Origin of the sequence: Acinetobacter sp. AM, assembly GCF_003105055.1 — a bacterium.
GTDB classification, from domain to species: domain Bacteria; phylum Pseudomonadota; class Gammaproteobacteria; order Pseudomonadales; family Moraxellaceae; genus Acinetobacter; species Acinetobacter tibetensis.
On the sequence record NZ_QETG01000022.1, the window covers coordinates 1 to 57,671 of the forward strand.

The following is a 57,671-nucleotide window of genomic DNA, read 5'->3' on the forward strand; positions in this document are numbered from 1 at the left end:
TATCATCTGTTAAAAGGGTACGTGCCATTGAAATATATAGAAATATAAGGAATTTGAAAGATTATATTAAGTCTTTAAAATCTATTTTTCAAATGAGGACACGCCCTAGAATCTTGATGAGAGTCAACAAAAATGCAATCTATTTTTAGACAAAATAATATAGAACAATTTTTACCAGTATTTCGTTATATATTAGGTGTTTGTTCAATTTTTCTAAGCATAATTGGAATTGGGTTTATTGTTTTTATACTTCCACTATTGTTTGTTTTTCCATTATTTTTATACCTTATTTTTCTCAATTTTAATAAACCTAAACGAGTATTAGATCAATTTGATCTAATACAAATTTGTATCTGGCTTATTGTGCTTCTACCTTATGAATATTTTTTTATTACTATTGTAGTATTAGGTATTTTTATACTACATAAAGTGATTAAAAAACAGTTAATTAGATGTAATATTATGCTGGGATTTTGCATTGTATTTTTTATTACTAAGGATTTTTTTTCAATAACTCTACTAATAATACTGTGTCTTTTTTCTACATTTTATGATTTTAGAATCAATCAAAAAAAATCCGCGCAATCGCCATTTTATTAAATGATGATGTGCCCAGAATTCTTAAATCAAATTTTTCCAAATTAATGTATTCATATGCGGAGTTTTCAAGAAAGGCTATCTTGACGAAATAGGCTTAATCAGAAGAGTATAGAATAATGAAAGCCAATCTTATGATTGGCTTTTTTTATTTTTGGGATTGTTTTTCTTCGAGATATATTCTATCGAAGAAACTATTATTTAAGCGATTTCTGTCTGCCCAACTTGATGATAAGCTCGATTAAAATAAACTAAACTTTGCTCATGTTGACTTTGTTGAATCGCAACAATACGGCAGATAAAAATGGTATGTGTACCCACTTCCTGAATTTGATCAATTTCACAATCAAAATTGACCAAAGCATCTTCTAATACTGGTGCGCCTGTTTCCAACTCTTTCCAAATCCCGTGCTTAAAACGTTCTTCTGAACTCAGTTTAGAGGAGAATACGTTAGAAATATGCTCATGCTGTGCACCTAAAACATTTACCGTTAAAATCTTATTTTCGATAAAATGCTCATGTGATCGAGAAGCTTTATTCATACAGACCAATAAAGTTGGGGGAGTATCGGTAACGCTACATACGGCAGATGCAGTGAAACCATGACGATCAGACATACCTGCCGTGGTCACAACACTTACTGCGCTGGTTAACGAAGACATAGCATTTCTAAAGTCTGTTGCTTCAATCATCACTTTATTCCTAAATTGAACCGTACATTTTGTTTAAATTGGGCTATATCACGCAATTCGGTTATATAACCACTGGATTAGAAGGTATTCTGGGGGAGCGCTGACGCATACTTTTTACTGAGATAAGAGCTACCCATTTTATCTAATGCGTAGCTCTTTCACATCATGCGATAGATGCGTATGAAGTCGAAAGTTCTTTACGAATGATTTCAGCACCTGCACTTAAAGCATTCAGTTTACCGCGTGCCACTTCACGTGCCAAAGGCGCCATACCACAGTTGGTTGAAGGATAAAGTTTATCTGCATCAACAAACTGAAGCGCTTTACGCAATGTATTGGCAACTTCTTCTGGTGTTTCAATGGTGTTGGTTGCAACATCAATCGCACCCACCATGACTTTTTTACCACGAATCAGTTCAATAAGATCCATTGGCACATGTGAGTTTTGACATTCAAGTGAAACAATATCAATCTTCGATTTTTGTAGTTTAGGGAACGCTTCTTCGTACTGACGCCATTCTGAACCTAACGTTTTTTTCCAGTCGGTATTGGCTTTAATGCCGTAACCATAGCAAATATGCACCGCAGTTTCACACTTTAAACCTTCAAGAGCACGCTCTAAAGTTGCCACACCCCAATCATTCACTTCATCAAAGAACACATTAAATGCAGGCTCATCAAACTGAATGATATCAACACCAGCAGCTTCAAGTTCTAAGGCTTCTTGGTTTAAGATTTTGGCAAATTCCCAAGCCAGTTTTTCACGGCTTTTGTAGTGACCATCATACAGCGTATCAATCATAGTCATTGGGCCAGGAAGTGCCCATTTAATTGGTTGGGTGGTTTGGCTGCGTAAGAATTTAGCATCTTCAACAAACACTGGCTTTTGACGAGAAACTGCACCCACTACAGATGGCACACTGGCATCATAGCGATTACGGATGCGAACTGTTTCGCGCTTCTCAAAATCTACGCCATCTAGATGTTCAATAAAGGTGGTGACAAAATGTTGGCGAGTCTGTTCACCATCGCTGACAATATCAATGCCTGCATGGAGTTGTTCTTGCAATGACAGACGTAAAGCATCTTGTTTGGCTTCGATTAGTTGCTCACCTTCAAGTTTCCAAGGTGACCAAAGTTTTTCTGGTTCTGCAAGCCAAGAAGGTTTTGGTAAGCTGCCAGCAGTTGATGTGGGTAATAAAATTGCCATTTTAAATCTCTATTTCAATATTCTATTTCAGTTAAATTAAGCAGCGTTACGCTCTACGTTGTAATTGGCAGCCCATTGCTCAAGGATGTTTTGATAAGGCTTGATAAAGTTTTCTTCAGTCCATTTACCTTGTTTGACTGCGAGCTGACCACGTTCAACTCGGTCATAGACAATTCGCGTCAATGAATAATCTGGGTACTCTAAACTTGCTTTATAAACTTGTGCCGCTGATGAATTTGCATTGTAAATTTCAGGGCGATAAATTTTTTGGAATGTTTCCATGGTGCTAATCGCACTGATCAGTTCAAAATCAGTGTAATCACGCAGTAAATCACCTGCAAAATAGAATGCTAAAGGTGCAACGCTACCTTTCGGCATAAAGAAGCGAACCTGTAAGCCCATCTTATGGAAATATTCATCGGTACGTGAGTATTGATCTTGCTTGTATTCAACACCCAAAATTGGATGCTCATTGGTCGTACGGTGATAAGTACGTGCTGTTGAAACACTTAAGCAAATGACAGGCTGTTGATTAAACTCAGCCTTAAAAGTATCTGAATTTACTAAATATTGATAAAGCTTGCCGTGTAAATCACCGAAACCTTCTGGTGCATACGAAGTTGAGTTCTCTTGATTATGTTCTTTCAGTACCACACTAAAATCGTAGTCACGTACATAAGATGAGAAGCTATTGCCAATCATGCCTTCAATACGCTGATTGGTATGATGATCGGTAATGGTGCTTTTCAGCATTTCAATAATTGGGAAGGTTTGACCATTGCCTTCAATATCTAAATCCGCAGAAATAATATCAATTTCAAGCGAATAACGATCACCATTCGGGTTATCTGTTTGTGCTAAGGCATTGAAACGATTATTAATCATTCGAAGCGTATTACGTAGATTCTGCTCACGGCTTTCACCACGTGCTAGGTTAGCAAAGTTAGTCGTTAGGCGTGTGCTATCTGCTGGTTGATAGTTTTCATCAAAACGAATGCGTTTGATTGAACATGCAAACTCTTTACTCATGGTGATGGTCATCCTAATTTTTGAGATTAAATCTAAATTGCTTGAATGGTGTAATTTATACCGCAATCACAACATGAATAAAAATGATTTAGTCTCAACCTAAAGTGAGTAAAATTCATGTTTGAGGTTTAAGCCACATTAAAATAGGCGTGTTTTCGCATTAGTTTTGCGCGAGAATATAAAAACTAGGAGTAAACTATCGAGTTGTTTCAACGTTAGTATTTTGTGAGTTTTTAGTGGTGTTTAAATTTTTAAGTAATTGATATTTAATTGAATATATGGGTTTATTTCGTGTGGCGACCATTATATTAAATAGATGTTGAAATGTCATAAATACAGAAATTTTTCATACCAATTTGTTTTTGTATTAGATCCTTCAAATATATTTAATTTTACTCTACTAAATCATTTTTCCTGATAGCAGAACGACATGCAAAAGGCGTTATTTGAAATCTTTTTTTAAAAGCCTTACGAAAATAATTTAAATTTTCAAAACCAACAAGTTCTGCGATAGATGAAATACTTTGGGATGTATTTATCAGTAACCACTTAGCTTGTTCGATTCGTCTATTAGTCTGATAAGTAGAAGCTGATACGTTAAACTGAGAAATCATCTTTCTATCTAGCTGCCTTCTACTTATCCCTACTTGTTTGGAAATCGCTTCTATAGTTTGTTTACAAGAAATCGATTCATTAATTAGTAGTAGTGCACGATGTAAAATTGGATCATTTACAATAGGGACATCAGAAATATCAGCTAGATCCTGATTACTTCGATGTTTTTCAATTAACATGTCTGCCAATCCTTTTACTGCTCGAGCTTTTCCAACATAAGGACTTAATAAGCTAACAGCCATATCGATAGCAGCGGTTCCCCCTACACAGCTTGATAGTTTATTTTTACTATAAAATAATAAATCTGATGCAAGCGATAATTTAGGAAACATATCGCAGAACTGGTCATGGTGTCTCCAATGAACAGCAACTTTCTCATTATTGAAAATTCCTAAAAGTGCAAGAGGAAAGATTGAGTTATCAATGCCCACTATGTGAACTTGATTATAAAGACAGGCTCTTATGAACGGTTTAAGAGCTCCTGAAATTTCAAGCATTGCATCAATATTTCTTCCTCCAAAAATGACTAAAAAATCCGTATTTTTTATAGTTTCTAAGGTCAAAATTTTTGTTTTATGTATAGTCCCACTGCTTGATTGAATATATTCGTCATCAATTGAAAAACTATCCCATTCAATTAATTTTTGTTGGCTGTAGTCTTCTTCATCTGCTGAAAATCTAAGTTTATCAACAAATCCTGCATACGGAAGAAGCGTGAACTCATGGAGAAGTAGAAGAGTCATGCGCAACTTAATGTTAGTCATAATGTCTAGATGAATACCATTTATGTCTAAATATGTTAGCAAATAATAAAAATATCACACGTAAAATTTATTTTATTTATTGAGAAGAAAAATTAATGAACATACAAACATGGTTTCTACTATTTATTGCTTGCTGTGCTATGTCATTTTGTCCCGGACCAAATGCAGTTTTGGCACTCACTACGTCTGTTCGAAATGGTACTAAGTCAGGGATAGCTGTAGTAATTGGTAGTTTACTGGGATTTTCATTGCTCATTACTATAGCGGTATTAGGAGTAGCTAATTTTATTTTTGATTTTCCAATAGGCATTTTCATTTTATCGTTGCTAGGAGCAATTTATTTATTCAAGACTTCATTGGATCTTTTCCGGAACAGTACTCACTTTATTGAGCAGCCAGGTAATACAACGGATCTATGTTTTAATACTCACATGCGTAAAGGTTTCAGTCTTGCTATATCGAATCCCAAGATCATTTTATTCTGGATTGCATTCGTGCCAGCTGTATTTCCTGTAAATACACTGTATTTATCAACTATATTATTGATAGTCATTACTTTTATTGTTATTGAGGGATGTGCCGAATGTACTTTTATCTTAATTGGGAAGTGTGCCAGAAATTTTTTATCTAACCACATTAAAGTTGTTGAGAAAATAAGTGCCGTAATACTGACTATGTTTGCGATACTAATTTTAAATAATGCATTCAAATTACCTTCTATTACTATGATTTAATAAGATTATTTTTAGTTATTGGCGAACTCTTAATTATTAAGTTTATCTAAAATTAACATAGTACACGTCATACGAAATTTTTATAATTAGCTTTTATAATTCAAACTCTTATGTCTTAGTGTGTAAACCCAATCCTCACCGATTGGTCTTTTTCATGATTATTCACGTTTCACGATTACAATTCAGTCAAAGTTCCATAAGTTTGATAAGCTACCTTAAATAGTGCTTTAAATAAATTTTTACTGAATAGACACAACGTTCATTCTCAAAATCATGGTAGGACCCTTTACCTTGATAGTACGTAAAAGCATCCATTTCATTATAAAAATAAAACGCTTTGATGTAATATAAAATCCATTAAAACTTATAGGTATTTTGAGGTTTCTTCCTTCGAATACGCCATAAAAAGGATACAAGCATGCAGCAAGAAGTCGTCATTGTCGGTGGTGGAATGGTTGGGCTGAGTCTGGCACTCATGTTGGCGAAAGCAAATATTGCAGTGAAACTGCTCGAAGCCATCAAATACCCAAATTATGATGACATCAATCTTGCACCTTACCATTACAGTTTCGATGCACGAAACAGCGCTTTATCGCGCCGTAGCGTGCAAATTTATCAAGAACTGGGTTTATGGGATGCCTTGCAACAACATGCAACACCAATTTTACAAGTGCATATTACCGAAGAAGGCAGCTTTGGTAAGGCGCGTTTATTGGCAGAGCAAGAAAAAGTCGAAAGCTTTGGGCAAGTCATTGAAAATGCGTGGTTAGGACGTGTGTTACTGACTCAAGTTCGCCAACAGCCATTGATTGAATTGATTGATGGTGTGCAGGTCACCTCACTTACCCAAGATGCAGAACATGCTTATATTGAAGCACTCCGTGGTGAAGAACAGTTGCAACTACAAGCCAAGTTGGTGATTGCGGCCGATGGTCGAGATTCGTTCTGTCGTCAAGCTTTGGGTATTGGTGTATCTGAGCATGATTATGACCAAGTTGCGATTGTCACCACCGTACAAACTTCGAAACCGCATCAACATATTGGCTTTGAGCGTTTTAGTCCTCTTGGGCCATTGGCATTGTTGCCTTTACCGGGTGAATACCGTCGTTCAGTAGTTTGGCCAGTGAAAAAGGGCACAGAGCAAGAGTGGTTGGGGGAAGAAAATGATCAACATTTCTTGGATGCTTTGCAGCAAACCTATGGTGACCGTGCAGGTAAATTCCAGAAAACAGGTAAGCGTTTTAGTTATCCATTGTCACAAGTTTTAGCAGAAAAGCAGGCAGTAGGGCGTGTCGTGCTGATGGGTAATGCGGCACATACCATTCATCCTGTTGCAGGACAAGGATTTAACCTGTGTATGCGTGATGCTTATGTATTGCTGCGCTATTTAGAAGCGCAACAGAGTGCAGGTGCTGACCTCGGTGAGCCAAGCATGTTACTTGAATATGAACAAGCCCGTTTAAAAGATCAGCAACGTGTAATTAAGTTCTGTGACAGTGTGGTACGAGGTTTTAGCAATCAAAATCCGATGCTGAAATTATTACGTAATACAGGACTCATCGCCTTTGATTTAATTCCAGGTATTAAACCATTGGTGGCCACTTACGCAATGGGACTAAAAGCATGAGCCAAGTTTTAGATGTCGTGATTGTTGGTGGTGGTTTAGTTGGCGGATTGACCGCCTTGTTGCTGGCTCAAGGTGGTGTACAAGCCACGGTTTTAGATGCGGCACCAATTTTGGATGAGGGCAAGGTTTTAGCAGTTGCCAATCCACGTGTCTTGGCGCTGAGCCAAGCGACCATTCATTTGCTCAAGACGGTAAATGTTTGGGAGTTATTGGCACGCCAGATGCCCTATAGTGGTATGCAGGTCTGGAATAAAAATGGCTATGGTGAAATTAATTTTGGACATGCTAGCGAAAAAGCTCCATCAGCCGAGCAAGCCTTAGGTTCAATGGTCGAGCCAAGTATTTTGAATTTAGCCATTCAAAAACGTATGTTGAGTGAAGTCAAAGACTATCGAACGCAAGTCAAAGTCACGCGTGTAGAACGTGGTGTTGGTGTTTGGCATATTCATCTAGCGGATGGCACACAATTAACCACTAAATTGGTGATCGGTGCCGATGGTGCCAACTCTTTTGTGCGCGAACAGGCATTTATTGATCTGGATGTATTGGATTATCGTCAGGCAGGCGTGACTTGTGCCATCCGTACCGCACAGCCGCATCAACATGTCGCCCGTCAAATTTTCTTAGAAACGGGTCCTTTGGCATTTTTACCGATGGCAAGCTTAAAACCAGAGCAAGATGGTCATTGGCAGTCCATAGTCTGGACTTTGCCCGATGACTATGCCGAGGAATATACTGCACTGGATGACTCTGCCTTTTTACTACTGCTGACACGTGAAAGTCAGCATATGTTGGGTGAGGTGTTAGAAGCGACACCGCGGGCGATGTTTCCGTTGAAAGCACGAGCTGCACAGCAGTATGTGACTTCAGGGCTGGCTTTGATTGGAGATGCGGCACATGTGATTCATCCTTTGGCAGGGCAAGGGGTGAATATTGGTTGTTTAGATGCTGCGGTACTGTGTGATGCCCTATTGCATGATTTCTCGCGTGGGGTGTGGGCACATGAGCAAACGTTGCAGCGTTATGAACATTGTCGTAAAGGTCAAAATGACGCCATGATGCATAGCATGTCGGCAATTGGCTGGTTAGAAACTACAGACTTTTCCCCCATTATTTGGGCGCGTAATTTTGGCTTAAAACAAGTTGAACAACAGCCCGTATTAAAAGATGCTTTTATGATGCAGGCCAACGGTTTGCAGGCATTAAAAAATACCCGTTATGCAAATTAGGTTTAAACAGATAATTTTTAGGCATTTAGTTAAATCTGATTACGAATTTGATTAAAAAAGATACGATTTTTTTGCATTAAGTACTATGCGAAAGTGATTTAGATTGATAAATTTCATCGTAATTCGAAATCGATTCGAAACGAAGTATTTGGAAGTCATTGCGGGGAGATTAAGATGACGGATATGAATGATTATGATGATGCGGAAGACTCAGTTGTAGATGAGGATGAAGCAAAGGCTGCCGAAAAAGGTGCATCAGATGACGTAGAAGGTGCTTCTGATGGTGATCTTGCTGAGGCAGAAACATTAACCGTGACTGCAAAGAAAAAGCAACGTGAAGCTTTAGAGGATGAAGTGGCTGCATTCTTGGCGCGTGGTGGACGTATTACTGAAGTTCCACCAGATGAGTCTGCACACGACTAACCTAGCAGTATAAAAAACCACTCATGAGAGTGGTTTTTTTATTTGTTCAGCACTCAAGCTTCAGTTTTACTGTGCAGTCAACTCTAAGGCACGTTGATAAGCCACTTTTTTCTTAATGCCAGTTAAGTCCGCAGCCAGTTGTGATGCCGCTTTGACTGATAAATCCTGTAAAAGACGTGTGAGAAGTTGGTCTAATTTCTCTTGTTCCATGTCTTTTTCCTGGGTTGCACCACCCACCACCAACACGATTTCACCTTTTTGTTGGTTATGGTCAGACTCAATAAATTGAACCAATTCACCCAAAGTCATTTTGCGAATGGTTTCAAAGGTTTTGGTAATTTCTCGAGCAAAACCTACTGGGCGGTCTGCACCAAATACTTCAGCCATGTTTTTTACAGATTCTAAAATTCGATGAGGTGCTTCGTAAAAAATTAGAGTTTGAGTTTCGTCTTTCAACTTTTCAAGTTGCAATAAACGTTGTGAAGCTTTAGAGGATAAAAAACCTTCGAAACTAAAACGGTCACTTGGCAAACCCACGCTACTTAAGGCAGCAATTGCGGCACATGCACCCGGAACTGGAATCACACGAATGCCATGTTCTTGGGCTGCACGGACCAGTTTGAACCCAGGATCACTAATTAAAGGGGTGCCTGCATCACTAATCAATGCCATATTTTCGCCTTTTAACAGACGTTGCACTAACATATCAATTTTGTTGCTTTCATTGTGGTCGTGGCAGGCAGTTAGCGGTGTTGAAATATTAAAATGCTTGAGTAATTGTGCCGATGTACGTGTATCTTCGGCTGCAATAATGCTCACTGATTTTAGGGTTTCAATGGCGCGAAAAGTCATATCATCTAAGTGCCCGATAGGGGTTGCTACAACAAATAACTGAGCACTCATGTGAAGTCTCCATGCCAAAAATAGAATTAAGAAAAGAATGACGCGATGTAAGTGATATGGGAGTTAGGGTCCCAAAACGCGTGAGAATACTTGCATTCTACCTGAATCCACTGCTCAGACGCGAATTAGATTCTATAGGGCTACTAGATAAAATATGCGCTTAAGGTGTGATATAACGTTGCCGATGAGTGTATTTAAAAAAATGATTAAAATTTAAAAGTTTGCATTTACTAAATTTACGAAGTGTATTTGAGATTAGATCTATGCTTGCACTAGAATAAACATATATAAAAAATCTTGGTATTCATTGCATTACAACAAGAAATGAGTGGGTTTTACTGAATGGAAGAAAAATTGAAGCTTAAAACAACATCACAAGCTTTGGGGGATTGGGCAGAACAACAAGCTTTAATCCTTTTGCAACAGCAGGGCTTTCAGCTTGTGCAAAGAAATTATCATAGCCGATATGGTGAGCTAGATTTGGTGGTGCAACACGGCGAAGAATTACTTTTGGTTGAAGTGAAGGCACGTGCTTTGACCCGTTATGCACATGCCAATGAAGTGGTGTCACTTTCAAAACAGCGCAAACTCATCAAAACAGCGTTGTATTTTCTAAATGAATATCCTGAATTTCAGCAGTTCTATTGTCGATTTGATGTAATTTGTTTTGATTTCTATCAACAATTTGCAAAAACAGTACAGTATGACTTTTCAAGTTTCACTTATGATCTGCAATGGATAGAAAATGCTTTTACTTTTGATTCAGAGTTCATTAATCTTTGAAGGAACAGAAAGCATTAATGTTATAAAAAAATGAATGAAATAAGTGAGGAGTCTTGCTGAGTGTTGAATCGTATTGCAATGACAGTGCTTTGTGTCGCAGGTCTAAGTTTATCGGGCTGTGCGAGTTTTATTTCAGGTGGTACAGGGACTGCACCCGTTGGAACTGAAAGTGGGGTACGCTCACTTGGTCAGGTATTTATTGATTCCTCAATTGAACGTACAGCGAACATTAATTTATATAAATTAGATTCTCGTTTTAAACAGTCGCGCATCAATATTGAAAGTTTTTATGGTAATGTTTTATTGACAGGGCAAGTCCCAGATCAGCATTTAAAACAACTGGCTGAAGACAATGTCCGTGCGATGAGTGACGTAAAAAATGTGCATAATTTTATTACCGTGGGTGATAAAATTGGATATAACACCATCATGCAGGATGCTTCTGCAACAGCAAATACTCGTGGCTTGATTATGAAAGCACCAGTGGTGGCTGATAGTAAAGTCCGTGTACATACAGAGGATGGTGTGTTGTACGTGATGGGGCGTTTGAATAATGCTGAAATCAATGATTTAAACAACGTGTTACAGCAAGTGGGTAATGTAACTAAAATCGTGACATTGGTTGATAATGTCGATCAAGGACAGAAGTCGATAAATTCTAGTTTTGTAAGCCCAGTCGCAAGCAATGCGCAGCCTGAAGTTCAAACGCCTGTAGCTATTGACCCAGATCAGGTAGAACCGACGAATGTTCAATAAATCCGAATATTGGATTAAACAGTTAAATGACACCGTGGGTAATGCGAAAGATTTTATTCGAGACTTTCGCATCTACGATGTTGGTAGTTATGCATTAAATCAACTCACACCGCGTGAGGGATATACACTGCATGAAAATATTGCGTATGGTTTAAAGGCACGTCATCGTCTCGATTTATTCAAAACGCATAAACCACAGTTGAATCAACCTTTAATTATCTTTGTGCATGGCGGTGCTTGGACGCATGGCGATAAAAGTTCATACCGCTTTGTGGGTGAAGCTTTTGCCCGTGAAGGTTATGACGTGGCAGTAATCAACTATCATCTTGCGCCACAGTACATTTTCCCGAGCTATGTAGACGATTTAACCCTTGCAATCAACTTTTTGAGTCTGCATCAGCAAAAGCTGGCTATTCGCACCGACAATGTTGTACTTATGGGGCATTCTGCGGGTGCATTTAATGTCATGTCGGCGGTGTATCATCCGCAGCAGTATGAATTGCAATGTCGTGTGCAAATCCGTGCCATTATTGGGGTAGCAGGTCCATATCATTTTGATTATAAAGGGGATCCGCTGTGTGCCGAGGCATTTGATCAAAGTGTTCCTTTTCAGCAGGTCATGCCATATTATTTTGTGGCATCGAATAGCATTAAGCATTATTTGCTGATGGCAGAAAATGACCAGATTGTGGGACATAATAATACTGAAGATTTTGACCGAGTACTGAAAGAAAAAGGCAATCACAGCAAAATGATTGTGATCCCACGTACAGGTCACATTACTGTGATGGGATCGGTATCCAGTTTATTTAACCGTTATTTTGAAACTAAAGAACAGATTTTGATTTCGCTTGAGGAAGCCTTAAAGCCATAGATGCGTGTCATCGGCAACTGGGTGTCCTTGCGTCACATGCATAATCATGGCATGTGCAATACTTCCTTTGAAGGGAATCTGAGGGAGTTGGTTAAATTTGAAAAATTGCGCATCACTGATTTCTTCTTCTTGTAATTGAATATCGCCTGCTGAATATTCAGCACGGAAGGCAATCATTAAATTACTTGGGAAGGGCCAAGGTTGGCTCGCTAAATATTGAATATTTTTGAGTTTTAAACCGACTTCTTCTTCAGTTTCACGACGTACTGCATCTTCTAGAGTTTCACCAACTTCAACAAACCCTGCAATCAAACCATACATATTGTTGGTATTTTTGGCATTTTTCGCTAAAAGAATTTCATCTTCCCCGCGTGTAATTACCGTAATAACACAAGGTTGCACCCGTGGATATTGATGATAATGGCAAGCAGGGCAGATCATGGCATATTCAGTTGCATGAACCTGTGTTTCATGTCCGCAATGACTACAGAACTTATGGTTGCGACGCCATTCTAATAGCTGCATGGCACGACTGGCTTGTTCAAACTGTTTGGTGGTCCATTGAGTCAAAAGTTGTCGAATGGGCACCAATTGTAGTCCACTCGGAATATTTTCATGGGCTTGTAGATCACGGGCAATTACAGTATTGCCCGTATGTAAGTGTAGATCACTTGCCAAGCTCTCAACTTTAGGCAGTTGTAGATGTTCATCAACCAGTAGTTGTTGTTGATGAAAAATATAGGCAAGTGATAATTCTGACATTAGGCGACTACTTCGGCATTAAGTTTTTGACTGCTGCTCAATGCTACATCAAACATCGAATGCAATACAGGCTGTTTATTCTTCAAATTATCAATCATCATTTCGGCACTCGCTAGAGTATCTAAAATGTAGTTGATTTCTTGTTCAGAAATACTGCTTGAAGCTTCAATTTTTTGTTGCACAAATTGCGCAGCATTTTTTAATGCTTGCTGACCTTCACTGGCATTCAGGAAGAGTAAAGCACCGCTGATTTCACTCAGTTGTGTAGACAGATTGCCTAATGCACCCAAGAATTGATCTTGAAGATACTGAACTAACGCAGTAGCAGCGTGATCAACCAATATTTTGGTTTCATTCAGTAAAGCATCATGGGCTTCATCTAGACGATCTAGAGAAACATTTAAGTTATTCACACGATGTTGTAAGCGATTTGAAGTATGGTGACGTTCTAATACCCCAATCGAATTCATGGCAGATAAAATGCTTTTCATTAATTGTTGAGCAAAGTTTTCGTCTTTTAACACATCACTTTGATTCAGTACTTCAACCTGACGTGATAAGTCTTGATATGCTTCATTCAAATTCAAGACTTTGAATATATTGGCCAATTCCTTAATTTTCGCCTGTAATTCTTGCGTTTTTTCAGGCGACATGGTTTGGTAGTTATATTCAATTTCATTGCGGATTTGTGCCATTTCACTGGTCACAAGTTCGCTAATCGTGTGCATGGTATTGAAATCTGGACCATAAAGATGACGACTAAACACTTGGAGTTGAGTGTCTGTTAAGGCATCTTCCCCAATATTTAACTGGTCACGGATGCTTTGAGCTGTCTCATCTTCTTGGCTAATACATAAACTGAGAATATTGGATAAATCGTTCAGGCTCGCATTGAAGTTTTCTGGTGCTTGGAAAAAAGCAGCCATATTACGTTCTATATCAATCAGGCTACGTAAACGCGCATCTGTGAACAGCAGATTATCAATTTGATTAAATGCCACATGAACCAGTCCCCAGTATTGTTGACTTGGTAATTGGTTAGCTAAACCTGCTAAATAAGTGCCCACAATGCGAATTGCTTGCAAATCGAGTTCTGTTTCTTGCTGCTGGAGCAATTTGTTCAAGGCAAGTTTATATAAGCGGTGCACATACTCGGACTTTTCTAGGGTCGGAATATGAGGTAACTGGAAGTTTGGTTCTATACAGTTCAGCAGTGGTTCAAGATGCTGACCTTCATGCGTCAGTGGTTTACCCAGAGCCAGTTCTAAGCGATTTAAAGTATCGAGTAGAAATTGAGGAATTTTGACTTCACGCAGGCAGATAAACTCAATATAGCGTTTTAGCATGGTCGTGCCTTCACTGAGCGCGATTACATCCTGTGTGTTGATATTTTCAGGATTCGCCATAATCTTGCGCATGAGTTCAGCAGCGTATTGAGCAATTTGTCCTAAGTTTGGCATATCAATTAAGACTAAAACTTGAGCACATTGTTCAAATTGATTCAGCGCATCATCAATACCAAACGGTAGAGTATGATCCTCTGCTAAGGTACTGACGGCAGACTCAACTAACTTGATCGAGTTATCAACCTCATTTTTTATTATCAGTAAGGCCGTAGGATCAAAATGAATAGAGGTTTGGTAAGACATTTATCTGCACCTTTCCTAGTGTATTATCTGTTTATGTTTGGCTGAGTTAGAGCGTTATTTCTTGTATTTAACTATAACTGATGTCCCCAAAGTTTAAATACAAAAAATAACAGAATCTGTAGAAATTATTTTGAAAAAAAGCAAGATTTGCCCTGTTTTTCCTCAATTTGTTTGACCCAAGTCTCATGTGCGGCCAATTCTTCTTCGGAAGGTAAGATGACGGCTAAGCCCGTTTCATCAACTTGGCGTCGTCCACTTGTGCCTTGTTGTTGTTCACTTTGCGATAGCGCATCGATATCAAATGACACTTGTCCGCCCGTCATTGCCAAATAGACGTCGGCTAAAATTTCAGCATCGAGCAATGCACCATGGAAAGTACGGTCACGTTGTGCGATTTCGTAGCGTCGTACCAAGGCATCCAAGGAGTTCTTTTGTCCAGGATGTTTGCTTTTTGCCATCGCTAAAGTATCAGTGACTTCGCAGACTTCAGAGAGTGCACCATGACCTGTACGCTTAAACTCCATATTTAAGAAGTTCATATCGAAGGTCGCGTTATGCGCAATAATCTCTGCGCCTTTTAAGTAGTCAAACAAGACGTCTGCAATTTCTGCATATTTGGGTTTGTCTGTTAAAAACTCATCGGTAATGCCGTGGACATTGACCGAGTCACCGACTTCCTTTTCAGGATTGATATAAATATGGATGGAGCTGCCTGTGAGTTTGCGATTGATCATTTCAATCGCACCGACTTCAATAATGCGATCGCTGTCCTGAAAATAGAAACCTGTGGTTTCGGTATCCAGAATTAACTGACGAGGACCAATGGCTTCAACGGTTGCAGGCGTAATCACAATATGCGGATGCATCGTAGTCGTTTGTTTTTGTGAATCTTGAAGCGTTTCTACAGGAAAGCTAGATTCAGAGACTTCATCTTCAATATATTCAGGTTCCACAGGCTCAGCTTCTTCTCCGGCAAAATCTAGTCCGAAAGGGTCGTCAAAAAGCCAGTCAGATTCGGCTTTTTTTTTATCATCCGTGTTGTTTTCTAGTACTGCTGTTAAATTTTTTGCGGTTTGGTCAGCGCCTAAATTCGCTAATTGGTCTGCCATTTCATTGCCCGGGTGACCTGAATGACCTTTGATCCAGTTCCATTCAATTTCTCGACCTTGGCAGACGCTATCCAACTTTTGCCATAAATCGGGATTCTTAACATCTTTCCAATTTTTCTTTTTCCAACCATGAATCCATTCGGTAATGCCTTGTTTGACATAGTTGGAGTCTGTCCAGATAATTAACTTGGCAGATTTAGGACAAGCGAGTACGCCTTCAATTGCTGCGGTTAACTCCATGCGGTTATTGGTGGTTTGAGTTTCGCCGCCAAAGATTTTACGTTCTTCGGTCGCTGTAACAATATAAGCTCCCCAACCTCCGAGTGCACTATCTTTACCATTTCCGCGACAAGCGCCATCGACATAGAGCGTAATTGTTTCAGACATAAAGGGTCATCCAGCCAGCAAAGAAAGTTAACAGAAGCGAATCTAATTTCGTATTGTATAACGCATTTGTGCTTTGGAAGTGGATTACATGGTTAAATTTTAATTTCTTGTAACATTTATCATGGAATCGCGCTAAATTATTGCCTTGAGTCTCTGCCGTGCTTCACTACAATGGCAGTGCTAAAAATAAATTTTATACGAGTTGTTTGGATTTTTTTATGTATAAACCAACCACGTTCTTGTGGCAGCCCTCGGTTCCGACATTATTTAAGATTACTGTATTGGGTTCAGCACTTGCTGCATTAGGATTAACCACAGGTTGTGCATCGAGCCAGAGTGCAACTAAGGCTGCTGCATCAAAACAGGTTGGCTCGAATTATTTAGATGCAAATAGTTTAGATTCTTTGGAAGATCTTTTATCTGCCACCGATATGCGTGCCGTAGAAGGGGATCGTCTGCTTATTTTAAAACATGGTGATGTGTGGAAGCGCATGACGGTCGGTTTTAAAATGGATCTCAATCACTGGGATTCGCGTATTGAAGCACAGCGCAGTTGGTTTGTCTCTCGACAACCCTATATTGAGCGTTTAAGTGCGCGTGCATCACGTTATCTTTATCACACAGTAAAAGAAGCCGAGCGTCGTGGTTTGCCGACTGAACTCGCACTATTGCCGATTATTGAAAGTTCTTATGACCCTGCTGCAACCAGTAGTGCGGCGGCGGCGGGACTTTGGCAGTTTATTCCAAGTACTGGTCGTATTTATGGGTTAAAACAGTCTGGCATGTATGATGGCCGTCGTGATGTGGTCGAATCTACCCGTGCAGCTTATGAATTCTTAGGTAGTCTGTATAACCAGTTTGGTTCTTGGGAGTTGGCTTTGGCAGCGTATAACGCAGGTCCAGGTCGAATTCAACAGGCGATTAACCGTAACCGTGAGGCTGGATTGCCAACCGATTATTGGTCCTTACGTTTACCACAAGAAACCATGAACTATGTGCCACGTTTCTTGGCAGTGGCGCAGATTATTAAGAATCCGAATGCTTATGGTGTGACATTACCTCCGATTGCCAACCGACCGCACTTTAGAGAAATTAGTGTAGGGCCGGCAAACTTAAATGATGTTGCTGCGATTACAGGTTTAAGCCGCGCAGAATTGTATGCGCTCAATCCAGGTCATCGTGGTGATCAGATTGATAGTAGCAGCCCAATGCGTATTTTGATTCCTGCGGATATTAGTCCATCGATTGATGCAAAATTATCTAAATTACAATCGAACTCAGGCGGTTTATGGGCAAGTGCTACACCTATTACGAATAATAGTTCGACTGCGACAGTCATTACGCCAAGTAAAGCCACACCGCCGACTTTGGTTGCCAGCAACACCACGAAAACAACAGGTTCGAAAACGACCACTACAGTGACGACGAATACGGGCCGTCCTTTATCCACTACACCACGCGGTGCGGATGCTTTAGCGGCTTTTGCTTCGAATACAGTTGTTCCGAGCGCGCCACGTATTCCTGTTGCAGTCACACCTGCCAAAGATGTGAAGCCAGTGAGTGTAGAACCACCAATTTCTGCGGTGGAACGTGAGCAGATTATGGCAGCGGTTCAAGCGGAAGATGCAACCAAAACAGTGGATCAGGTTTTACAACCTGTGGCAACTAAGGCTGAACAAGAACAAGTGGTTGCAGAGATCAAACAGATTGCACCGCAGGGCACAGAAATTGTTGATCCTTATGATGGCAAGATTAAACTGACCGCAATTCAGACCAGCCAATCTGTAGCAGAGCAACAGGGTAAAGAGTTAACCAAAGGTTTTTCTTATCCAAAATCGGTAACAGACAATACCAAGCTAGACTCAGAAGAAGCCCAACTGAATAAAGACAAGAACTATGTGAAAACGGCATCTGAAGTGGTTGTGGTACCGCCTAAAGGGAAGCGGACCACTTATACAGTTCTGCCTGGTGATACCTTAGCAACGATCGCATTGAAAAACGGTGTGAACTGGCGTGACGTTGCCAAATGGAATCAGATTGATCCGAATGCAATGTTATTTGTGGGCACCAGTATTTATTTATACGATGCTAAACCTGTTGCGCAAGATCGTTCTTCCAATAATACCAATAGCAAACCAGACAGTTATGTGGTGCAAGCCAATGACAATTTGACCAGTGTTGCAAGCCAGTTTGGTTTATCGGTGAAACAGTTGGCGGACTATAATGATTTGACCGTGACCAGCGGTTTATTTGTGGGTCAGAAATTGTCTTTAAAAGACAGTGGTTTAACCACAGCGAAGAAGTCGACTGAAAAAGCCGCGGCAAAGAGCAGCAATATTAAAACCAAATCATATGTGGTGAAACGGGGTGAGTATTTAAAACTGATTGCTGACCGTTATGCTTTATCTAACCAAGAGTTGGCGGAATTAACATCTGGCTTACATGCGGGTAGTGATTTAATGGTTGGACAAAAAATTAATGTTCCAGTCAATACCGTAAATCAGGATGCATCGACGTCGGAAAAAAATATCACGGTAAAAGTAGACAGTCCAAAAGTTGAGACCAACATTAAGACTGAAACTTATAAAGTTCAGCGTGGCGATACCCTATATAGTATTGCGTCACAGTCGAAAATCTCGCTCAGTGATTTGGCTGAACTGAATAAGATTTCAACCAACAGTGGTGTTTACGTTGGACAAACCATTAAAGTACCAGCAGGTTCTACTGTGCCAGAAAGTTATGTGGTGCAATCTGGCGATAGTTTGTCCGCTATTGCCAGTAAATACAATTTAAACCAAGCCAATTTAGCGACCTTAAATGGCATGAGTCGTAATGCCAATGTTCGTGTTGGGCAGCGATTAAAACTCACAGGTGAACTTCCTGAGATTGAACAGCCAACGGAGAGTGCGGTCACTACAAAAGACCTGCATGTGGTGAAATCGGGTGAGACCTTAAGCAGTATTGCCAAGAAATATCACTTGCAGTTAAGTTATTTGGCAGCGCTAAATGACTTGTCAACCAATGCTTCGGTTCGTATTGGGCAGCGTTTAAAAGTTGAAGGTGATTTACCAAGCAAGACGACAGCTAAAGTTGATACAGCCGTGAAAAAAAGCAGTATGAGTAATAAAGATACTGAGAAATATACGGTAAGATCGGGCGAGTCATTGAATGCAATTGCGAATCGTACGGGTATTTCAGTTTCCGAATTGGCAAGTTTAAATGACATGAGTTCGCGTACTGGCTTACAGGTTGGTCAAACCATTCTGATTCCGAAAACGGTGAAAGAATATAAGGTGAAATCAGGTGATAATCTGATTCGCTTGGCTACACGTTATGGCGTTGAGGCGAGTGCTTTGGCTGAAATGAATGATTTGAAACCATCTGCACAGTTAAAAATTGGTGATGTGATTAAAGTTCCGAATCTTTAATTCGTCAATCTAAGATGTTGATAGTTCGTTTAACGAGCCAAAAAGTTGCCATGCTATTGCTATGTTTAAGCAGTGGTATGGTGACGCAGCAGGTGTGGTCGGCTTTGCAGACTACGCCGTATATTGCTGTACATGGTCAGCCCCAATATACCAAGCTCAAGGCAATGCCTTATGCTAACCCTCAGGCCCCAAAAGGCGGATATATCAGCACTGCAGCAACGGGTACTTTTGATAATCTCAACAGTATGAATGGCAAAGGTAGTGCAACAGAAGGTGTCAATTATTTATTCGATACGTTGATGGATAATTCCTTAGATGAATCTGGGGTGATGTATCCGTTATTGGCAGATCAAGTCACGTTTGACCCCGTAAATCCGCAATTTATGATTTTTCATTTGAATCCTCGGGCGCGTTTTAGCAATGGAACGCCTGTGACGGCAGAAGATGTTAAATTCAGTTTTGATGCGTATCAAACCAAAGCCAATTTAGGCTTGCAAATGTATTTGTCGAATTTGGCGAAAACAGAAGTCCTGTCCAAATCACAAGTTAAATTTATTTTTAAGTCGAGTAAAAACAAGGAAATGCCACTGATTGTGGCGAGTTTACCCATTTATTCTAAATTAGATTGGAAAAATAAGGATTTTACTCGAATTACCTTGCAACCCATTTTAGGCTCGGGTCCTTATTTAATTGAGCGTATAGATGCAGGGCGCAGTATTACCTATAAGCGCAATCCGAATTATTGGGCAAAAGATTTAATGGTCAATCGGGGGCGTTATAATTTTGATCGGTTGAAATATGTCTATTACCGTAATAATGATATTGCCTTTGAAGGTTTTAAGTCGGGGCAGTACACCTTACACGAAGAAAAGAAGACCAAGACATGGGTCACGGGCTATCAATTTCCTGCTGTAAAAGCAGGATGGGTCAAGCGATATAGTCATCGTTTAGCGCGACCTGTGGTCAATCAGAGTCTGGTCTTGAATACGCGGAAAGATCTTTTTAATGATATTTATTTTCGTCAGGCGCTGAGTTATGCCTACGATTTTGAATGGCTGAATAAAGCGTTGTTCTATGGACAGTATCAGCGTTTGCAAAGTCATTTTCAGAACAGCGAGTTGGCAGCAACGGGACAACCGAGTGCTGCTGAATTAAAATTATTACAACCTTATTTACCCAAGTTACATCCTGTGCAACAACAAGGTGTACTGTCCAATTGGCAGTATCCTAAATCGGATGCGGGTGGATTCAATCGCCCGAATTTACTCCAAGCACGTACTATTTTGCTGAAGGCGGGTTATCAATATCGACAAGGGCAGTTGTATGGTAAAAATGGACGGGCGATCCAGTTTGAAGTTTTACTCTATCAAGAAGGCGCACAGCGTACGATTATGCCGTGGATTCGAAACCTAAAAAAATTAGGTATCAATGTGAAGCTGCGTCAGGTTGATGTATCGCAATATATGGAACGGATGCGTCGTTACGAATTTGATGTAACCACTTTGGAAATGCCACAATCGCTTTCACCTGGTAGTGAGCAAGCACAAATGTGGAGTAGCAGTGCAGCGCGCGAGTTTGGCAACTATAATTATGCAGGCATTCAAAATGCTGCCATCGATGCTGCGGTGCAACAGGTCATTCAAGCACCGAATCGGCAACAATTAATTCTGCGCACTCGAGTGTTGGATCGCTTGTTGCGGGCAGGTTATTATCAAATCTTGACCTATGGTAAAAATGACAATTGGTATGCGTATTGGAATATGTATCAACAACCTAAAGTCAAACCAAAACTATCTTTGGGTTTAGATTATTGGTGGAGTGACCCCACTCAAGCCCAAAAAGTCAGTCAATTTCTCGGTAAGTAAGACGAGAAATATGCCCGTTTTGACAGAGATAACCAGATCGGGAAGGCAAATTATACAGAAGATAAGGATAAGCAATTGGGTACGTATATTCTAAAAAGGTTATTCCTGATTATTCCGACCTTATTTTTTATTCTGTGCATTAATTTTGCCGTGATTCAGATTGCCCCAGGTGGACCTGTAGAGCGTGCCATTGAACAAGCAGAGTCTTTTCAGCGCTTACAAGCGGCGAAAGTGGGTGTCTCTGCTGAAAACAGTAATTATCAAGGAGCGAAGGGACTCAGTGAAGAGATGATTCATCAGATTGAAGCCCAGTATGGTTTTGATCAGCCTGCGTATATACGTTTTGGCGTGATGCTTAAAAACTACTTGAGCTTTGATTTTGGTGTCAGTTTTTTTAAAGATAAACCAGTGACGCAATTAATTTGGGAAAAAATGCCGGTCTCTGTTTCACTCGGGCTGTGGAGCAGTTTGCTGATTTATTTAATTGCGATTCCCTTGGGGATTAAAAAAGCCAAACAGCATGGTTTATGGTTTGATAAAACCACCTCGCTTATTTTAGCCATTGGCTATGCAGTTCCAGCTTTTGTTTTTGCTATTTTGTTAATTGTTTTTTTTGCAGGTGGCAGCTATTTTCAATGGTTCCCGTTGCAAGGCTTGGTCTCGGATAATTTTCAACAATTGAGTTTGCTGGGCAAAATTCAAGACTATTTCTGGCACTTAAGCTTGCCATTATTGGCGATGGTTTTGGGCGGTTTTGCCAGTTTAAGCTATTTGACCAAATATTCTTTTTTGGAAGAATTGAATAAACCTTATGTTTGGGCAGCTCGTGCCAAAGGACTGAGTGAATCTCGTGTTCAGTATGGGCATATATTTCGAAATGCTGTATTGGTGATTATGGCGGGTTTGCCCGAAGCATTGGTCAGTATTTTCTTTGTTGGCAATTTATTTATCGAGATTGTATTTAACCTTGACGGCTTGGGTTTGTTGGGATTCGAGGCCATTATTCAGCGCGATTATCCTGTCATCTTCGGGACGTTATTTATTTTTACCTTATTGGGCTTAATTCTGCGTTTAATTTGCGATGTGCTCTATCAATGGATTGACCCACGAATTGATTTTGAATTACGAGGGAAATACTAATGTCTCCCATGATTCAAACACGTCTTCAGCGTTTTCGACAAAACCGTTTGGGGTTTCTTTGCTTTATTTTATTTAGTCTAATTTTTGCGGTGTCCTTAGCTGCAAATTTAATTGCCAATGAAAAACCCTTATTGGTCAAATATCAGCAGTCTTTTTATTTTCCTGTATTTAAGAGCTATCCCGAAACCACTTTTGGCGGGGTATTTGAAACAGAAGCCGATTATAAAGATCCTGTGGTACAACAATTGATTGCTGATCAGGGCTGGGTCGTGTGGCCCGTGATTCGGTACGCGGCACAAACGCCAAATTTAGATTTGGCGGTACCTGTTCCGTCTGAACCAACAGCGCAAAATTGGTTAGGGACGGATGATCAAGGCCGAGATGTGCTCGCCAGAATTTTATATGCCTTACGCGTTTCACTATTGTTTGGTTTTGCTGTAACCCTATTTTCAGCAGTAATAGGTATCTTTATTGGAGCAGTACAAGGCTATTATGGCGGTTGGGTCGATTTAATTGGTCAAAGGATATTAGAAGTCTGGGGCGGTTTGCCCATGCTGTTTATGGTGATGATTTTAGTCAGTATCTTCACTCCGAGTGTGTATTGGTTATTTTTGATCATGTTGTTCTTTGGTTGGACCACGTTGGTGAATTTAGTTCGGACGGAGTTTTTACGTGCACGAAATTTCGATTATGTTCGAGCTGCCCGTGCGCTAGGGGTTGCTGATACACGTATTATAGTTCGGCATATTTTACCGAATGTCATCAGTTCCAGTTTGTCACAGCTCCCTTTTATGTTAACTGCCAATATTACTGCTTTAGCTGCTTTGGACTTTTTGGGGCTTGGATTACCTGCTGATACGGCTTCCTTGGGGGAACTCTTGTTGCAAGGTAAAAATAATTTAAATGCGCCGTGGTTGGCTTTATCTGGTTTCTTCACGCTGGCAATTGTCTTGTCACTTTTGATTTATATTGGGGAGGCTGCACGAGATGCATTCGATCCACGACAATAACCATGCAGCAGGCGTGATTTTAGATGTCCAGAAATTGCATATTCAACATGAACAAACGACATTACTGGACAATTTATCCTTTCAACTGCATCGGGGTAAAACATTGGCTCTGGTGGGTGAGAGTGGTTCAGGTAAAACGATCAGTTGTTTAGCACTGTTAGGTTTATTGCCCCCAAGTTTGCTCAGATCCGGCAGGGTAAATTATGCTGATATTGATTTACTCAAACTTTCTACCCAGCAGTTACAATCTATTCGTGGTCATAAAATTGCTTTGATTTTCCAAGACCCAATGGCAGCATTGAATCCATTACATCAGGTTGAAAAAATTGTTGGGGAGGTCTTAATTTTACAAGGCTTGTCTAAGCAATTTGTCCGTCAGCAGGTGATACAGTTATTAAATGATGTTGGATTAACTCAAACAGAAGCCCTTCTAAAGCGTTATCCGCATCAGCTTTCGGGCGGTCAGCGACAGCGTGTGATGATTGCTGCTGCTTTAGCGTTAGACCCTGAAATTTTAATTGCGGATGAACCTACAACTGCTTTGGATGTGACCCTGCAAGTACAGATTCTAGATTTGATCAAGACGCTGCAACAACAGCGCCAGATGTCCCTGATTTTGATTAGCCATGATTTGAATTTGGTCCGTCAATATGCAGATGATGTGATTGTGATGAATCAAGGGTGTGTTGAGCAACAGGGGGCTACCGAGCAGGTATTTCAACATCCTACAACGGACTATACCCATGAATTGATGAACCATGATTTTGGGGAAGCACTTGTACCCTCTGTGACTCCAACAGTCCTGCAACTAGAACAGTTATTGGTGCAGTATCCAATTAAACAAGGTTGGCTGAATCGTGTGACGGGTCAGCAGATTGCAGTTGAGATTCCTCATCTAACGTTAATGCAGGGTGAATGTTTAGGGATTGTGGGAGAAAGTGGATCGGGTAAAAGTTCTCTGGCCTTAGCTATTGTGCGTTTGGTTCAGAGTCAAGGACAGATCCTGTTTCAGCAGCAGAATTTAAATACTTTGAATCAGAAACAATTACGTCCGCTACGCGCCAATTTTCAGATTGTTTTTCAAGATCCTTTTAGCAGCCTCAACCCACGTTTAACCGTACAACAGATTATTGCTGAAGGATTGACGCTCGGTCATCAACATGAAAATCATATTGAAGCGAAAGTGAGTCGGGCTTTATTGGATGTTGAGTTGGATGATAGCTTCAAGCATCGTTATCCTCATGAATTATCAGGTGGTCAGCGTCAGCGGATTGCTTTGGCACGAGCATTGGTGCTACAGCCACAGTTGATGATCTTGGATGAACCAACATCTTCTTTAGACCGTACGACACAACGAGCAATTGTGCAGCTATTGCGCCGTTTACAGCAGCAGTATCAACTGAGTTATTTATTGATTAGCCATGATCTACATGTGGTACGTGCGATTAGTCAAAAAGTTTTGGTACTACGCGCGTCGCAAGTGATTGAAATGCAGACCACGGAAGCACTGTTTGCTCATCCCTTACACCTATATACCCAGCAACTGATTCAGGCCAGTCAATATCATTCAATTGACAAAATAAATTGTCAGAAATGACTTGACCTCATTGGCAAACTGATTAGAGTAAAACATCTAAATAAAAGAATGAGGAAGTTCACATGAGTCACATTGCAGCACCTTTGCAAATCCGAAATACCACTTTTAAAAACCGTATTATTAAAGGCGCAATGAGTGAGGCTTTAGCCAACCATGCGGGACAACCGAATCGATTACATTTAGGTTTATACGAAGCTTGGGCAAAAGGGGGCTTGGGCTGTGCCATTACGGGTAATGTGATGGTGGATTTTCGCGCCAAGAATGAGCCTGGGGTCGTGGTCGTAGAATCTGAACGTGACATGGCTGAGCTGAGTCAATGGGCAGCTTTGGGTAAGCAATATGGGATGGTGCAGTTGGTTCAGCTATCCCATCCTGGACGACAATGCCCGAAAGGTCTAAATAAAGAAACCGTAGCCCCTTCGGCAGTGCCGTTTAGTCCAATGCTTGCCACCACTTTTGGTACACCACGTGAACTTCGTGAAGATGAAATTTTAGACATTATTCAACGCTTTGCCCGTGCAGCGCAGATTTGTGAAAAAGCGGGATTTGAAGGCGTGCAACTGCATGGTGCGCATGGTTATCTAATTAGTCAGTTTCTCTCACCATTGACCAATAAACGTCAAGATCAATGGGGCGGTAGCATTGAAAATCGTATGCGCTTTTTGCTAGAAATTTACCAAGCCGTTCGGGCAGCGACATCAGATAACTTTATCATTTCAGTTAAGCTAAATTCTGCGGATTTCCAACGTGGCGGCATCACTGAAGAAGATGTGATTGCTGTGTTTAAAGCGATTGACGCAGCAGGTATTGACTTGATTGAAATTTCGGGTGGTACTTATGAAGCTCCTGCCATGGCAGGTGCAAAAGAAGATAAACGAAAAGCCAGCACCATCGCTCGCGAAGCCTATTTTCTCGACTTTGCTGAAAAAATTCGTCAGCAGGTCAGTTGTCACTTGATGGTGACAGGTGGCTTCCGTACAGCGCAAGGCATGAATGCTGCACTTGACAGTGGAGCCTGTGATTTTATCGGGATTGCACGTCCATTTGCTGTAGAAACTGATTTGACCGAACGTTTATTGGTTGGGCAAGATGTCCGTTATGCGGTGGATAAGATTAAAACGGGTATTCCAATGGTGGATAAAATGGCCATTATGGAAATTATTTGGTATGCCGCTCAATTTAAGACCATTGCACAGGGTAAACAGCCAAATCCGAAACTTTCTCCGCTTAAAGTGTTCTTCCATTATGTGAAGGGGAATTTAAAAGCCGTGATTCAAGGGCAAATCAACTCGCGTAAAAGCGCATAATACTAGTTGGCTTCGGCCCAATACTGTTTGAAGATTGAGGCAGACCATTGACCTTTTGACAAAGCGCGTTGAAAGGCGGGTCTGTCTTCAATCTGTTGTAAATAGGTGTTGATCGCAGGGTAGTGCATATAACGGTCATTTAGATGGGTGCAGGCATGTAATGGAAACCAGAGCAAGATATCTGCAATAGTCAATTGAGAGCCTGCCACCCACGGTTGTGTGGTGAGATGCTGATTGATCATTTGCATTTGTTGTTGCAGTAGGGGATTTAAATAGCCTCGGTTAAATCCATATTGAATGGCTCGTGGAATAAAACGTATAGGCCAAGGTGTTCTGATCGCCAATTGGGAAAAGATCTGTTTTAACGCCAAATTTGGCATAAATGTGGCTTCAGCGAAGTTTTTCCAATAGTAGTAATCCACTAAGGCAGAACCGTCTAAATCCATTGCACCTAAACTTTGCTGGCGAGTACTGAACCATTCAGCAATAGCACTGGTTTCAGATAAGAAAAAAGTGTGCTCAAGCTCTGTTATTTTGACTGTTGGAAATTTTGCCAAAGGATGTACTTGTTGTAATTGATGCGTATTGGCATCGTCTAGTGTGTCGCAAACCAAAATGTCATACTCGAGACCGAGTTCTTCGAAAAGCCAGACAATACGTTGCGAACGTGAATTAGGTTTATGGTAAAGTTGAATCTGCATTTTGTTGTTTCAATTGCCTTTTATTAAATATGTTTTTTATTTTGCTCAAAGAGAGCATAACTCAAAATATAGGCATAAAAAAACCTGAGTCATTTTGCTCAGGTTTTTTTAAGAGATAAACATCTCTGAATATGGCGTCCCTACGGGGATTCGAACCCCGGTTACCGCCGTGAAAGGGCGATGTCCTAGGCCTCTAGACGATAGGGACTTAATGAGGCAGGTACTTCTGAAAACTAAACCATAAATTAAATGGCGTCCCTACGGGGATTCGAACCCCGGTTACCGCCGTGAAAGGGCGATGTCCTAGGCCTCTAGACGATAGGGACGTTTCAGAGGTGGGCGTATATTAGGGTGAATATAGGAGAGTGTCAAACGTTTTCTTGAGCATAATCATTAAAAAAGAATTGAGTGAATAAAAAGAATACAAATTTGTGCAATATACTTTAAAGTGGTTGTTTTTTAGGCTTTAGGACATCCAAAATACTTTGGATAATAGTTGAGTGTTCTAAATAACCGGTAATTTGATAGGGTCTGTTCACAAGTGTAGTGATTGCTTGATTAATGATCGGTGATTCAAAATTGAAAGGTGATTCAGATTAGGGGGATGCCGTTAGAAAATCATCGGGGTAATAAAAATTAAACCAATCGCTATATAGTTGATGTGGTCGAGAAATCGGTAAAGTCAGTTTCTCTTGAATCACTTTAAAGGCAAGCGGGGAACCCTGTGTAATAAAACGATGTGCTCTAAAATGGGTAAATTGATGCAATAAGTGATAGGCAATGACGGTACCTAATCAATGAGCGACAATAATGTGATCTTTGCTTGGATGAAGATGCGACATAATTCTGTGGTGAACTTCATGCATAAAATCAGAATTGGATAAGTATAAGTAGGTCTCAATGAGAAATTTATGAATGAGTGTTTCATGGAGTTTAGGGTAGTGATTGAGGAACATGATCAATTCTTTAAATGCATGATCTTTGCTGAGTGCTGTAATGACAGATAACCGTTGAGTAAGTGACTCAGATTGCTCTGGCTTGAAGCTGGGTGAGGGGTGGCACATGGACTATGCTCTTCTTGAACAATTGATGTGTTATGCCAGAGGTGCAACGGAAGATGTAAATACAACAGTGATTTAGGGAACAGTGTGTTTAGCTGGTGTTTGGTGAGTAAATCACCATAAAACAGGAGTTTGGTGTCTAGTGATACAGGTTCGATATTTTGCTCTGCATGACTCAAACCCGTTTTAAATAGATTTAACCAGTATTGTTTTAAAGTTTTTCATCATGATTTTGTTGATTTATACCGTGAATAAAAATGATTTTCATACAGGGTTTGGCTTTTTACAGAGGATATTATCTGTATTTTGCTTAAAAAAAGAGTGGTACTTGACCACTCTTTTTATGTGTTAGTTTTGCTTTCGATAAAACACGTAATAGCTGAGATAGCACAAAGCAATAAAGATTAAACAGCCAATAAAGCCTGCAATCATTTCAGGGTCTGCTGCCATACTGATGCCAGTAATAAAACAGAATGTAAAACCTAAAATTGGCACAATTGGAAATAGTGGTGCTGCAAAGCCTAATTCTTTCGCAGTACGACCCTGCTTATACCATTGGCGACGGAAATTGAACTGGCTTAAGCAGATGCTCATCCACACCACGACCATCGTAAATGCAGCGACACCCAGTAGGTTTTTGAAAATGGTTTCAGGCGCAAATTGTTCAGACAGCAATCCTGGAATTGCACCAAACATGGTGACAATAATGGCAACAAAAGGAATGCCTTTATGATTTAACTTAGAGAACACTTCAGGCAGTTGCTTTTTGTAAGATAAAGACCACATCATACGTGAAGCAGCATATAAGCCTGAATTTGCCGCTGAAAGAAGCGCGGTAATAATCACAAAGCGGATGATGTCTTCTGCATGTGGAATGCCAATATAGTTAAACACCGTTACAAAGGGACTGCTGCTCACGCCATTACCGCCTAAGCCCGCCATTTGATGTGGAAGCAGTGCGCTAATGACTACAATCGTACCAACAAAGAAGATTAATAAGCGCCAAATGGCTGCATTAATCGCTTTAGGCACATTTTTCGCTGGGTCTTGAGTTTCACCTGCCGCAACACCAATTAACTCTGTGCCTGAAAAGGCAAAGTTCACAATCAGCATGGTCGCAAAAATAGGGAAGAAGCCTTGTGGAAACCATCCTTCTGCGGTCAAATTACTAAACAGAGGTGCAGAGCTATAACCTTGGAAAGACAGCACACCAAAAATGGCCAATAAACCCAAAATAATGAAACTGATGACAGTGATGACTTTGACCAGAGACAACCAGAACTCTGATTCAGCAAACAGTCGGGTTGAACTCATGTTTAAGCTAAAAATAATGGCAGCAAATATGAGCGTCCAAATCCAGACTGATATATGGGGAAACCATTCTTGCATCAGCAAAGCAGCAGCAGTGAATTCAGTACCGAGCGTTGCCGTCCAAGTCAGCCAATATAACCATGTAATTGTGTAGCCTGTCCCTGGACCAATATACTTTTGTGCATAAGCGCCGAAAGAACCCGATACAGGCATATGTACCGCAAGTTCTCCCAGACATAGCATCACCATATAAGCAATAATTCCACCTAAAATATAAGCGATGATGGCACCTACAGGCCCCGTTTGTGCAATGACTTCACCCGACCCTAAAAACAGACCAGTACCGATTGCACCACCAAGTGAAATCATGACCAGATGTCGAGTACTCATAGCGCGTTTTAAAGGCGCAGAATTGCCCTGATGCATAGCATCATTCGGAGATTGAGATGACTGCATAAGAGAGAGAAAATAGAATAATGAAGCGCGCTATTGTAGTGCAAAACTACAAATCTGCAATCGAATAATAATGAATTATGCGTTTTGAATGATCGTATAAACGATAGATGGCGTCCCTACGGGGATTCGAACCCCGGTTACCGCCGTGAAAGGGCGATGTCCTAGGCCTCTAGACGATAGGGACGTTGCGAGGTGATGCGTATATTATGTATTTTTTTCTTTACTGTCAAATATGTTATTACAATATTTCTAAAAAATGGGTTTGTTTGTGTAAAAAATGTCTTACTTGCAGGATATAACGCAATTTTTTACGTTTTTCGACGTGCTAGATCTATTTTTTTTATTGGTAAGGGGAGTCAATTAAGCATGAAGGTTTTGATGTGACTCTGAGAGTCGGTTTAATTAGATTGCATGTATTTGATATGGAGAAAACCGAAATTTCAATAGGATGGATTCATAGAAAAACAAAAGCACCAAGCAAATTTAATGTTCAGGCGTTGGGTATGAGGTGTGAGCTTTATCTGACTTTACCGCATTAGATGTGGGTAGTGTAGGTTTTTGCTGTTGATTGGCAATATAGAGATAAACAGCAGAAGGAGAAAGAATGAGTAAAACCAGTAATATTTTCTTTAACATAGGTCAATCGGGAAAAATAAAGACAACAGTATAAACAATTCTTAAGAATAGAATGAGATGGAAATTTTAAATAAAAGTTTTGCGAGTGCAAATAGATGGCGTCCCTACGGGGATTCGAACCCCGGTTACCGCCGTGAAAGGGCGATGTCCTAGGCCTCTAGACGATAGGGACGTTTAGAAGATGGCGGTATCTTATTGATCCGCCACCATGGTGTCAAGTAGGTGTGGGGACAGTTTGTTCAAAATATAGCAAAACAGTTCAGCAGTCTTTCGAGTGTCATACAAAGCTGAGTGTGCCTCTTTGCCATCGAACTCAATTCCAGCTTGAATACATGACTTGGCAAGTACCGTTTGACCAAAGGTAATGGCACTTAAAGTCACTGTATCAAACACAGAGAAGCTGTGAAATGGATTTTGATTTTTAGTGCCAGTACGCGCAATCGCAGCCTGAACAAAACCTAAATCAAAGTGCGCATTGTGACCGACCAAAATCGCGTGGGTGCAATTTTGTTGGCGACGAACGTCATTCACGGCTTTAAAAATACGTTTTAGTGCTGATTTTTCATCTTCTGCCATTGCAACACGCATAGGATTAAATGGATCAATACCAATAAAATCTAATGAGCGTCGATCCAGATTGGCACCTGCAAATGGATTGATGTGTGCATGATGGGCTTCACCTGGAACGAATTGGCCTTCAGCATTATAAATAATTGGAATCGCAGCTATTTCTAGCAATGCGTCAGTTTGCGAATTAAAACCTGCAGTTTCGACGTCGACTACCACAGGTAAGAATCCACGGAAACGCTGACCAATTACTGGTAGAGTTTCATTTGTCACACTTTTCTCCACTGGATGGTTTTACCTGCATAAAGCGGGATAATCTTGTCACCATCTAAATAATCAAAACTTTCAGGAATGACTTGCTCTTCTTTAACCAGTGTAATGGTTTCAGTATTACGCGGAAGACCATAAAAGTCTGCACCAAAAAGACTGGCAAAGCCTTCTAGGCGTTCGAGTTTGTTTACTTGGTCAAAAGCTTGAGCATACAGTTCAATTGCAGTTGGTGCGCTATAGCAACCCGCACAACCACAGGCATTTTCTTTGGCATTTTTTGAGTGTGGTGCACTGTCTGTGCCTAAGAAAAATTTAGGATTGCCACTGGTTGCCACTTCCAACAGGGTTTGTTGATGTGTTTGGCGCTTTAAAATTGGCAAGCAATAGAAATGAGGCTTAATCCCGCCCACCAACATGTCGTTACGGTTGAACAATAAATGTTGAGGCGTAATTGTTGCAGCAACATTACGGTCTTGTTCTAACACAAAATGCGCAGCTTCGCTGGTAGTAATGTGCTCAAGTACCAATTTCAATTTCGGGAACTGTTTTAATAGTGGTGCTAAAACTTCATCTAGGAAACGTTTTTCACGGTCAAAAATATCGACGTGATTATGTGTGACTTCACCATGTAACAGTAATGGTACTTGATGTTCTTCAAGTTGCTCAATCACGGCGTACACTTTACGAATATCGCTTACGCCATTGTCCGAGTTGGTGGTTGCACCCGCAGGATAAAGCTTGATGGCATTAACAAACTCAGAGTCTTTAATTTTTTTGACTTCGCTTGCAGGCGTGCTATCAGTAAAATACAGCACCATACGCGGGTCAAATGCGTTACCTTCAGGCACATGCGCCATAATTCGCTCACGATAAGCAAGCGCTTCTTCCACAGTTTTTACAGGTGGAACAAGGTTTGGCATACAAATCGCACGCTTAAATTGCTTAGCTAAATCTGGAACAGTGCGTTTCAGGGCAAGGCCGTCACGTAAGTGGGCATGCCAATCGTCTGGCTGCAAAAGAGTAATCGTATTCAAGGCGATTTCGGACTAAAAAATAAATCAGATGATAATCTATATCAGTCTGTAATGCTAAGCTGAATTACAGATAAATGGCTTAATTCTGGTAAATAAAAAAGGCTTTTTTATTGTTTTTGTGTGATTAAGAAATGTCAAAAGCAATCAGTTCTTTGATTGAGGCTATTTCATCTGCGAAGAATCAATACGGGCAGGGCGTGACTCATTAAAAGAAAAAACCGCCAACTTAGGACGGTTTTTTCTTTAGGTATTCAGCAATTGAAAACTTAGTTTTTGTCTTTCAATTGTGGAACTGCAGAACCAGTACCTACAGCTAACAAACCTGAGTTTGTATAAATGCCGAGTTTTGCACGTGTATCTGTAATATCGAGGTTACGCATAGTAAGCTGACCAATACGATCCATCGGCGTAAACATTGAATCACCTTTTTCCATCGTTAAACGCTCAGCTTCATATGTGAGGTTTGGAGATTCGGTGTTCATGATGGTGTAGTCATTACCACGACGTAATTCTAAAGTGACTGTACCCGTAATGGCTTTAGCAACCCAACGTTGTGCAGTTTCACGCAGCATAAGCGCTTGAGAATCGAACCAACGACCTTGGTAAAGTAAACGACCTAAACGTAAACCGTTAATGCGGTATTGTTCAATGGTATCTTCGTTATGAATACCAGTAACTAAACGCTCGTAAGCAATATGAAGAAGGGCCATACCCGGTGCTTCATAAATACCACGAGATTTCGCTTCGATAATACGGTTTTCGATTTGGTCAGACATACCTAGACCATGACGACCACCAATACGGTTCGCTTCAAGAATAAATTCGACTGGATTTTCAAAACGTTGACCATTGATTGCAACAGGGAAGCCTTCTTCAAAAGTAATCGATACTTCTTCAGCTTTAACTTCTACGTCGTCTTTCCAGAACGCAACGCCCATGATTGGATCAACAATTTTGATACCCGCATTGAGGTATTCAAGATCTTTTGCTTCGTGAGTTGCACCCAACATGTTTGAGTCAGTTGAGTAGGCTTTTTCTTTTGACATTTTGTAGTCAAAGCCGTTGTCGATCAAGAATTGTGACATTTCAGCACGGCCACCTAACTCATCAATAAACGTTTGGTCTAACCAAGGTTTATAGATTTTAAGTGCAGGGTTGGTCAACAAACCATAACGGTAGAAACGTTCAATATCGTTTCCTTTATATGTTGAACCATCACCCCAGATGTTTACATCATCTTCTTTCATCGCGGTAACAAGCATGGTGCCTGTTACTGCACGGCCAAGCGGAGTCGTGTTGAAATATGGCATACCGCCAGTGCTGATATGGAATGCACCACACTGAATCGCCGCAATACCTTCAAGTGCAAGCTGTAAACGGCAGTCTACTAGACGTGCTTTTACTGCACCGTAAGCTTCCGCTTTTTTGGGAATCGCATCGTAGTCGTCTTCATCAGGCTGACCTAAGTTTGCTGTATAAGCATAAGGTTCTGCGCCTTTTTGTTTCATCCACAAAAGTGCAGCTGAAGTATCTAGACCACCAGAGAAGGCAATACCAACTTTTTTGCCAACTGGGACATTCTGCAAGATAGTTGCATTATCAGTCATTGTTAATCCTAACGATATAAATATAGGCACCGAGAATGGGTGGCCTGAAAGAATACATATGTCCGCGATTGTAGCACTTTTCCAAATGGTTTTTCTAAAAAATCATAACGCTTTAAAAATATTAAAGCTCATGTACATATCGATACTGCTGAAAAAATTCTGGATAAAATCGGTTTCTATATTGTGTGCTCAATTTTTGTCTTTCTAGAAGATGTTTGGGCTGTAAATTAATCAACAAAGGGGTTCGGTTTGTTTGGTTTTAAATTGGTATTACCAATATTGTGTGATTTTTCCAATTTTTGCGTATTAAGCTAGATTTAAGTGGGGTGATTATTTTTTACATTATTAGACTAAAGTCTATAATTGGCTGTATTTTCATAAAAAAATAAGTAAAAACAATAATATGAATTTGATTGAAATATGATCTGGTTTATAAAAGTTGAAAATATTGGTCATACCAAAATTAACTTTTAATTGAAGTTTTACTTCGTTTTAAATCAAAATAAGCCAAGTATAAGTCATTATTGGTTTGTTTCTCTTTACAGTTGCTTATATTGGTCTGTCCAATATGAGTAAAAGTACCAATAATATGCTCAAAATTAAATCTTAGTAAGCATTTCAAGGAGATGACAATGCTTCAATGGCAGCAAATGTATGACCCTATGGGGAATATTTGGATTTCAAGTCTAATTGCACTGATTCCGATTATCTTTTTCTTTTTGGCGCTCGCGGTATTCCGTTTAAAAGGCAGTGTGGCAGGTACGATCACCGTTGTACTTGCACTTCTTGTTTCTTTATTTGCCTATAAGATGCCTGTGCTGATGGCATTCGCATCGATGGCCTATGGTTTCCTCTACGGTTTATGGCCGATTGCATGGATCATTATTGGCGCTGTATTCCTGTATAAAATTTCAGTGAAGACAGGCCAGTTCGACATCATTCGTTCTTCTATTCTTTCGATTACTGAAGATCAGCGTTTACAAATGCTGTTGGTGGGTTTTGCTTTTGGTACCTTCTTAGAGGGTGCAGCAGGCTTTGGTGCACCTGTTGCGATTACCGCAGCACTATTAGTTGGTTTAGGCTTTAAACCTTTATATGCAGCAGGTCTGTGCTTAATCGTAAATACTGCACCTGTGGCTTTTGGTGCTATGGGTATTCCAATTATCGTTGCGGGACAAGTGTCTGGTGTCGATACGATGGAAATCAGTCAAATGGTGGGTCGTCAACTACCATTTATGGTACCAATCGTGCTGTTCTGGATTATGGCGATTATGGATGGTTGGCGCGGTATTAAAGAAACATGGCCAGCGGTTATTGTGGGTGCAAGTAGCTTTGCAATTGCGCAATACTTAACCTCGAACTTTGTCGGTCCAGAATTGCCCGATATTACGGCTGCAATTGCATCCTTGGTTTCTTTAACAATTTTGTTTAAATACTGGCAGCCGAAGCATATTTTCCGTTTTGCAGATCAAGACGCAAATATGAATGAAGATGTTGCAGCACAAAAACAGAAAAAATATAGCGTTGGCCAAATTGCTAAAGCATGGTCTCCATTCGTGATTTTAACTGTGATGGTAACGATCTGGAGTGTGAAACCGTTTAAGGATTTATTTGCCAAAGACGGTGCATTGCATGATCTCGTGATTTCAATCAAAGTGCCATTTTTGCATCAAATGATTCAAAAAATGCCACCTGTAGTTGCTGAAATTAAAGATTATGACGCGATTTACAAGTTTGATTGGATCTCGGCAACAGGAACTGCGATTTTTATTGCAGCATTGATCACCATTGCCTATTTGAAGATGAAACCAAAAGATGCTGTGGTGACTTTTGGTGAAACCCTGAATGAGTTGAAAGTACCAATTTATTCAATTGGTATGGTGTTGTCTTTTGCTTTTATCGCAAACTATTCAGGTATGTCTTCGACCTTGGCTTTGGCTCTTGCACATACGGGTTCGGCATTTACGTTCTTCTCGCCTTTCTTGGGTTGGTTGGGTGTATTCCTCACAGGTTCAGATACTTCTGCCAATGCACTATTTTCAGCACTTCAAGCCACTACAGCTCAGCAAATTGGTGTGCCAGAAGTTTTACTGGTGGCAGCAAATACCAGTGGTGGTGTGACTGGTAAGATGATTTCACCTCAATCGATTGCGATTGCGTGTGCGGCGGTAGGACTGGTTGGTAAAGAGTCTGATTTATTCCGTTTTACCTTAAAACACAGTATAACGTTCACAATTATGATGGGTATTATGATTACCCTACAAGCTTATGTGTTCCCATGGATGATTCCATAACACAAATTGTGTATCAACGTTAAGGAAAGCAGATGAAAGTCTCCGATAAAGCTGTACAAAGCCTGCGTGTATTGATTGAACAAAGCAATATGCAAGTTGGAGACCGTCTGCCTGCTGAAAGAAAACTGTGTGAACAGCTTCAAGTCTCTCGCTCTTCTTTAAGAGAGGCTATTTCGCAACTGACCAGCATGGGTATGTTGGTCAGCAAAGTGGGGGCGGGGACTTTTTTAAAACAATTACCAGCAACGTGGTCCAGTTATCAAATCGTACAACCGATCAGTAATTTGATGAGTGAAGATCCTGCTTACCGATTTGATGTGCAAGAGGCGCGCATTATTTTAGAAGGCGGGACGACGTGGTATGCAGCACAACGCGCAACCAAAGAAGATTTGGTGAACATCCGATATCATTATGATCAGATTAACCATTTTCAGGCTTTGGGAAATGACGACGAGGCGGCTCGTGCAGATGCAAAATTTCATTTGGCGATTGCTGAAGCGTCTCATAATTTGGTCTTGATTCAGATGATGCGTGGTCTGTTTGATTTGTTGCAGTTCAACGTCGCTTTGGGACGCCGAAAAGTCTATAGCGAAGCACACCGTTTTGATCAATTGCATGATCAGCACTTTCAAGTCATGAATGCAATTGAACGTCGTGATCCAGAAGCTGCACGTAAAGCAGTCTGTGGACACATTGAGTTTGTAGTACAACAGGTGCGAATGATTGATGAAGAAGAAGCTCGTCGTCAGCGCGCCAGTCGATTAAACAGGATATAAGCATGATTATTTCTTCTGCCAATGACTACCGTGAAGCGGCACGACGTCGTTTACCACCATTTTTATTCCATTACATTGATGGTGGTGCGTATGCAGAATATACCCTGAAGCGCAATGTAGAAGATTTATCAAAAATTGCTTTGCGCCAGCGTGTACTGAACGACATGTCGCAGTTAAGTTTAGAAACCAAACTGTTTGATGAAACTTTGTCGATGCCTGTTGCATTATCTCCTGTGGGTTTAACAGGCATGTATGCGCGTCGCGGCGAAGTTCAAGCTGCGGTTGCAGCAGATAAAAAGGGTATTCCGTTTACACTTTCTACCGTTTCAGTATGTCCAATTGAGGAAGTTGCACCTGCGATTCAGCGTCCAATGTGGTTTCAGCTCTATGTGCTGCGTGACCGTGGTTTCATGAAAAATGCTTTGGAACGTGCTAAAGCGGCAGGCTGTTCAACCTTGGTATTTACCGTGGATATGCCTGTTCCGGGTGCGCGTTACCGTGATGCCCACTCGGGTATGAGTGGCCCAAATGCAGCAATGCGTCGTTATATGCAGTCGTGTTTCCATCCACATTGGGCGTGGAATGTCGGCATGATGGGGCGTCCGCATGACTTGGGTAATATTTCTAAATACTTAGGTAAGCCTACAGGTCTCGAAGATTACATTGGTTGGTTGGGTTCTAACTTCGATCCATCTATTTCATGGAAAGATCTAGAATGGATCCGTGAGTTCTGGGATGGCCCAATGGTGATTAAAGGAATTCTAGATCCTGAAGATGCCAAAGATGCCGTCCGCTTTGGTGCAGATGGGATTGTGGTGTCAAACCATGGTGGTCGTCAGCTCGATGGTGTTTTATCTTCGGCACGTGCGCTTCCGCCAATTGCTGATGCAGTCAAGGGTGATATTAAAATCCTCGCAGATTCAGGTATTCGTAATGGTCTAGATGTTGTGCGTATGCTGGCATTGGGTGCGGACACGTGTATGCTCGGTCGTGCCTTTGTTTATGCTCTAGGCGCAGCAGGCGGTGAAGGTGTTTCCAATCTTTTAGAGTTGATTGATAAAGAAATGCGTGTTGCCATGACCTTAACAGGGGCAAAAACCATTGCAGATATTACGTCTGACTGTTTGGTGAGGTTAGAGCGAGAATTGGCTGAGTAAGTTTTTAATAATTTCTATTGTATGAAAATGGATAGTGTGAAGTTGTTTTAATTCACAATGTAAATCTCCCCTAACCCCTCTTTATAAAAGAGGGGAATGTTGCAAATTAATTGATTGAAAAATTTGGAATACTCTCCCTTTGTAAACGGAGGGGCTTGTTTTTACTTGAATTGATCTATGTAAAAGAAAAGTCCCCCTTTGGAAAAGGGGGATATAGGGGGATTTCAAATATGGAATTTATCTTTGCACTTTGAATTCGAATATAAGAAGTTAAATAAATGAATAAATAAACATTATTCCTTAATTAAAATTTGGAATAGGAAAACTCCTTATGCAAACTCAATTATCTCAACAGCAAACCATTCAAAAGCTCATCGCTATTGTCGGTAAACAACACGTTTTAACCGAAGATAAAGACACACGTTTATACCGACAAGGTCGTCGCTATGGTGCGGGAAAAGTGTTGGCTGTTGTCGCACCGGGTTCATTACTTGAACAATGGCAAGTCCTACAAGCTGCTGTTGATGCGGATTGTATTGTAATTATGCAAGCGGCCAATACAGGTTTGACAGGTGGTTCAACCCCCTTCGGCGATAATTATGACCGCCCTGTGGTATTGATGAGCACGCGACGTTTGGCGGGTATTCAAATTATTCGTGATGGGCAGCAAGTGATTTGTCTGCCTGGAGCAACGTTAGATCGTTTAGAAAAAGAATTGGCACCATTCAATCGTGAGCCACATTCGGTGATTGGGTCTTCTTGTATTGGTGCATCTGTATTGGGTGGTGTGTGTAATAACTCAGGCGGTGCCTTGGTACGTCGTGGTCCTGCTTATACTGAGCTGGCACTTTATGCACGAGTCAATGAATCGGGGCAACTGGAGCTGATTAACCATTTGGGGGTGGATTTAGGTACTACGCCTGAAGAAATCCTATCTCGTCTACAAAACCAGCAATATCAAATGCTTGACGTGCAGCATAATCCAAGCTGTTGTGCATCTGACCAGCGTTATGCCCATGATGTCAAACAAGTGGATGAAGCGACCCCTGCACGATTTAATGCCGATCCATCTCGCTTGTTTGAAGCATCCGGTTCAGCAGGAAAAATTTGTGTGTTTGCAGTTCGACTAGATACCTTCGAGAAGATTCCAAGTCAGGTGTTTTATGTGGGCACCAATGCACAGGATGATTTGACCGAAATTCGTCGTTTTTTACTGAAAGATTTACCGCGATTACCCATTGCAGGGGAATACATTCACCGCGTCGCATATGACATTGGTGCAGAATACGGTAAAGATACTTTTGTCTTTATTGAAAAATTTGGGACTGCCAAAGTGCCTGCTGCCTTTGCCATGAAGGACAAAGTTGATGGCTATTTGGAAAAAGTAGGCTTGAAAGGATTATCCGATAAAGTCCTGCAATTGATCACCAAGTTTATGCCGAATCATTTACCAAAACGTATGAATGAATTTCGTGATCTTTACGAACATCATCTGATTTTACGCATTGAAAATCAGGATGTGGAGCAAGTGAAACAGTTCCTGAGCAGCTATTTCGCTCAACGTACGACAGGCAATTTTTTCCATTGTACGGATGAAGAAGGGCGAAAAGCCTTTTTACATCGCTTTGCTGTCGCGGGTGCTGCGATTCGTTATCGGGATACCCACCGCAGTGAAGTGGAAGATATTGTCGCGCTAGATATTGCTTTGCGTCGTAATGACCGTGAATGGGTAGAAACCTTGCCTAAAGAAATGGACGAGATGATCGTGCATAAACTGTATTACGGTCATTTCTTATGTCATGTGTTCCATCAAGACTACATCGTCAAAAAAGGCGTCGATCCTTTGGCGATGGAGCATCAGATGTGGCATTTACTGGATGATCGTGGTGCTGAATATCCAGCGGAGCACAACGTTGGCCATTTATATGTGGCGAAGCCTGCGTTAAAACAGCACTACCAAAAACTCGACCCAACCAATAGTTTTAATGTGGGCATTGGTCAGACTTCGAAGTTAAAATACTGGAAGTAAATACAACAGCTGATTCATAAGTTGTGATAAAAGTGTAGTCAACTCGTAATAGAATTTGGCTACACTTTTTTTCGTATTGACTGATTATTTAAAGAATCAGTCTGCTAAAGCCATAAACAAAATAAAAAATCACGTTAAAGTATTATGCAACAAGTTGCAAAGCAAATAAATTATAAGGATTCACCATGACCACATCCTATGCAAATATTTTGAAACCCCTACATTTGGGTTTTACCACCATTAAAAACCGTGTGGTGATGGGCTCTATGCATACAGGTTTAGAAGACCGTTTTTATAATTATCCTAAACTGGCTGCCTATTTTGGCGAGCGTGCGAAAGGTGGCGTCGGGCTAATCATTACGGGCGGAATCTCACCGAACCGTCAAGGCTGGCTACTTCCAGCAGGTGGTACCATGAATACCATGGGGGATATTGCGCCACATCGTTTGGTGACCCATGCGGTGCATAAGCATGGAGCAAAAATTTTGATGCAGATTTTGCATTCAGGTCGTTATGGTTATCAACCTTTTGTGGTGTCTGCTAGCCCGATCAAGTCGCCAATTTCACCATTCAAACCACGTCAAATGAGCGAAAAGCAGATTTTGGCGACTATTCAAGATTATGCCCAAACATCACATCTTGCAAAATTGGCAGGTTATGATGGTATCGAAATTATGGGTTCTGAAGGTTATTTACTGAATCAGTTTTTAAGCCGTCATGTCAATCAACGACAAGATCGTTGGGGTGGTTCGATTGATAACCGTATGCGTTTTGCGGTTGAAATTGTCAAAGCAATCCGTCAGAAAGTGGGGGAGAAATTTATTATCTGTTTCCGCTTATCTATGTTGGATTTGGTCCATGATGGCAACACCATGCAAGAAGTGATTACCGTTGCACAAGCTTTAGAAAAAGCAGGTATTACGTTATTAAATACAGGTATTGGTTGGCATGAAGCCCGTATTCCGACCATTGTGACTTCGGTGCCACGTGCAGCATTCGCTGACTATACCGCAGAAGTGAAAAAGCATGTGACAGTGCCTGTGATTGCTTCAAACCGAATTAATATGCCAGACACAGCGGAAGAAATATTGGCGCAAGGTAAAGCCGATATGGTGCAAATGGCACGTCCATTCTTGGCAGATCCTTATTGGGTCAATAAAACTGCGACTAATCGGGTAGATGAGATTAATACCTGTATTGCCTGCAATCAGGCGTGTTTGGATCATACCTTTAAAAATCAACGTGCAACTTGCTTGGTCAACCCACGCGCAGCATTTGAAACTGAATTGGTTTATGTCAAAACTGCAAAACCAAAACGGGTTGCAGTAGTGGGGGGCGGTGTCGCAGGCATGTCAGCCGCAACGGTAGCAGCAGAACGTGGACATCAAGTGACATTGTTTGAAGCCAGTCATGAAGTAGGTGGACAATTTAATTTAGCTAAAGTGATTCCTGGCAAAGAAGAATTTCACGAAACGATTCGTTATTTTAAAGTGCAACTGGAAAAAACAGGGGTTGAGCTACGTTTAAATACCCAAGTCAGCCGTGAACAATTAGAACGAGAAGGTTTTGAAGAGGTCATTATTGCTACGGGAGTCGTGCCACGTGCCTTAAAGATTCAAGGTAGTGATGCGCCGAATGTACTTTCTTATGCGGAAGTACTGCGTGGAGCAGCAGTCGGTCACCGTGTTGCCGTGATTGGCGCAGGGGGAATTGGTTTTGATGTGTCCGAATTTTTGTTGAAACCACCACATCAGCCTCAGCCACAACCTTTGGCAGAATGGAAGCGAGAATGGGGTGTCGATGCTGAAGCGCACTATATGACAGAAGGTGGTTTACAGCGCGCAGAAGTTGAAGCGCCTGTACGTGAAATTTATTTAGTACAACGTAAAACCACGCCGTTAGGCATTGGGCTGGGTAAAACTTCGGGTTGGGTGCATCGAGCACAATTAAAAAAACATGCGGTACGGATGTTACGTGGTGTGCAATATAAAGCGGTGACCAATGAAGGTTTATGGGTTGAAACCAATGGTCAGGATCAGTTGCTTCGAGTGGATACAATTGTGGTGTGTGCGGGACAAGAATCTGTGAAAGATTTAATGCCAAATGAAGGGCAAGCGACTTTAGCCAATTACCATATTATTGGTGGTGCAAAGCTTGCAGCAGAGCTTGATGCAAAGCGTGCAATCCGTGATGGTGCTGAAATTGCAGCCAAACTTTAAGGAATTGATGAAACAATACGCACTTGAATGCTTTAACCGTACTTTTTACTTGTCTAAAATGAAAAAGCTTAGTATTCTTGCGCACATGGAAGCGTGGCAGAGCGGTTTAATGCACCGGTCTTGAAAACCGACGAGGGTGTGAGTCCTCCGTGAGTTCGAATCTCACCGCTTCCGCCAAATATCTAAATAAGCCCTTGTAATAACAAGGGCTTATTTTTTGTCTGTGGTTTTACCCCACAACTTACCCCTCATCAAATTTTGGATTGAATTGGCTTTTTTGAGGCATATTGGCTTTGTTGCACAAAGATTTAAAGATTAGATTTACCCTAAGCGACTCAGGTTTAAGTGACAACTTGGGTATGAGGTCGGCCTAATTCCGTAAATTTATTGAGCACGACCACACGGGCAGGAATCTCATTCACTTGGTTTTGAAAGTTTCTGGCACTGAGTTTATCTCCCAATAATTTGATGCAATGCATCTTGGTTTCTACCAAGCTTCGCCTATGATACCCAGACCATTTTTCCAAATCGTTCTTCCTAGTCCATTTGATTGTTTTCAGTAATTCATTGCTCTCTAAATATCCCAGTTTTTTGTCTTTTCAAGGCTTCGTATTTTCTCTTGGTAGAATAACTGTATGCACATGCCGGTCTGCAATGAACTATTGGCAGTGTTTCGTGTTATAAGCTCCATAGGTATATTTGTTCGTGACTTCGTTGAGGCTAAAAGGAGGAAAGCTACTCTCTACCGAATACAGAAATGTACGCCAGAAAATAAACGTTGATTGCGGTAAAGGTCATATATGGAATCCTACTTTCCAGAATATATTATACAATGACTCTTGGTGTCCTACTTGTGCTGGTGTAGGGCGAAGAACTTATGGAAAACGTGTTAGAGTACAATCTTAATCGCTAATGCGATTTAATGATTCGGCATGTTATTTTTGCTTGATTTATCGTCTATACGATTTTACGCTCTGGCTCCCTACAAATGAGGGAACCGTTGTTCAGTGAATTAAATATTACTATCTAAAATATTCAAGGTATGTTTCCACGGATCATTTAAATAAATGAAGTTTTCATCAGAACTTTTGGGTGGATTATTGTGAATGAAATTCGAGAGTTGTTCTTGTTGATGCTGGGTTAAAGTTGAAACAATGCTCGAATTTTCAGCAATACTTGCTCTAATACTACTGATTACAGTATCTCTCACAGTAGTATCCTTATTATTTAAAGCTGTTAATACAGTAGATAACTCTTTTCCATTCAAAACTGATGTTGCCAAATAACTTGCTTCATTCGGCGCAATCCTACTTTGGCTCAAAATTTCATTGCCTGAGTATCTTCCAATGATGGGTTAGTTGCAGAATAGGTTGAAATCAACGCTTGTTTTACTTCAGCCGACGTATCTGGGTTTGATTTCAATTCATTTACAGCTTCAGAAATTCGTTTGCGTACTGCCTCATTTTCAGGCAATGAGCGTTTCAATTCATGTTCTTTTTCAGTTAGAAGCGAAGCGTTATTAAGAGCACCAAGCGCTGTACTTTGGACCTTTGGATCAGAACTCTTCAGATAAAGAATAATATCATCTGCAGCCTCAATAGGATTTAGAGCAGTCAATGAAATAAGGATTCCACTTAAAGCTTGTGGATTAGATTCATTTTGTTTGAGCAGTTCAACTAAATTTTGAATTTTATCTTCTCGTGAATATGCCAGATTATCATTAATATCCATAAGATTCTGTGCCCATTTTGGTGGTGTACCGCTTGGCAGATTTTGCGAGTCAATCATTGAACCATCTTCAGTTTTGGTAGGGGCCATTGGATTATTTATTTTATCCTTAGTGCTAACTTGCCCATCTAAATTTGCATTATTACTTTTTTTTGCATAAATGATGATCCCTACAAGAAATATCACTACTACCGAAATGCTGATATAAAGCATTTTACTGTTATTTTTCATACAACCTTTTATTTCAAGTCAATATACCCTTACCTGTGTGAATCACTTTCAAGTAAGAGCATTGTTAAAGCTTTAAGTTACGTTCGAGTAATTGTGAGTAATGAGCTGCCAAATGTCGTATTTGGGAAGCTGCCACCTAAATCGCCGTTACCTGTTTAGGTATATAGCCATTTGACAAATGCATCACAGCGGAAAGAGCCTTTCTGCCAAGTATATGAAGTACATGTACCACTTGAACTATACGATGAGCATACCTGTACAGCAGGATTGGCAGTTAAGGATCAAAGTTATAAGAAACATGAGGCTTTTGTTGAGTAGAAAGTGTGTTGATCTGATTGGTTGCTGAAGTATATGGTGATTTCTAAGTGAATTTTGACTTAGCTTTAGCTCCCCAATATGTATCTACTTTGAAGCCTGAAACAGTTACGTTTTGAACCACGTTCGCATAGGCTGTAGCATTCATAACTTGGGCAACATTGTTAGATGAAGCAAGGATACCTAAGTGCCCCAATGCACCAAAGCCAGTCACGGATAAATCACGTCTTAAGACATCGCCTATCTAAAGGCTTATTCAATAATATAATTATTCAGATGAATAAGCCTACACCATTAAACTCTTACGTTTTTCAAGATACGCTTCACTAAGTCAGCAGCTTCAACTTCATCTGGCAGTAAAAATAGTTAAAGTGAGAATGTATTGAGCATGAATTTATCTTGGCTTGAGGCTTGAGGTTTAGATAAACCAAAAGTTTTATAGCGTAATAAAATCATTTCTGCCCAATTACGATGTGTCGCTGGTTCTAACATGGAGCCGTGGCTTTTAAATACACTTTTCGCATCTTGCGCTAAAATTTGCTGTGCTTCATTAAATTCTTCGCTATTGATTTGAAAGGCGCGATGAATATATTCAATTTGTGAGGGATGAATGGCCGTTTTGGTATAAATGCCGTTATTCATATCTTGGCATAATTCATCCATCAGCAATTGCGTGCGGTCAATATGTTCACATACGGGTGAACTGAGTTGAAAGCCCGCTGGAATAAATAAGCCTGCCAATTGTGCAATTAACATCCCCACTGGAGTTTGGTAAATCGTACTGTTTTTAGGGCGACGTAAATGTAAACAGGACAACAGGTCATTACCGCCAATTCTTAGACATAGGGTTTTATGAAAGTCATATTTGAGTGCTTGATTAAGCTCCATATTATGACCCATATCAAAAATTTCTTTGGTTTCAAGCGTCGGCATCAGATTGATATTGGGTGGTAAAATGTCCATCCACTGCTTTAAATCGTGCAGCGTAAACTTGGGTAAAATCATGCCACTATAGGTGTGATTTAAGTCCCAATCGACAATATGTTTCGCCATTTCAATATTTCTAGGGCGAATAAATATCGCAGGCGCCTTTAAGTTTGGCTGCTCTAAACGTTTTTGTAATAAGTGCTTTAAGTTGACCATTGCAGTTTGAACGTCTTTTTCCAACACAGCATCTTCTAAACAGACCGCAATCGATTTGAGTATTGGAAATTTAATGCCTTCAGTCACTTCCCATAATTGCTCATGGGTTGCAGGAATGTACATGGTTGCACCTAGTTCAATCGCATGTTGCAGTTGTTTCATTTATTTTTCTCGACTTTTTTTATCAGAGTCACTGCATGATATGGGCCTAACTTGGCACCTAAAATATCTACGGCAATATTCCGTTCTTTGGCAAAATGCAGCAGGAGTTGTACATGCGGATTGGCTGGGTCACGGATTAATATTTTTTCAGGAACACGTCTTAATACAGCGCGCGTGGCTTCTGCAATGCTGGGCTTAATATGATTTATATTTTTAATCGCATAGGTCTCAGAGATCCAGTCAATCGTGTCTAAACAAATTTTTTGTTGTTTGAGTCGAATGTGATTATCCCAATTTGCCAAATCGCTATGCGGATTTTGCTGAATAAGATTTAAAATTTTGTCGATAAACTCGACCGAAATATCATGCTGAGCTAGATGTTGATAGACTAAACAGCTATGCCAATTATTCGGATCGTAGCAATTTTTCTTTGCCAGATCGAAATCAATTGTATCTTTTAAAATAGTCCGTGAGATTAAGCCTGAGATCACGGAACCTAGCATACCAAATGGAATCAGCCAATCTTCACAACTGGCACTTAACCACGAATAACCACCTAAATCGGCTAAGGTCACAAGGCGAGGAACCTCCCATCCTGCATCAAATAATGCCGGATAATCTGCTAAATTTTGGGTCAATTCTCGACAAATGGCACCCTTACCCGTCCAGCCATCGACAAAAACAATATTTTCCGCGCCGTGTTGTTCGATAATCGCCTGCAATGCTGCAAAATCAATACCGCGATCACGGATAATACTAATCCCGTAATGCTCACAATCCTGATGCTTGTCAATATAGTGTTTAAGGAGTACACCTAAAGGCACACCAGCGCGAACCAAGCTGACTAAAATAATCGGTTGCTTGGGAAATCGAACCATCAGTGAGTTGCCAATCTTCTGCACATCACTTGCCAGACGTTCAGCACCTTGCTCAAAAGCGTATTCAAAATGTCGCATTTGTTCATCTGAAGGTGGATGTTCAACACTAATCATTTGTGAATAGTGTTTTTTCCCAGATTGAATCAGATACTCTTTTTCAGCTACGGGTGTGGGGTCTATTTCATCAATATTGAGCAAGAAGGTCACATCTTCAGGTCGATAAGAGCCATGGAAACCCAGTGTTTGAAGACCAGATGTTAACGCATGGTTTTTATACATGTCCTAAATATCCTTTTGCCTGATGATCTTGTGCTAGATTTTGTACTAAAAATTTATCCAACTGACTATTTTTAGGCATACCAAACCAATCACAGCAGCCTAAAAAGCCTGCATCAGACAAACTGTCGCCCCAACCTAAAATGGCACGTTCACGATTTGGGTCATATTTATTGATAAAAAACTCAACTGCTTTTTGTTTAGACACAAATTTGGGAAGAATGGCTAAATTATTGCCATTGATATGGACATAGCAGTGTTCAAGTACTTCAGCTGGTAAGTGTTCAATCATTTGGTGCAGAAATAAAGGCACAGGATCATTTTGCTTGGCAACGGTATAAATTTTCCCACCATTTTCTTGCATCGTCCAAGTGCGAATTGAACCAAATGGTTTGGCATAATCGAGCAATAGCGCTGGTAACTCAGTCAGTAACTCATCCAGTTCAGCTGCCGCCTTATGCTGGATTTCAAGCCATTCCTGATCAACCTGTTGATCTGCCGCTAAAATGGTTCCACCATGTGAGCATACCGCACCATGCAGAAAAGGAAGATGTACGCGCTGCAAGCCTGCAACTGAGCGTGCAGTCACAGGAATAACATCAGCAGATGCCAACAACCAATTCACAAAAATTTGCTGTTTGGGAAGCATATAAGACAGCGGCTCACCAAATTGATCTAGCGTTGCAATTTTATGTAGCGGTGTCGGGGGACTTTTACGATTTGTTTGAAACAGCGTGTCATCTAAGTCAACAAAAATTAACGGCTTAGGATTCATAACTAATAATTTCCAAATTTTTTATTTGTTCAAACAGGACAGGATCAACGCTATCTTGTGCTGTTTCAATGACCAATAAGACCCGATCAAACTGTTGATGTTTAACGTTATAGGCATAGTTATTAATATTCAGTCCATAATTGTCTTTAAATGCACAAATACTTTCAACGGCATGACCTTGTTTGATGGGAGAGCGCGTGGTTGAGCTGTAATAAACTTCCGCCCCTTGCTGCTCTAATCGCTCGGCAATTAGAAATGGAATCCAACTAAACTCACCCGAACCTAAGACCAAGATTTTTTCATGAGGCAGAGGCGGTTGAATATTTTGCCAAGCACTACAATCTAGAAAGGTCGGTTCGCGTCCCCAATCGTGAGGGGCAATAATTTTTTGAGCTTGCTGTTGGGTTGAGCTGACATCGGGCATGTCAATGTCAATAGGTTGTTGGTTTGGCTGCCACTGCCAATGACCATGCAATAATGACACCACTTCAACTGGAATTCCTAAGTCATCAGTGACTAAATGTTGTTCCGCCCAATTGACCAAGGTCACCAAAATAATTCGTTCTACCTGTTGTAAACCCGATTTTTTCAGGCTCAAGATTAAATTTCTAAAGGTCTTTCCTGTTGAAATTTCATCATCAATTAAAATAAGCGTTTTCGATGTAATCACATGCTGATGCTTAAGCGGATCATGACTGGATAAAATAAACTGATCTTGTGCATGACTATGTTCTTCTAAAAACAAGCCTAAGGTCGGTAATGTTTCAACGGGATGTCGCGTGGTGGTTAAAAAGATGGCATTTTGCCCAAAATCTTGTTTCAGCTCACGATAAACACCTGCTCCCAAACCTACGGCGGTCTCTGCCATACCAATCACACTAATGGGATAGGGCAGATCTTTAGGAATGATTGCAGCAAGGTCTTGATAACTTCTTTGCATTGCCGATGGTGTAACGGGGATATGTTTTCCAAGAACTTTAGAAACAAATAAGAATGCACGTTTGGGGTTAATTCTTTCTGCAAAACTGAGTAGATCATCCAATTTCCATTGTGGATGATGCTGATTCACAGTCACACTAATACGACCACGACTTAAATCAATATGTTTTATCAATGCGTACAATCCATTTTGAAACTTTGTGTAATGGGTAAAACTTGAACGAGGGGAACGAAGTCAGTATGTTGCAGTGTCAATTGCAATTTTTCAGCCATCAGTTCTGCAATTAAATTAATTCCAGTATGTTGTGTATAGGCAAAACCGCCTGCGGGACGCGGGTTAATTTCTAAAATATGCCATACCCCCAGATCGTCTTGCTTAAATTGAATATTGATCAATCCATCACATTGGAAATGTTGCACCAGAATTTTGCAGATTGCATGACAAGGATGCTCGATATAGCATTGCTGATAAAATTTAAATTTAACACGGGTCACTAAGGCTAAAATTTGCCCCTGACTACAGGCAATATCGACGGAACATTCTTGTCCTGTTAAAAAAGGCATAATCAAATACTCAATAGGTTGATCTAATTGAGCATAGGCCTCTATAAATTGTTGCGTATTACACTGCGTATTGAGTTGAAATTGCTTAAAATATGAAACTTCATCTCGCAGTTGAACAAAACCAGAACCATATACGCCGTACACAGGTTTTGCACAAATATGTGAATATTTTTTTTGATAATCAGCAATTGCTTGCTTTAATCCAACGACATGATCCACTTTTGCAGCAGGAATGTTTGGTAAGTTTAAAGCTTCACAAATTTCTCCAAATAGGAATTTATTGTTCATGTTTTCATGCTGCGCTATGCCAGTGGCACCTGTCACCAGTTGAATATCATGCTGAGCAAATTCTTCACGAAATTTTTCAATAAATTGACTGTGTTTTCCACAAAACAGCAGTTGAATGGAATGTACTTTACATTGTTCTAAAAGCCACTCTGCACTGTGTTCAACGGGAGGTTGTTGAAAAAAATAATCTGCGCAGAGTTTTAATTCTGGACGTTGTTTACTATGAGAACAAAAAATCGTCAGATGGGCAGATAAATTTGAGCGTTTTAATAATTGAATAATGTCGTTTTGACAGGAGTAACTTTCAGCAATCCAGATATTATAGTGCGATTTCACAGTTGATTTGATCTCAATTTTCTTGAATAACAATTATTAATTTGTGCTTGTAATATATACCGCGTCGGGAATATATAGTTTTTTATGCTGTTGATGCAATAATTTTGTAAGACCTGATATGAAATTGCCAAAATTGATTAAAAAACTCAATTTTGCTATTGTGCTTAAAAAAAATATGTTAAAACATTAGGGGCTTATTTAACTCGTTTTTTGACGAGCAATCTTAATTTTTTATATTAATAATTCATGTGGTTAATGAATTAAAAGAAAATATTACAATATCATAAGAGGATAATATGCAACTTGTTGCTGGTGGGAATATTGCTTTAGCATCTGAAATTATTGAAATATGCATAAAAACAACTGTCCCTATGCAAATAGAACTCGATCTGACTGCATATCTTTTAGCAAAAGACACCCAAAAAGTGCGCGGTGATCAAGATATGATTTTCTATGGACAACCTCAAACCCCGAATCAGAGTGTTATTTTAGTTCAATCTAGTTCAAATGATCCCTATTTAACTCAACTTAAAATTAATACCGCATTGCTTGATCCAGAAATTCAAAAAGTCACCTTATGTGCAACGCTCAATGAACCGAATAATTTTAGTCGAATATCTCCTATTCAGGTGGAACTTTTATCCGCTCATCAAACCATCGCCAATGCATTAATTCAGACGCAGCCTAAAACTGAAAAAGCCTTAATTTTGGCTGAAGTGTATAAGCATAATGATAAATGGAAATTTAGATTTATCGATCAAGGTTTTAATGGAGGCTTAAAACCTTTGGCTGAGAACTTTGGTGTGGTGATTGAGGAGACTCAAAGTAACATTACACCAACACCAACACCAACACCAACACCAACACCAACACCATCGAAGTCGAACCTTAACTTGTCAAAAATTAAGTTAGATAAAAATAATTCTAGAATTAATTTAACTAAAAAAGGCGCAGGCTTTGGCAAAATTTCAGTGAATTTAAACTGGAATAAATCTGCAGCTAAATCTGAATCCTTTTTCCAAAAATTAACCCGTTCTAATTCAATCGACTTAGATTTAGGGGCGATGGTGCAGCTTAAAGATGGCAGTATTGATTTAGTCCAACCGCTTGGAAATAGATTTGGTGATTTTGACCAAGTGCCTTATATCAAATTAGATGCAGATGATCGTACAGGTGCATCTATAAATGGTGAAAATTTACATATTAATGGCAATCAATGGGATCGCATTGAGCGAATTGTCATCTATACCTATATTTATGAAGGTGCAGCACAGTGGGCAGCAACCGATGGGGTAGTGACCATTCGTCTTCCAGATCAACCTGAAATTGAGGTACGTTTAACTGAAGGTAATCAATTAAGTACCTGTGCAATTGTAGAATTAAAAAATATAAATGGCGAAATTCAAGCCAATCGAGAAGTCCGTTATTTTGAAGGTCAAAAAACCTTAGATCAGTTTTATGGTTTTGGTTTTCGTTGGACCAAAGGCTCAAAAGATTAACGCTATCCATTTAATTTACATGTAATAAAGAAGAGGGAAAATTATGGCGATTTCATTAAATAAAGGTGGAAATCTATCTTTAAGCAAAACAGATCCATCACTTAACCAAGTTTTGATTGGCTTAGGTTGGGATGCTCGGGCCACTGATGGCGTAGATTTTGATTTGGATGCTTCGGCATTTTTATTGGCGGCAAACGACAAAGTTCGTGCTGAAACAGATTTCATTTTTTATAACCAAACACGCTCTCCAGAAGGTTCTGTAGAACATACCGGTGATAACCGTACGGGCGCGGGTGATGGTGATGATGAAGCGGTTAAGATTGATTTAGCGAAAGTTCCCGCTGAAGTGCAAAAAATTGCCATTACTGTCACCATTCATGATGCAGCAAGCCGTGGTCAAAATTTTGGCCAAGTGCAAAATGCATTTATTCGCGTCGTCAATGATCAAACGAATGTTGAAATTGTACGCTTTGACTTAAATGAAGATTATTCAACAGAAACCGCGATGATTTTTGGCGAGTTATATCGTCATAACGGTGAATGGAAGTTCAGAGCCGTAGGTCAAGGTTATAACGGTGGTTTAAGTGCCATGTGCCATCAATATGGCATCAGTATTTAAACTTTATTCTTAGGTGAAAAATGAAACATTTCCGTTTTTCGATCATCTTTAGCATTATCTGCTTGGCCATTTCAGCATATTGGGGTTTTACCCATGGGCCTCAAGCAGGCTTAATGGCAATGTTCAAAGTCTTGGCGATTACTGCAATTTTAGCGGTCATGGAGGTATCACTCTCCTTTGATAATGCAGTCGTCAATGCCTCTGTACTGAAACATTGGAACCAATTTTGGCGAACCCTGTTTTTAACCGTGGGTATTATCGTTGCTGTTTTTGGTATGCGACTCATTTTCCCGTTGCTTATTGTCGGTGTCACCGCCGATATGAGCATGATTGAAGTCGCTAAATTAGCATTAAATGATCCTACAACTTATTCAGAAAAACTGATGGCCCATCATGCTGAAATCGCAGCATTTGGTGGCATGTTCTTATTATTGGTATTTCTGAATTTCTTGTTTGATGATGAAAAAGATGAACATTGGTTTCATTGGCTTGAATCAAAATTAGCAGATTTAGGCAATATTCAAGCGATTTCAGTTTTTATTTCATTGGTTGTGCTACTTATTCTTGCAAGCTACATCCCTGATGCATCACGTTTAGTTGTGATGATGGCTGGTGTTTGGGGTATTGTCGTCTATGTGGGGGTGAAAGTCATTGGCCATCTATTAGAAGGCAGTAGCAATGATGATGAATCTGAAAAATCAAATGGTGCCACTGCAACAGGTACGATTGTCAAAGGTGGTATTGGTGGTTTCTTATATTTAGAAGTATTAGATGCCTCTTTTAGTTTCGATGGTGTAATCGGTGCTTTTGCAATTACCAGTGATGTGGTAATTATAATGCTGGGTCTCGCCATCGGTGCGATGTTTGTCCGTTCAATGACCATTTATCTGGTTGAAAAAGGTACGCTTGATGCTTATGTATATTTAGAACATGGTGCGCATTATGCAATTGGTGCACTTGCGTTGATTATGTTGGCGAGCGGCACAGGATTACATATTCCAGAGGTTATTACCGGATTAGTGGGTGTTGCCTTCATTGTTTGGGCTGTCATCTCTTCAATTTCATATAGTAAAAAGCAACAATCTTCATAAACGAAAGTTAAGGAAACAAAAATGGCTATTAATTTATCAAAAGGCGGAAATATCAATCTTTCCAAAACTGCTCCGACAATGAATAAAGTCGACTTGGGTTTAGGTTGGAATCCACGCGCAACAGATGGTAAAGCATTCGATCTAGATGCTGTCGCATTCTTAACAGGTGAAGATGGTAAAGTCCGTTTAGATGGTGAATTTATTTTCTTCAATCAAAAAGTTTCACCATGTGGTTCAGTTACCCATAAAGGTGATAACCGTACTGGCGATGGCGAGGGTGATGACGAAACAATTTCTGTAGACCTATCTAAAGTTCCTCAAGAAGTTGCAAAAATTGTATTTGCTGTGACGATCCACGAAGGACAGCAAAATGGTCAAAACTTCGGTATGGTGGATAAAGCCTATATCCGTGTGATTAACCAAGATGCAAATGCAGAAGAGTTGGCACGTTTCGACTTGTCTGAAGACGGTAGCACTGAAGTTGCGATGATTTTTGGTGAGTTATATCGCCACAATGGCGAATGGAAATTCAAAGCCGTTGGTCAAGGCTTTAATGGTGGTCTGGGTGCGTTAGCTGCAAGTTACGGTGTTGCAGTTTAAGCGAATCAATTAAAGTACTAAAAGAGTCATCTTTTAGTACTTGAAAGTAATTGGTATAAATCTATTTTATATTGAATTATTTTCAAGTACTAAAATAGAGAAGAATAATGCAATTAGTTTCAGGACAAAAAATAGCACTCAATCAAGTTATTCAAAATGATCAAAAATTTACTTTACGTGTGCAATTTAAAGCAGCATTTGATGTCGATATATCCAGTTTTGGTATAGGACAAAACGATCAGCTTTTCCATGATGATTATATGACTTTTTATAATCAACCGCAGACGCCTCACTGTGAAGTGCAATATCGTCAGCAAGACAACCTGAATTTGTTTACTTTTGATTTAAGTAAAATAAACGCGACACAGACGCCCCGATTTGTCATTTGTGCAACTGTGGCAAATGATCAAGCAACGATGCAAAATATTCAAAGTGGTCAAATTTCTCTTATGAATCAGCAAGGCGAAGTGTTGGCAAATTATCAATTAAATCCATCAAATTTTAGCCAAGAAAAAGCAGTCATGTTGACTGAAATTTACTTTAAAAATGATCTGTGGCGAATGGCTGCTATCGGACAAGGTTTTAATGGTGGATTAACCGCATTAGTGAGACATTTTGGCGGGGAGGTTGCTGAAAATTCTTCTCCTGCCCCTACAGCGTCTAAAATTGATTTAAAGAAAAAAGTTGTTTTAGATAAGGTGGAAAAATTTGCACCCCATTTGCTTGATATCACTAAAAAATCACTGATTAGTTTAGAAAAAAATAAGTTACTTGAGGTAAAAGCAAGAGTGGCATTGATATTGGATTATTCAGGTTCAATGTCGCATCAATATAAATGTGGTGATGTACAGAAAGTTATGGATCGCATTATACCTTTGGCAATCAATTTTGATGACGATGGCAGCTTTGAGTGCTGGGCATTTGCAGAAAAAGCACTCCGTTTAAATGATGTAAGCCTGAATAATTTGAATCACTATATAACCTCAGAACAAGGAGGCTATAAAAAATGGAATGCGGGAGCTGGCTATAATAATGAGCCTGCCGTTCTTGAAGAGGTCTTACATTATTTTACCAAAGAAAGCCCATCCAATTTACCGGTCTATATTGTTTTTATTTCTGATGGTGGCGTTTCTGAAGCTAGAAAAATTAAAAAGATTTTACAAGAGGCATCATTGCAACCCATATTTTGGCAATTTGTAGGGATTGGTGGCAGAAATTACGGTGTGTTAGAAAAATTAGATACCATGGAGGGAAGAGTGGTAGACAATTGTAATTTCTTTAAAATAGATAATATTGAAAGTATTTCTGAATCAATGTTGTATGACTTTTTACTTCAAGAATTTCCGATATGGTTAACAGAAGCAAAAAATAAAAATATCGTGAGAGCATAGGTAAATGTAATGGCAGAATTTAATCTTGTTGGTAGCCCAGAACCTTTTTTACATGTCAGTATGCAGCAAGGTGAAGCAATCTATTGTGAATCTGATGCGATGGTCATGGTTGAACAAAATCTTGAAGTTGGCGGTAAATTACGTGGCGGAATTTTTCAAGCTTTTATGCGTAAATTTACCTCTGGAGAGTCTTTGTTTCAACAGCAAATTAAAGCCGTGAAAGGTGCAGGAGAGTGTCTTTTATCACCGAATTTGGATGGTGATATGCAGATTCTGGATGTGGGTCAACGACAGTATATTTTATCTGATGGCTCTTTTGTTGCAGCAACCGAACACACCATGATCAAAGCAAAAGTGCAAAGCAATATAGGCGGTGCATTGTTCGGAGGCACAGGCGGTTTTGTGGTCATGGAAACCAGTGGGCAGGGTAAAGTGTGTATTTCTGGCAGTGGAACTTTACTCGAACTGGATATTACACCAGAGCAAGGTGAAGTCACCATCGACAATGGTCATGTTGCGGCTTGGGATGCATCGTTAAATTATAATATTGGCATTCCAAGTTCAGGTAGCGGTAGTTTTGTTGGCAATATCGTCAATAGCTTTACCAGTGGTGAAGGTTTAGTGATTAAGTTCCGTGGACATGGCAAAGTGATCGTGTGCTCACGTAATCGTGCGAGTTATTTACAGTGGTTAGCTACGGCTTTAGGTCGTGGTCATTCAAATTCAAACTGAAGGAAATTATAAATGGGCATTAGCTTAGTAAAAGGTCAAAAAATTTCTTTAGAAAAAGGTGATGGTTCATCTTTAACTAAAATATTTCTTGGTGCAGGTTGGGATGTCGCAAAAAAAGGCGGTTTACTTGGCATGTTTGGCGGTGGTGGCGATTCGATTGATCTCGATGCCTCTGCAATTGTTTTTGATGAAAATAACAAAGCGTTAGATAGCATTTGGTTCGGTCAATTACAGAGTCGTGATGGCAGTATTAAACATTCTGGTGACAATCGTACTGGTGATGGCGCAGGTGATGATGAGGCGATCCATGTGGATCTGACTCAAGTTCCTAGCCAAGTAAAATCAATCGTATTTACAATCAGCAGCTTCCGTGGACAAACTTTCGAAAAAGTTGAAAATGCTTTTTGCCGTGTAGTTGACGCTACAACCAATGTTGAAATTGCAAAATATAATCTTTCAGCAAAAGGTAATTATACAGCGTTAATTATTGCTAAAGTTTATCGTCACAATGGTGCATGGAAAATGTCTGCATTAGGCGAAACCTGTAATGGCAAAACAATTCAGGATATGGTTCCATCCATTTTACCTATTTTATAAAGTCGTTTAATTTCGTTAAAGTAGCTAGATGGATGCAATAAAAGGGTTCATCTAGCTTTTGCTCAACATAAATAATAGGTTTTTCATAAATCATTTTTACTCAGTTCCAAGTTGTAGATTTCGGCGATTAAATTAAATCTCAAACTGAGTCGTTGATATCTATTTCGATAGCATTCCGCAAGGATCTCTTGAAGGTTTTCAGGCTACCAAACACATGCTGAATACCTATTCTTCTTTTATTGATTTCCTGATTATAGATTTTGAGTTCGGGACTCAATTTACTGTGTCTTTTGGCCTTTAATGGCAACAGGTTATGTTGCTCGAAATCATAAGATGATTCCTATTATTCCGAGAAAATCGAACAGCAAAAAACCAAACATAGACTTTGATTCCTACCTTTTCGTCTAAGGCATCTTTTTGAAAATGCCTTCGCAGGACTAACGCATTTTTGTGGTATCGCCACTCGTTTTGAAAAGTTAGCTCGCAACTATAAAGTCCATGTTGTTCTTCGCTTGTTTGTTTATTTGGTACAAAACCAAATGAGGACATGCTCTAGTCAGTACCGGTATAGAGTTCAACATGAAGAATAAAAAACAATTGGTACTCTTTCACCGTCATTAAATGGCTCTCGTATCTTTACTCAAAAAAGTTCAAATTAAGGGCATAGAGCAAAGATATTTAATGCTTCTTAAGGTCTGAAGGGGAGGACCCATCTCTTCAGACCTTGTTTTATCTTATTGATATTAATTTTGATGATTCAAAAGTATAAATTTATCAATTCATATTTTTTTCAATGTGAGCATGATTTTATAGCGTATTCATTCATCATTATTGATTTAATCTCGTTTATTAAATGATAGACCTCAATGTTCCCGTCAGGCTGAGGAACTGCATATAG

At 40.1% G+C, this 57,671-nt stretch carries 46 protein-coding genes, 5 tRNA genes and 2 pseudogenes; 27 read left to right on the forward strand and 26 right to left on the reverse strand.

The features are described from left to right. Positions 1-798: 798 nt before the first annotated feature. The 4 genes from DCO44_RS12140 to DCO44_RS12155 form a co-directional block, all read right to left on the reverse strand. On the reverse strand, positions 799-1,290 hold the full coding sequence (locus tag DCO44_RS12140) for a flavin reductase (protein ID WP_116762247.1): 492 nt from the start codon (positions 1,288-1,290) through the stop codon (positions 799-801). 163 nt (positions 1,291-1,453) lie between these two features. After that, on the reverse strand, positions 1,454-2,500 hold the full coding sequence (locus tag DCO44_RS12145) for a methionine synthase (RefSeq protein WP_116762249.1): 1,047 nt from the start codon (positions 2,498-2,500) through the stop codon (positions 1,454-1,456). Between the two features lie 36 nt (positions 2,501-2,536). After that, positions 2,537-3,529: a DUF1852 domain-containing protein gene (locus DCO44_RS12150; protein ID WP_116762251.1), complete on the reverse strand. Its 993-nt coding sequence runs from the start codon at positions 3,527-3,529 to the stop codon at positions 2,537-2,539. A 392-nt stretch (positions 3,530-3,921) separates the two neighbouring features. Further along, on the reverse strand, positions 3,922-4,887 hold the full coding sequence (locus DCO44_RS12155) for a GlxA family transcriptional regulator (protein WP_116762352.1): 966 nt from the start codon (positions 4,885-4,887) through the stop codon (positions 3,922-3,924). Positions 4,888-5,003: 116 nt separating this feature from the next. Here DCO44_RS12155 and DCO44_RS12160 point away from each other — a divergent pair, with 116 nt between their 5' ends. The 4 genes from DCO44_RS12160 (at position 5,004) to DCO44_RS12175 (ending at position 8,921) form a co-directional block, all read left to right on the forward strand. Then, complete coding sequence (locus DCO44_RS12160; protein WP_116762253.1) at positions 5,004-5,642, forward strand: LysE family translocator; 639 nt, start codon at positions 5,004-5,006, stop codon at positions 5,640-5,642. Between the two features lie 418 nt (positions 5,643-6,060). Next, positions 6,061-7,269, forward strand: coding sequence for a 2-octaprenyl-6-methoxyphenyl hydroxylase (gene ubiH / locus DCO44_RS12165; protein ID WP_116762255.1), 1,209 nt, complete (start codon positions 6,061-6,063; stop codon positions 7,267-7,269). After that, positions 7,266-8,498, forward strand: a complete 1,233-nt coding sequence (locus DCO44_RS12170; RefSeq protein WP_116762257.1) for an FAD-dependent monooxygenase — start codon at positions 7,266-7,268, stop codon at positions 8,496-8,498. Before ubiH ends, DCO44_RS12170 begins: the two co-directional genes overlap by 4 nt. Before the next feature lie 174 nt (positions 8,499-8,672). Beyond that, positions 8,673-8,921, forward strand: coding sequence for a hypothetical protein (locus DCO44_RS12175; protein ID WP_116762259.1), 249 nt, complete (start codon positions 8,673-8,675; stop codon positions 8,919-8,921). A gap of 66 nt (positions 8,922-8,987) precedes the next feature. Here the strand turns inward: DCO44_RS12175 and rsmI are convergent, their stop codons facing one another. After that, entirely contained in the window at positions 8,988-9,824 is an 837-nt protein-coding gene (rsmI, locus tag DCO44_RS12180) for a 16S rRNA (cytidine(1402)-2'-O)-methyltransferase (protein WP_116762261.1), read from the reverse strand. Between the two features lie 342 nt (positions 9,825-10,166). Between rsmI and DCO44_RS12185 the strand changes: the two genes are divergently transcribed. The 3 genes from DCO44_RS12185 to DCO44_RS12195 are packed head-to-tail and all read left to right on the forward strand — an operon-like array spanning position 10,167 to position 12,237. Next, complete coding sequence (locus tag DCO44_RS12185; RefSeq protein ID WP_116762263.1) at positions 10,167-10,607, forward strand: YraN family protein; 441 nt, start codon at positions 10,167-10,169, stop codon at positions 10,605-10,607. 60 nt (positions 10,608-10,667) lie between these two features. Continuing rightward, complete coding sequence (locus tag DCO44_RS12190; RefSeq protein WP_116762265.1) at positions 10,668-11,363, forward strand: BON domain-containing protein; 696 nt, start codon at positions 10,668-10,670, stop codon at positions 11,361-11,363. Continuing rightward, entirely contained in the window at positions 11,353-12,237 is an 885-nt protein-coding gene (locus DCO44_RS12195; protein WP_116762267.1) for an alpha/beta hydrolase, read from the forward strand. The genes DCO44_RS12190 and DCO44_RS12195 overlap by 11 nt, the downstream gene beginning before the upstream one ends. On the opposite strand, the gene nudC is transcribed toward DCO44_RS12195, so the two are convergent. The 3 genes from nudC to dnaQ all read right to left on the reverse strand — a co-directional run bounded on the left by nudC (position 12,226) and on the right by dnaQ (position 16,144). Further along, positions 12,226-12,999 carry an NAD(+) diphosphatase gene (nudC, locus tag DCO44_RS12200; protein WP_116762269.1) on the reverse strand — a complete coding sequence of 258 codons (774 nt, stop codon included), beginning with the start codon at positions 12,997-12,999 and terminating at the stop codon, positions 12,226-12,228. The genes DCO44_RS12195 and nudC overlap by 12 nt on opposite strands. Further along, positions 12,999-14,648: a chemotaxis protein gene (locus DCO44_RS12205; RefSeq protein WP_116762271.1), complete on the reverse strand. Its 1,650-nt coding sequence runs from the start codon at positions 14,646-14,648 to the stop codon at positions 12,999-13,001. The genes nudC and DCO44_RS12205 overlap by 1 nt, the downstream gene beginning before the upstream one ends. A gap of 125 nt (positions 14,649-14,773) precedes the next feature. Next, positions 14,774-16,144 carry a DNA polymerase III subunit epsilon gene (gene dnaQ / locus DCO44_RS12210; RefSeq protein ID WP_116762273.1) on the reverse strand — a complete coding sequence of 457 codons (1,371 nt, stop codon included), beginning with the start codon at positions 16,142-16,144 and terminating at the stop codon, positions 14,774-14,776. 218 nt (positions 16,145-16,362) lie between these two features. On the opposite strand from dnaQ, the gene DCO44_RS12215 reads away from it, so the two are divergent. The 6 genes from DCO44_RS12215 (at position 16,363) to DCO44_RS12240 (ending at position 26,491) form a co-directional block, all read left to right on the forward strand. Continuing rightward, the gene (locus DCO44_RS12215; RefSeq protein WP_116762275.1) at positions 16,363-19,572 is read left to right on the forward strand and encodes a LysM peptidoglycan-binding domain-containing protein; all 3,210 of its coding nucleotides are present in this window, start codon (positions 16,363-16,365) and stop codon (positions 19,570-19,572) included. A gap of 50 nt (positions 19,573-19,622) precedes the next feature. Next, positions 19,623-21,437 carry an extracellular solute-binding protein gene (locus tag DCO44_RS12220; RefSeq protein ID WP_116762354.1) on the forward strand — a complete coding sequence of 605 codons (1,815 nt, stop codon included), beginning with the start codon at positions 19,623-19,625 and terminating at the stop codon, positions 21,435-21,437. Between the two features lie 75 nt (positions 21,438-21,512). Beyond that, on the forward strand, positions 21,513-22,577 hold the full coding sequence (locus tag DCO44_RS12225) for a microcin C ABC transporter permease YejB (RefSeq protein ID WP_116762277.1): 1,065 nt from the start codon (positions 21,513-21,515) through the stop codon (positions 22,575-22,577). Next, on the forward strand, positions 22,577-23,587 hold the full coding sequence (locus DCO44_RS12230; RefSeq protein WP_116762279.1) for an ABC transporter permease: 1,011 nt from the start codon (positions 22,577-22,579) through the stop codon (positions 23,585-23,587). The genes DCO44_RS12225 and DCO44_RS12230 overlap by 1 nt, the downstream gene beginning before the upstream one ends. Then, positions 23,565-25,184 carry a dipeptide ABC transporter ATP-binding protein gene (locus tag DCO44_RS12235; protein WP_116762281.1) on the forward strand — a complete coding sequence of 540 codons (1,620 nt, stop codon included), beginning with the start codon at positions 23,565-23,567 and terminating at the stop codon, positions 25,182-25,184. Before DCO44_RS12230 ends, DCO44_RS12235 begins: the two co-directional genes overlap by 23 nt. A gap of 62 nt (positions 25,185-25,246) precedes the next feature. Then, positions 25,247-26,491: an NADH:flavin oxidoreductase/NADH oxidase family protein gene (locus DCO44_RS12240; protein ID WP_116762283.1), complete on the forward strand. Its 1,245-nt coding sequence runs from the start codon at positions 25,247-25,249 to the stop codon at positions 26,489-26,491. 2 nt (positions 26,492-26,493) lie between these two features. On the opposite strand, the gene DCO44_RS12245 is transcribed toward DCO44_RS12240, so the two are convergent. The 10 genes from DCO44_RS12245 to argG all read right to left on the reverse strand — a co-directional run bounded on the left by DCO44_RS12245 (position 26,494) and on the right by argG (position 34,134). Then, on the reverse strand, positions 26,494-27,192 hold the full coding sequence (locus DCO44_RS12245; protein ID WP_116762286.1) for a glutathione S-transferase family protein: 699 nt from the start codon (positions 27,190-27,192) through the stop codon (positions 26,494-26,496). A gap of 132 nt (positions 27,193-27,324) precedes the next feature. Beyond that, positions 27,325-27,400, reverse strand: a tRNA-Glu gene (locus DCO44_RS12250). 42 nt (positions 27,401-27,442) lie between these two features. Further along, a tRNA-Glu gene (locus DCO44_RS12255) sits at positions 27,443-27,518 on the reverse strand. 1,083 nt (positions 27,519-28,601) lie between these two features. After that, the gene (locus DCO44_RS12265; protein WP_116762301.1) at positions 28,602-30,020 is read right to left on the reverse strand and encodes an amino acid permease; all 1,419 of its coding nucleotides are present in this window, start codon (positions 30,018-30,020) and stop codon (positions 28,602-28,604) included. Between the two features lie 108 nt (positions 30,021-30,128). Then, positions 30,129-30,204, reverse strand: a tRNA-Glu gene (locus tag DCO44_RS12270). A 299-nt stretch (positions 30,205-30,503) separates the two neighbouring features. Further along, positions 30,504-30,656 carry a hypothetical protein gene (locus tag DCO44_RS16645; RefSeq protein ID WP_165815715.1) on the reverse strand — a complete coding sequence of 51 codons (153 nt, stop codon included), beginning with the start codon at positions 30,654-30,656 and terminating at the stop codon, positions 30,504-30,506. A 96-nt stretch (positions 30,657-30,752) separates the two neighbouring features. Further along, a tRNA-Glu gene (locus DCO44_RS12275) sits at positions 30,753-30,828 on the reverse strand. Between the two features lie 20 nt (positions 30,829-30,848). Beyond that, complete coding sequence (rnt, locus tag DCO44_RS12280; protein WP_165815716.1) at positions 30,849-31,508, reverse strand: ribonuclease T; 660 nt, start codon at positions 31,506-31,508, stop codon at positions 30,849-30,851. Then, positions 31,493-32,527, reverse strand: coding sequence for a dihydroorotase (pyrC, locus tag DCO44_RS12285; protein ID WP_116762306.1), 1,035 nt, complete (start codon positions 32,525-32,527; stop codon positions 31,493-31,495). Before pyrC ends, rnt begins: the two co-directional genes overlap by 16 nt. A 266-nt stretch (positions 32,528-32,793) precedes the next feature. Next, positions 32,794-34,134, reverse strand: coding sequence for an argininosuccinate synthase (gene argG / locus DCO44_RS12290; RefSeq protein WP_116762308.1), 1,341 nt, complete (start codon positions 34,132-34,134; stop codon positions 32,794-32,796). 626 nt (positions 34,135-34,760) lie between these two features. On the opposite strand from argG, the gene lldP reads away from it, so the two are divergent. The 6 genes from lldP to DCO44_RS12320 all read left to right on the forward strand — a co-directional run bounded on the left by lldP (position 34,761) and on the right by DCO44_RS12320 (position 42,786). After that, entirely contained in the window at positions 34,761-36,428 is a 1,668-nt protein-coding gene (gene lldP, locus DCO44_RS12295; RefSeq protein ID WP_171304976.1) for an L-lactate permease, read from the forward strand. A 32-nt stretch (positions 36,429-36,460) separates the two neighbouring features. Next, on the forward strand, positions 36,461-37,204 hold the full coding sequence (gene lldR, locus DCO44_RS12300; RefSeq protein WP_116762313.1) for a transcriptional regulator LldR: 744 nt from the start codon (positions 36,461-36,463) through the stop codon (positions 37,202-37,204). 2 nt (positions 37,205-37,206) lie between these two features. Continuing rightward, positions 37,207-38,361, forward strand: coding sequence for an FMN-dependent L-lactate dehydrogenase LldD (gene lldD, locus DCO44_RS12305; protein ID WP_116762315.1), 1,155 nt, complete (start codon positions 37,207-37,209; stop codon positions 38,359-38,361). Between the two features lie 331 nt (positions 38,362-38,692). Then, a complete protein-coding gene (gene dld, locus DCO44_RS12310; protein ID WP_116762317.1) occupies positions 38,693-40,390 on the forward strand; it encodes a D-lactate dehydrogenase in 1,698 nt (565 codons plus the stop codon). Between the two features lie 185 nt (positions 40,391-40,575). Continuing rightward, positions 40,576-42,609, forward strand: coding sequence for an NADPH-dependent 2,4-dienoyl-CoA reductase (locus tag DCO44_RS12315; protein ID WP_116762319.1), 2,034 nt, complete (start codon positions 40,576-40,578; stop codon positions 42,607-42,609). Positions 42,610-42,696: 87 nt separating this feature from the next. Next, positions 42,697-42,786 (forward strand) — tRNA-Ser (locus DCO44_RS12320). Between the two features lie 164 nt (positions 42,787-42,950). On the opposite strand, the pseudogene DCO44_RS12325 reads toward DCO44_RS12320, so the two are convergent. From DCO44_RS12325 to DCO44_RS12365, 8 genes and pseudogenes are all read right to left on the reverse strand, one after another. After that, positions 42,951-43,322, reverse strand: a pseudogene (locus DCO44_RS12325) (transposase); the annotation flags it as partial. Positions 43,323-43,621: 299 nt separating this feature from the next. Then, positions 43,622-43,819, reverse strand: coding sequence for a hypothetical protein (locus tag DCO44_RS16575; RefSeq protein WP_133243160.1), 198 nt, complete (start codon positions 43,817-43,819; stop codon positions 43,622-43,624). Positions 43,820-43,926: 107 nt separating this feature from the next. Beyond that, positions 43,927-44,568 (reverse strand): hypothetical protein, encoded by a 642-nt coding sequence (locus DCO44_RS12335; RefSeq protein ID WP_116762323.1) that lies wholly within the window; start codon positions 44,566-44,568, stop codon positions 43,927-43,929. 681 nt (positions 44,569-45,249) lie between these two features. Then, entirely contained in the window at positions 45,250-46,188 is a 939-nt protein-coding gene (locus DCO44_RS12345; RefSeq protein WP_116762325.1) for an HpcH/HpaI aldolase/citrate lyase family protein, read from the reverse strand. After that, positions 46,185-47,345: a cysteine protease StiP family protein gene (locus tag DCO44_RS12350; RefSeq protein ID WP_116762327.1), complete on the reverse strand. Its 1,161-nt coding sequence runs from the start codon at positions 47,343-47,345 to the stop codon at positions 46,185-46,187. The genes DCO44_RS12345 and DCO44_RS12350 overlap by 4 nt, the downstream gene beginning before the upstream one ends. Beyond that, positions 47,338-48,117, reverse strand: coding sequence for an HAD family hydrolase (locus DCO44_RS12355; RefSeq protein ID WP_116762330.1), 780 nt, complete (start codon positions 48,115-48,117; stop codon positions 47,338-47,340). The genes DCO44_RS12350 and DCO44_RS12355 overlap by 8 nt, the downstream gene beginning before the upstream one ends. Next, complete coding sequence (locus DCO44_RS12360; protein ID WP_228157555.1) at positions 48,107-49,231, reverse strand: phosphoribosyltransferase domain-containing protein; 1,125 nt, start codon at positions 49,229-49,231, stop codon at positions 48,107-48,109. The genes DCO44_RS12355 and DCO44_RS12360 overlap by 11 nt, the downstream gene beginning before the upstream one ends. Continuing rightward, positions 49,228-50,244, reverse strand: a complete 1,017-nt coding sequence (locus DCO44_RS12365; RefSeq protein ID WP_116762332.1) for an ATP-grasp domain-containing protein — start codon at positions 50,242-50,244, stop codon at positions 49,228-49,230. The genes DCO44_RS12360 and DCO44_RS12365 overlap by 4 nt, the downstream gene beginning before the upstream one ends. Positions 50,245-50,540: 296 nt before the next feature. Between DCO44_RS12365 and DCO44_RS12370 the strand changes: the two genes are divergently transcribed. The 8 genes and pseudogenes from DCO44_RS12370 to DCO44_RS12410 all read left to right on the forward strand — a co-directional run. Continuing rightward, on the forward strand, positions 50,541-51,743 hold the full coding sequence (locus DCO44_RS12370) for a TerD family protein (protein ID WP_116762334.1): 1,203 nt from the start codon (positions 50,541-50,543) through the stop codon (positions 51,741-51,743). A gap of 43 nt (positions 51,744-51,786) precedes the next feature. Further along, on the forward strand, positions 51,787-52,362 hold the full coding sequence (locus tag DCO44_RS12375; protein WP_116762336.1) for a TerD family protein: 576 nt from the start codon (positions 51,787-51,789) through the stop codon (positions 52,360-52,362). A gap of 20 nt (positions 52,363-52,382) precedes the next feature. Further along, positions 52,383-53,453: a DUF475 domain-containing protein gene (locus DCO44_RS12380; protein WP_116762338.1), complete on the forward strand. Its 1,071-nt coding sequence runs from the start codon at positions 52,383-52,385 to the stop codon at positions 53,451-53,453. 21 nt (positions 53,454-53,474) lie between these two features. Continuing rightward, on the forward strand, positions 53,475-54,053 hold the full coding sequence (locus tag DCO44_RS12385; RefSeq protein WP_116762340.1) for a TerD family protein: 579 nt from the start codon (positions 53,475-53,477) through the stop codon (positions 54,051-54,053). 107 nt (positions 54,054-54,160) lie between these two features. Then, entirely contained in the window at positions 54,161-55,444 is a 1,284-nt protein-coding gene (locus DCO44_RS12390) for a vWA domain-containing protein (RefSeq protein ID WP_116762342.1), read from the forward strand. 9 nt (positions 55,445-55,453) lie between these two features. Beyond that, positions 55,454-56,176, forward strand: coding sequence for a TIGR00266 family protein (locus DCO44_RS12395; protein ID WP_116762344.1), 723 nt, complete (start codon positions 55,454-55,456; stop codon positions 56,174-56,176). Between the two features lie 12 nt (positions 56,177-56,188). Further along, positions 56,189-56,773 (forward strand): TerD family protein, encoded by a 585-nt coding sequence (locus DCO44_RS12400; protein WP_004649611.1) that lies wholly within the window; start codon positions 56,189-56,191, stop codon positions 56,771-56,773. Between the two features lie 318 nt (positions 56,774-57,091). Beyond that, positions 57,092-57,316: pseudogene (locus DCO44_RS12410) on the forward strand (IS5/IS1182 family transposase); the annotation flags it as partial. Between the last annotated feature and the right edge of the window lie 355 nt (positions 57,317-57,671).

Coding starts and splice junctions, on each gene's coding strand:
- DCO44_RS12140 (WP_116762247.1), bottom strand. CDS start 1,290: ATGATTGAAGCAACAGACTTTAGAAATGCTATGTCTTCGTTAACCAGC.
- DCO44_RS12145 (WP_116762249.1), bottom strand. CDS start 2,500: ATGGCAATTTTATTACCCACATCAACTGCTGGCAGCTTACCAAAACCT.
- DCO44_RS12150 (WP_116762251.1), bottom strand. CDS start 3,529: ATGAGTAAAGAGTTTGCATGTTCAATCAAACGCATTCGTTTTGATGAA.
- DCO44_RS12155 (WP_116762352.1), bottom strand. CDS start 4,887: ATGACTCTTCTACTTCTCCATGAGTTCACGCTTCTTCCGTATGCAGGA.
- DCO44_RS12160 (WP_116762253.1), top strand. CDS start 5,004: ATGAACATACAAACATGGTTTCTACTATTTATTGCTTGCTGTGCTATG.
- ubiH (WP_116762255.1), top strand. CDS start 6,061: ATGCAGCAAGAAGTCGTCATTGTCGGTGGTGGAATGGTTGGGCTGAGT.
- DCO44_RS12170 (WP_116762257.1), top strand. CDS start 7,266: ATGAGCCAAGTTTTAGATGTCGTGATTGTTGGTGGTGGTTTAGTTGGC.
- DCO44_RS12175 (WP_116762259.1), top strand. CDS start 8,673: ATGACGGATATGAATGATTATGATGATGCGGAAGACTCAGTTGTAGAT.
- rsmI (WP_116762261.1), bottom strand. CDS start 9,824: ATGAGTGCTCAGTTATTTGTTGTAGCAACCCCTATCGGGCACTTAGAT.
- DCO44_RS12185 (WP_116762263.1), top strand. CDS start 10,167: ATGGAAGAAAAATTGAAGCTTAAAACAACATCACAAGCTTTGGGGGAT.
- DCO44_RS12195 (WP_116762267.1), top strand. CDS start 11,353: ATGTTCAATAAATCCGAATATTGGATTAAACAGTTAAATGACACCGTG.
- nudC (WP_116762269.1), bottom strand. CDS start 12,999: ATGTCAGAATTATCACTTGCCTATATTTTTCATCAACAACAACTACTG.
- DCO44_RS12205 (WP_116762271.1), bottom strand. CDS start 14,648: ATGTCTTACCAAACCTCTATTCATTTTGATCCTACGGCCTTACTGATA.
- dnaQ (WP_116762273.1), bottom strand. CDS start 16,144: ATGTCTGAAACAATTACGCTCTATGTCGATGGCGCTTGTCGCGGAAAT.
- DCO44_RS12215 (WP_116762275.1), top strand. CDS start 16,363: ATGTATAAACCAACCACGTTCTTGTGGCAGCCCTCGGTTCCGACATTA.
- DCO44_RS12220 (WP_116762354.1), top strand. CDS start 19,623: ATGCTATTGCTATGTTTAAGCAGTGGTATGGTGACGCAGCAGGTGTGG.
- DCO44_RS12230 (WP_116762279.1), top strand. CDS start 22,577: ATGTCTCCCATGATTCAAACACGTCTTCAGCGTTTTCGACAAAACCGT.
- DCO44_RS12235 (WP_116762281.1), top strand. CDS start 23,565: ATGCATTCGATCCACGACAATAACCATGCAGCAGGCGTGATTTTAGAT.
- DCO44_RS12240 (WP_116762283.1), top strand. CDS start 25,247: ATGAGTCACATTGCAGCACCTTTGCAAATCCGAAATACCACTTTTAAA.
- DCO44_RS12245 (WP_116762286.1), bottom strand. CDS start 27,192: ATGCAGATTCAACTTTACCATAAACCTAATTCACGTTCGCAACGTATT.
- DCO44_RS12265 (WP_116762301.1), bottom strand. CDS start 30,020: ATGCAGTCATCTCAATCTCCGAATGATGCTATGCATCAGGGCAATTCT.
- DCO44_RS16645 (WP_165815715.1), bottom strand. CDS start 30,656: ATGTTAAAGAAAATATTACTGGTTTTACTCATTCTTTCTCCTTCTGCT.
- argG (WP_116762308.1), bottom strand. CDS start 34,134: ATGACTGATAATGCAACTATCTTGCAGAATGTCCCAGTTGGCAAAAAA.
- lldP (WP_171304976.1), top strand. CDS start 34,761: ATGACAATGCTTCAATGGCAGCAAATGTATGACCCTATGGGGAATATT.
- lldR (WP_116762313.1), top strand. CDS start 36,461: ATGAAAGTCTCCGATAAAGCTGTACAAAGCCTGCGTGTATTGATTGAA.
- lldD (WP_116762315.1), top strand. CDS start 37,207: ATGATTATTTCTTCTGCCAATGACTACCGTGAAGCGGCACGACGTCGT.
- dld (WP_116762317.1), top strand. CDS start 38,693: ATGCAAACTCAATTATCTCAACAGCAAACCATTCAAAAGCTCATCGCT.
- DCO44_RS12315 (WP_116762319.1), top strand. CDS start 40,576: ATGACCACATCCTATGCAAATATTTTGAAACCCCTACATTTGGGTTTT.
- DCO44_RS12335 (WP_116762323.1), bottom strand. CDS start 44,568: ATGAAAAATAACAGTAAAATGCTTTATATCAGCATTTCGGTAGTAGTG.
- DCO44_RS12345 (WP_116762325.1), bottom strand. CDS start 46,188: ATGAAACAACTGCAACATGCGATTGAACTAGGTGCAACCATGTACATT.
- DCO44_RS12350 (WP_116762327.1), bottom strand. CDS start 47,345: ATGTATAAAAACCATGCGTTAACATCTGGTCTTCAAACACTGGGTTTC.
- DCO44_RS12355 (WP_116762330.1), bottom strand. CDS start 48,117: ATGAATCCTAAGCCGTTAATTTTTGTTGACTTAGATGACACGCTGTTT.
- DCO44_RS12370 (WP_116762334.1), top strand. CDS start 50,541: ATGCAACTTGTTGCTGGTGGGAATATTGCTTTAGCATCTGAAATTATT.
- DCO44_RS12375 (WP_116762336.1), top strand. CDS start 51,787: ATGGCGATTTCATTAAATAAAGGTGGAAATCTATCTTTAAGCAAAACA.
- DCO44_RS12380 (WP_116762338.1), top strand. CDS start 52,383: ATGAAACATTTCCGTTTTTCGATCATCTTTAGCATTATCTGCTTGGCC.
- DCO44_RS12385 (WP_116762340.1), top strand. CDS start 53,475: ATGGCTATTAATTTATCAAAAGGCGGAAATATCAATCTTTCCAAAACT.
- DCO44_RS12390 (WP_116762342.1), top strand. CDS start 54,161: ATGCAATTAGTTTCAGGACAAAAAATAGCACTCAATCAAGTTATTCAA.
- DCO44_RS12395 (WP_116762344.1), top strand. CDS start 55,454: ATGGCAGAATTTAATCTTGTTGGTAGCCCAGAACCTTTTTTACATGTC.
- DCO44_RS12400 (WP_004649611.1), top strand. CDS start 56,189: ATGGGCATTAGCTTAGTAAAAGGTCAAAAAATTTCTTTAGAAAAAGGT.